Source organism: Chryseobacterium populi, assembly GCF_000282115.1.
Lineage (GTDB): Bacteria > Bacteroidota > Bacteroidia > Flavobacteriales > Weeksellaceae > Chryseobacterium > Chryseobacterium populi.
The window spans coordinates 1-57,671 of the sequence record NZ_AKJY01000111.1 but is presented as its reverse complement, the minus strand read 5'-3'; the positions used below and the strand labels follow the sequence as shown (position 1 = coordinate 57,671).

The window sequence follows — 57,671 nt, the reverse complement described above, 5'->3', positions numbered from 1 at the left end:
CTTTGAAGCTCCGAGAACTTTTTTTGCTGAATAATGGTATATATGGAATATACATAAACGAGAAGGATAATAATAAGAGCAAAGGTGAGCAAATACCAAAACCGCAGGGAGCTTATCAGATATGTAGTTTTATCCGGGAAACGAATAGAAAAATAGTACACCAGATTTTTATGCTTTGGAAATTTAATGACCTTACTGTCCGGGTGTTCCTGATGCTTTGAAATATATTTTCCATAGATCATTTTATCACTATGACAATTGTATACTGCGTAAACATAATTCGTATTGATCTGAAAGCGGTTAAACTCCGTTCTCAAATAATGCTCTAAGACTGCAGGATGAAATTCATTATTGATATTTACCACATAATAGTCATTGGAAATATTCTGCACCGGGTTTTCAGTAAAAGAGGTTTTTCCTCCTGATAATTTTTCCACTACTCCCAGTAAAGCGATGTTTACCGTTTGGTTGAATTTTTTATCCTCAAGATTATATGCCTGTCGGGTCCATAAAAGTTGGGCTATCAAAATACCGATAATAGCTACAAACCCGAGGGTTATTATAATATTAAGTTTCTTAATTTCCATTTTACAGAAGCAATATTATTCAAAAATATCTATTTATCTTTTATCATTAACAACTTGTTAACAAATGTTTGAGAGCAGTTAACATGCTGAATTGAGAATCACCTTTACATTTGCGATATCAAAATATGATAAACATAATAATTAATAAAATTTATATCATGAAAAAATTAAAAATTACTGTCCTTTTAGCGGTTTTGGCATTCTCTCCTTTTTATGCAGGTATACTTCCTTTTGAAAATACTTCTGTCAAGGTAATTATTGATGCAATCAAATGGAAATCAGAATCTGTTGATGTGGGAAATATCCCTCAGGGAAAACCTAAAGTAATCAGATTTGAATTTACCAATACCAGCTCAAAACCGATTGTTATAGAAAATGTGGCGCCATCATGCGGTTGCACAACAGCGGATTATACAAAAACCCCGATTCTTCCGGGTAAGAAAGGATTTGTGGAGGCAAGTTACAATGCAGCAAATCCGGGAGCATTTATGAAAACGGTTAACGTTACAACCAGTGATAGCAAAACCCCAAAAACTCTTTCATTCAAAGGAGTAGTGGTTGCTGGTTAATTTTTATTTAAAAGCCAATTAAGAAACAGCCCGATCATTATGATCAGGCTGTTCCTATTTATAAAAAATGATAGTGTGGAAAGAATAATTATTTATGGCATTATTTATCATGTCATTTTAAATAAACTCCGATCAATATTTCCTATTTTTAGGAAAAATTAAAATTATGAATCTATATACACAACCTATGTTGCGTGAAGACGCACTGAAGGATAAAGTTGCTGTCGTTACAGGTGGCGGAAGCGGTCTTGGAAAAGCCATGACCAAATATTTTCTTCAATTGGGAGCTAAAGTTGTCATTACTTCCAGGAACCTGGAGAAATTGCAGGCCACAGCCAAAGAACTGGAAGATGAAACGGGAGGTAAGGTTCTTTGTGTTGCCTGTGATGTAAGAAACTGGGATGAAGTGGAAGCTGTAAAGGAAGCAACTTTAAAAGAATTCGGTAAAATCGATATCTTATTAAACAATGCTGCCGGAAATTTTATATCTCCCACAGAAAGACTGACGCATTCTGCATTTGATTCTATTCTGGATATTGTTTTAAAAGGAACAAAAAACTGCACACTCTCCATAGGAAAGTACTGGATCGATTCTAAAACTCCGGGAACGGTACTGAATATTGTGACTACATATTCATGGACGGGTTCTGCGTATGTAGTCCCTTCAGCCTGTGCCAAAGCCGGTGTTCTGGCAATGACAAGATCGTTGGCTGTCGAATGGGCGAAATACGGAATACGTTTTAATGCAATTGCTCCGGGACCTTTCCCTACCAAAGGAGCCTGGGACAGATTGCTTCCCGGTGACTTACAGGAAAAATTCGATATGAGGAAAAAAGTTCCGTTGAGAAGAGTGGGAGAACATCAGGAGCTTGCAAATCTTGCAGCGTATCTGGTATCAGATTATTCTGCTTATATGAATGGGGAAGTGGTAACCATTGATGGGGGAGAGTGGCTTCAGGGTGCAGGAGAATTTAATATGCTGGAAGATGTTCCGCAGGAAATGTGGGATATGCTGGAAGCTATGATCAAAGCAAAAAAATCAAATTAATTAAATTGATATAAAAGGTTCCCGGACTTGTAACAATTCCGGGAGTTTTTTTACCTATCTGATAAGTATTTAAACTTTTTCACATGAATTATAAACTTCCAACTCTTGTTTCCGCAATAACAGTTTTTCTTTTTTCAGGATCTGCATTTGCACAGGAAGCTCCAAAGTATGATTACACAGAAGCATTCAAACCCTTCTTTTACCCTCACACGGGCACAGAAACCCGTTCTGCAAGCGGACAGCCCGGACATGCATACTGGCAGAATTCTGCAGACTATAATCTCAATGTCAGTCTGAATGATACTAAAAATGAAATTACGGGAAGCGCCGAAATTACCTATACCAATAACAGTCCGGATATGCTGAGCTTTCTTTGGTTGCAGCTGGATCAGAATTTATTCGCGAAAGATTCCCGGGGTAATGCAGTAGTTCCGCTTTCGGGAAGCAGAAACGGAGCTCATGGGGAAGATTTTGATGGGGGGTACAAAATTAAATCGGTAAAACTTGATGGTAAGGATGTGAAATATACCATTATTGATACAAGAATGCAGATTGACTTACCTAAAGAGCTGAAGGCAAAAGGGGGTGTTGCTAAAATTAAAATCGACTACGCTTTTGTTTCTCCGGAATACGGATCAGACAGAATGGGTGTGCAGCAGACTAAAAACGGAAAAGTATTTACGATTGCACAGTGGTACCCAAGAATGTGTGTATATGATGATATATTAGGCTGGAACACGATGCCCTATCTTGGAGCTTCGGAGTTTTATCTGGAATATGGTGACATCACGGCAAATATTACAGTGCCGTCCAATCATTATGTTGTTGCTTCCGGGCAACTTCTTAATGAAAAGGAAATGTACAGCAAAGAAGAGAACAGTCGTTGGGAGCAGGCTAGAAACAGTGATAAAACGGTCATGATACATCCGGAATCTGAGATTAGTAAAAACCAGTCTTCCGGAACAAAAACATGGAAATTTAAAATCGAAAAAACAAGAGATTTTGCCTGGGCATCTTCACCTGCATTTGTATTGGATGCAGCAAGGATTAATTTGCCAAGTGGGAAAAAATCTTTGGCGATTTCCGCTTATCCTGCTGAAAGTGGTGGCGAAAAAGCATGGGGGAGATCCACGGAATATACAAAAGCAGCTATAGAACATTATTCCCGGAAATGGTATGAATACACCTATCCTGCAGCCACAAACGTAGCGGGAAATGAAGGCGGTATGGAATATCCCGGAATCGTATTCTGTCATATGGATTCTAAAGGAGAGAGCCTTTGGGGAGTTACAGACCATGAGTTCGGGCACAACTGGTTCCCGATGATTGTGGGCTCCAATGAAAGATTATTCGCATGGATGGATGAAGGCTTTAACACATTTATTAACGGCCTTTCTACAGAAGCTTTCAATAAAGGAGAATATTATAAAAAACAAAATGTAGCCCAGTCCGGAGGTTTTCTGATGAGTGATAGTTTTGAACCTATTATGATAGGCCCTGACAATATGAAAGAAAGAAATATCGGAATCCTTGCTTATTTCAAGCCGGGAACAGGATTGGAGGTTTTAAGAGAATCCATTCTGGGGCCTGAAAAATTTGATAAGGCATTCAGAACGTATATAGACCGTTGGGCCTTCAAACATCCGACTCCATGGGATTTCTTCCATACGATGGAAAATGTTTCGGGTGAAGAACTTAACTGGTTCTGGAGAGGATGGTTCCTTAATAAATGGAAAATCGACCAGTCTGTTAAAAATGTAAAATATATCAATGGTGACTTTAAAAACGGTGCCCAGATTACGGTTGAGAACCTTGGACAGTTGCCGATGCCAACTACCGTTCAGGTGAAATTCAAAGACGGAACTACACAAATTTCAAAAGTGCCTGTTGAAGTTTGGAAACGAAATACGGAATGGACATTCAAAATCAATTCCAATAAAGAAATTGATGAGGTAAAACTGGATCCGAATGGTCAGATTCCTGATGTTAATGCAAAAAACAATTTATGGACGTCCGCACAGGCAGTAGCTGTTGAGAAAATCAATCCGAAAGATTTTACAGGAACCTATGGCAGTAAAGATATTCCGATTAAATTAACGTTTCTTGAAAAAAATGGACAGCTTTTCGGGCAGGCAAAAGGCCAGCAGGAATTTCCTCTTGAATACACGGGAGATAATAAATTTACTTTTGAGCAGGCTGAAATAACAATAGTTTTCAGTAAGGATAAGAAAACAATCAATTTCACACAAGGTGGTAGAGAATTCAAATTCACTAAGGAATAACGATCTGTTATAAAATATTTAAAAATAAGCTCCAAAATTTTTTGGAGCTTATTTTTTTTGCAATCTTTTGAGAAAAACTTATAATAATTTAACATTATAATGATGTCTTTTAGATCATTCTCTGCAGAAGAAGTTTTATTTTTGTTGCTTTATTATTTAAAATAGAGGATTATGTATTTCAGATTTTCAATTTTATCCCTTATGTTTTTTGCATTGGGATTTTCACAGGATCTTAAAGTAATGAGTTTTAACATCAGATTAAATGTAGAATCTGATAAAGAAAATGCATGGCCACAAAGAAAACAGGATGTTGCAGACCTGTTGACTTACTATCATCCCGATTATTTTGGGGTTCAGGAAGCTCTCCCCGAACAGATGAAGGATATAAAAAACGGATTGAAAAATTACGATTATGTAGGAGTAGGAAGAGATGACGGTAAAGAAAAAGGAGAATTTTCTGCTGTTTTTTATGATACAAACAGGCTTCAGGTATTAACTTCAGGAACGTTCTGGCTTTCTGAAACTCCTGATATTCCTTCAAAAGGATGGGATGCTGCTTTAAACAGAATCTGTACCTATGCTGTTTTCAGGGATAAAAAATCCAAAAAAGAATTCATGGCATTAAATCTTCACTTTGATCATGTCGGAAATGTAGCAAGGGTAAAATCTTCAGAGCTGATTTTAAATAAGATCAAAGAAATCAACCCCAAAAACTTACCTGTAATTTTGAGTGGTGATTTTAATTTAACGGATGATTCAGAGCCTATCAAAATTATTTCACAAAACTTAAAAGATACTTTTTACAATTCGGAAACAAAGCATTACGGGCCAGTGGGGACTTTCACGGCATTCAACGTTAATGAAGCACCGAAAGACAGGATTGATTATATTTTTGTAAAAGGGTTCAAAATAAAATCACACCGGCACATTAATGACAGGAGGCCTAATCTCCTTTATCCCTCTGATCATTTTCCTGTCATTGTAGATTTACAGTTTTAAAAATACAAAGGCAATATTTTTTTATTGTTTTTTTTGTTACAGTTTTGTACGTTTAATACTTATCATAAATAATTTTAATGAAAAGATTGGTTATAGGCTTGTTTTTAATGTCTTTAGGTCAGTTTTCTGCCCAGGAATTATACATGCCCAGAAACATTAAAAAAGCATATCAGAACGGGACCCGTGATATTTCGGGTGCTCCCGGGAAAAATTACTGGCAGAATAAAGGAATATACAATGTTGAGGTAAAAGTGGATGCCAATACCAAAATAGTTTCAGGAAAAGAAACCATTGTTTACAGCAATAACAGCCCGAATGATTTGCATTCATTAGCGATAAGATTTGTTAATAATCTTCATAAGCCACAGGCCCCAAGGTCAGGTTTTGTATCAAAAGATTTTTTATCCTCAGGTTTGCATATTAAATCTTTCATTGTAAACGGTGAAAAATATAATATAAACAGTGATGATTGGGGAACTGTAGAATCAGTGAAACTTAATAATGCTTTAAAAGCAAAAACAAAAGCTGAGGTTAAAATAGAATGGGAATACCCGCTGTCGGTACAAAGTGGAAGAGAGGGGCAGATCGATCCTGAAACTTTTTATGTAGCCTATTCATTCCCGAGAATTTCTGTATATGATGATTACAACGGATGGGATATGCTTCCACATTCAGACAGACAGGAGTTTTATAATGATTTTAATGATTATAATTTTGCGATTACAGCTCCGAAGAATTTTGTTGTTTGGGCTACAGGGGATTTTCTGAATCCCGATGCTGTACTTCAGTCTGAGTATCTGAAAAGGTATAGGGCCTCTTTGAGAAGTGATAAAGTAATTCATGTTGCCAACGAGGATGAAATGAAATCCGGAAAAGTCACCAAGCAGAATAAATGGAATGTCTGGAAATTTAAAGCAACTCATATTACCGATTTCTGTTTTGCTTTGAGTAATCATTATGTCTGGGATGCGGCAAGTGTTCAGCTTAAAACAAAAAGAGCAAGTGTTCAGGCAGGATACAAAGCAGGAGCAAAAGATTTTGAACATTATGTAGACTGGATGCGCTATAACCTTGACTGGTTTTCGAAAAACTGGCCGGGTGTAGAATACCCATACCCGGTAATGACAGCTATTCAGGGATATGCCGATATGGAATATCCAATGATGATCAATGATACCAGCATTCCTGATGACTTTCAGGACGCAAGGCTGACTGCAGATCATGAAATTGCGCACACCTATTTCCCTTTTTATATGGGAATTAATGAAACAAGATATGCCTTTATGGATGAAGGGTGGGCAACCACTCTGGAATACCTGATTGGTATTGATGAAAACGGGGAAGCAAAAGCTAAAGAATTCTACCGGAATTTCAGGGTGAAAAGGTGGATCAATGATCCTTCAGCAGAACAGGATCAGCCTGTTATCTCCATGAGTACACAGGTAAGCGGAGCTGGATATGGTAATAACTCCTATGTAAAATCTTCATTATCTTATTTGGCGCTGAAAGACTATTTAGGAGATAATCTGTTTAAAAAAGCTCTGCATCATTATATGGATAACTGGAATGGGAAACACCCTGTTCCATGGGATTATTTTTATTCAATGAATACAGGTTCCGGAAAAGATCTAAGCTGGTTCTGGAATAACTGGTTTTATACCAATTATTATATCGATTTAAAAGTAACAGGTGCTAATCAGCAAAATGATTTACTGACAGTAAATATTGATAATGTTGGCGGTTTTGCAATTCCTTTTGATACCGTACTTACCTATGAAGACGGAGCAGAAGAAAAGCTTCATTTTTCTCCATCGATCTGGGAAAAGGATCAGAAGCAGGCTGTTTTGACGGTTCCGATTAAAAAGAAAGTGAAATCAGTCAAATTAGACGGTGGGCTTTTTATGGATTATACTCCGGAAGATAATTTAAAAACCCTGTAAGTTTTATTTCAAAATAAAACTCCGGCCTCACGCAGTGAGGCCGGAGTTTTTTAATATTAAATAGTATGTTATGTTTAAAGGACTCTTAATCCTGCCCTTGAGCCGGATGCATCTACAACAGCCTGCATTCTTGTTTTCTGCCCTGCAGAGAACATAAACATAGCAGCATCATCCACATAATCCATGTAATTCATGAACATAACAGAGCGGGAAACACCGCTGCATGTGTTATATAGTGGATATGACGGTTTGTTATAGTTGGCTGTAGTCTGGGTTGGAGTATCGGCAACAAGGTCATTACCACAGTTGGCATCTCCCCAGATGTGTCTAAGATTCAAATAGTGCCCAACTTCGTGAGTGGCAGTTCTTCCTAAATTAAATGGAGCTGATGCACCTGTTTTTCCAAAGAATGGAGCAGCGATTACTACACCGTCATTCCATAATCCTGCAGATTCAGGGAAAGTAGCATATCCCAGAATTGTTCTTCCCTGGCTGGTCATTTTACCTACTACCCAGATATTTAGATAGTTGGTAGGGGTAGTTGCATCAAGGCCTCCGGTAGATGCTTTTTTCATAGCATCATTAGTACCCCAGCTTGTTTTTGAAGTAGACTTTCTTATTGTGTTAACAAGTTTAAATCTTACTTTTACATCATCTGCTTTTACTGTTTGAAATTCTGTCGGGATGTTTGAAGCATCAGTATTTGTGCCTCCGTAATCAGCATTTAATACCGCAATTTGCTCTGCAATTCTGGCATCAGAAACATTTTCTGCGGCAGTTTTGTAAATTACATTCACTACTACGGGAATTTCAACAGTACCGTCAGCAAGAACTTTTCCTAACTTCAGTTCGTTGGCAAATTTTTCAGTATTGGCTTCTAATACATTGAACTTTTGTCGGAGCTCCGGATTGTTTTGAAGGGCTACTTTTCGGATTTCTTCAGATGGGCACTCCCTTTTACCTGCAAGGTTTACTGAAGCATCAGCACCGTTTGAAGGGTTTTCATTTTGATTGGTAACATTATCACTGTTACAAGAAGACATGAATCCTAGCGCAAGGATTCCAAACAATAGTTTTTTCATAATTCTGATTTTGGTAGAGTTTCAGATTGTGAAATTATATTATTTGAAATTATCACACAATAGTTTTGCTTATTTTTTTAATAAAAATTTAATATTTGAGGTTAATTTTTGCTTATTATTTACGTTTATACTGTAATTGTTAAATAATTTTCAATATTGTTATTTAATTTAAATTACTTTATATTTTTATTTATTTTACGTTAATTAATATTATTGGCTGTTTTTATTTAATAAAATTCATTTATGAATATTATTTTTTTAACGTTGGATTTTTCTTGTGTAGAGGATTTTTAAAAGGTTACAAAAATTGAGTAATGAAGAATTTTATTAAACAAAACTTTGTTTTTAAATCAAGCTTTTTAAAGGTACATCATATGCCCTGGATTGTTATTTTAATGTCCGGATGAAAATAAAGAGAGGCTGTCTCAAAAGGTAAATTAATGCTCTGAGAATCTCCTAAATGACAAAAGTTGTCAGACAGGCGTCTGAGAGAGGGGTACTTTTGAGACAGTTTCCATTTTTATTTTATAATCTTAATCCTGCTCTTGGTCCGGATGAAGCAACTACGGCCTGCATTCTGGTTTTTTGATTGGCAGAGAACATAAACATGGCCCTGTCATCTACATAATCCATATAATTCATGAACATTTGAGAACGGCTTATACCTCCGCAAACTCTGTTTAAAGGGTATGATGGTGTTCCGTAGTTTGGTCCCGGAGAAACGGGAGTATCACCAGAGTAATCGGTCTGGCATCCTGTATCGGATGATCCCCAAAGGTGGGGTAAGTTTAAATAATGTCCTACTTCATGAGTAACAGTTCTTCCTAAATTGAACGGAGCAGAAGCACCTGTTTTTCCGATGTATTGATAACCTATTACAAGGCCGTCATACCATAAACCCGCTGATTCAGGGTAATAGGCATATCCCAGGGTTCCCGGGTCCCCATTCTCGTCAAGGATAGAGTTAACCACCCAGATATTCATATTTTTAGTAGCGTCAGTAGCATTAATCCCTCCGGTGCTGGATTTTTTCATTTCTTCCAGCTCGGAGCTCCATCCTGTTTTTGAACTTTGTTTACGGTTGGTTGCCACCAGTTTAAAGCGGATTTTCACATTCCCGGCAGCATAGGGCTGGAAAGCTGACGGTATTTTTGAAATATCAGAATTGGTAGCTCCGTAATCAGCATTCAGAACAGCGATTTGTTCTGCAATCCTTGCATCAGAAATATTCTGGGCAGAAGTGTTATAAATTACATTAAAAACAACCGGAATCTCAACGGTTCCGTCTGCAAGTACTTTTCCCAATGCGATGTCTTTTGAGAATCTCTCAGACTGCAATTCGTTGGCGTCAAACCGGGCTTTTAGCTCAGGATGGTTTTTGAGGTTTTTTTCTCTTATTTTGTCTGAAGGACAAGATCTATTGGATTGGATAATCCCGGAAGGAACACCTGGGTCTGAAGGGTATTCCTGGTTCGAAATACCGTCGCTGTTACAAGCAGACATAAAACTGAGCACAAGAGCTCCAAATAATAATTTTCTCATAAATTTATATTTTGGTTTGAAAATATGAAATTATATTATTTAGATTTAGGATGCAAGTAAAACGATGTTTTTTTTAATGTATTTTTATTATTATGTTAATTTTGTTATGTATTTGATGTTATATAATGTTTTTTATTGATTTTTAGTTAATATTGATTATTTTTTGTAAAAAATTAATTTTAAATATTTTTTAATGTTATTTTTTCACATAATAGTGCTTGAAATGATGGATTTTTTACGCTTAACATTTAATGGTTAAAGAATGAATATTGACATTTTTTTGGCAACCAAATTATGAAACAGGATATTTCACTTAAAGAAAGTGAAAAAGCTACCTCCAGAATGAGACAGCTTCCATTTATTCTAATTTGAAGGTATTTTGCTCCGGTTTGTGGGAACTCAAACAGGGTGGTTAGTTGGCAAAGCCGTTTTTAATAGCAAAAACAGCCAGTCCCACACGGGTCTTCAGATCCAGTTTTTCACAAAGCTGATCCCGGTAGCTTTCCACAGTTCTTGGGCTGCAGCACATTTTATCGGCAATTTCTTTATAGCTGAGTTCAGTTACCGTAAATTTTAAAAATTCTTTTTCACGGTCAGAAATTCTGATAGCATTTTCACTCTCTTTATCATTATTAAGGTTTGAAAAAATAATTTTTGAGGCCCACTCGGGATAGAAAAATCCATCCGAATTTAATTTGGTAAGTGCTGTTTCGAGATCTTTTGGATGTGTGTTTTTTAATAAATATCCTTTGGCTCCGTTTTTAATCATTTTAATGACGCTTTTATCGTCACCCTGCATACTCAGGGCCATCACTTTAATGTCCGGATGATTTTCCTTCAGCCAGAGAACGGTTTCGAAACCGTCCATAATTGGCATGCTGATATCCAGAAGTATAATATCCGGGATCTTACTGTTATTTTCAAACTTTTGAATGAGATCTTTTCCGTTTTCGGCCACATAAATCACTTCGAATTCTTTAAAATTATCAATGATTCCTTCTAAAGCTTTCGCAATAAGTACGTGGTCATCAACAATAACGATCGTTTTTTTCATGGCTGTCTTTTTAAAATAATATTAAGTGTAGTTCCGATATTTTTCTCACTTTCAAGTCTGAAGTTAGCGCCGATAATTTCCGCCCTGTTTTTCATATTGGTTAAGCCGATTCCTTTTGATGTTATTTCAGATTGGTTAAATCCAACACCATCATCCTTGATGTTAAGCTCCCAAAGTGATTCTTCGGAAGTATTCAGATTAATGAAGATATTCTTGCAACGGGCATGTTTTATACTGTTTTGAATAAATTCCTGTGTAATTCTGAGAAGCATGTTTTTATGTACAAATCCAAGGTCAAGCTGTTGGAAGTTGTGTTTGAAACTTACTGTACATCTTTTAAAAGCATTGGTATTGTCTACTTCTTCCTGAATTAAAGTTACGATTTCTTTTTGACTGATTTTATCATCCGTTAAAGTTTTTGACAGGCTCCTTAAATCCTGAAGAGACTGGTTGATGATCTGTGAAACCTGTTCTATTCTTTCGCTTACTTCCGGTACCTTGTTTTCGTACAGAAGCTGTTGGGTGTACAGACTTACCAGTGTTAATTTTTGCCCGATGTTGTCGTGAAGCTCTCTCCCGATCTGTTGCATGGTGGCATGCTGAATCTCCAGCTGAGTGGCCAGAAGTTCTTTTTGGTGAATTTCGTTTTTAATCTGTATTTCATTTAAATATTCTCTCTTACGAAGTCTGTATTTCCTAATATAAATGGATACAGCAACTACAAACAACACAAAGAATAAGTTGAATAAAATAACCGTTATTAAGAGTTCTGCTTTCCCCATATGAATGAAATTGAGAATAATAAATACATGATAATACAGGAAATTAAACTATAGCTGTAATAAATGTCCCAAATTTCCCGATGCTCATAATACAAAAGTATATTAAAGGTATAAAAAGGAAGTGAGCCGATATAGAATAATGTTACTCCTAAATTGATATAAAACATTCTGTTCTTGTGGAAATTGATAATATCATCAGAATTGATTTGCTTATAATATTCCATAATAACCAAAATCATCAGAAGCAGACATCCAAAAGTATAATTAAAGGAATTTATTATTTTACTTTCCTTAAAGTATGTTTCACTTAATATAAATGAAATTAAGTACAACAATGTTAAAACCCAAAACAAACCTTTGTTCTTCTGCAATTTTACTCCATAAAGCCAATAAAAGAAAACAAATTGTAGTGGGATTACAAAATAATTGTAATACATGGCTTTTTTTGTGTGCTCTATCACCGGATTTGAAAATGTGATCCAGCTAACACCCCATTTTGCAAAAGCTTCACAAAAAAAAATGATGATTAAATAATAGACAAAATATTTCCAATATTGTCCTTTTATGTTTTTGTAGTATAAAATAGCAATAATAGCAGCAAATCCCTCAACCCAAAGGCTGCTGTTAATTAGGAAAATTTGAAAATTATTTAACATTATTTGTGTTTAAGCGGGATAGATTAATACATTTGAACTACTGGAGTCGCAGGCGGAATAAGTTGCCCGTGATTTTGAGCTAATGATTCATCCTCCTCAGGATCATCTGCATTGCTTGATTTAAATGCCATTGCAGACATTTGTCCGTTGACTGCGCTTAGAGGATTGAAGTCATAATCCAATAATTCTCCCTCTTCATTTTCAGATTTTAAAGTTGGAATCATGATCAGTGTGTGCTTTTCTGCATATTCTGTAGGAACGGGATGGCTTTCCATGATATCCCAGTTTTCTAATTTCGGATAGGCTGCATAATAAAACCTGATTCCTAAATCATTTTCGGTTGTATCCGGATTCACTTTTTGTGCTTCGATTTCAATATCTGCAATAAATTTTTTCAATTTAGGAAGATCAAACCATATAGAATGGGCATCAGTAATTTCCAGGGTTGAATTAATCGCCATCAAATGGTTGTTACGGTAATTATTTACAAGTTCTTGGATAAGACTTGTTGTCATCATGTTAGCTGCATTGAGTGTTTCAATAGCTTCACTTTCAAAGATAGGTTTTGTTTTCATAATGTCAGTTTTATAATTGATATTGCAAATTTCGTAAATTTTTTATGTTAAATGCTCGTATTTTACCTATTTATTATCCGTGTTTTTACGGATTGCAGAAAAGGATGTAAATGCATAAGTCCCCAAGCTATTCACTTGGGGACTCAATCTGTATTTTGAATTTTTTCTATAATACTCTCAATCCGGCTCTTGGGCCTGTTGCTGAAACAGAAGCCTGAATTCTGTCATTCTGTTGTTGTGTAAACATAAATAAGGTGGTTTCGTCAGAATAATCCATATAATTCATGAACATAACAGAACGTGAAACACCACCGCAGGTTTCATATTTAGGGTATGTAGGAACTCCTCTGTGGTTTGTGATCTGTTGCGGAGTATCATTTACAAGGTCATTTCCACAGTTGGCATCACCCCAAATGTGTCTCAGATTCAGATAGTGGCCTACTTCATGTACTGTTACCCTCCCTTTATTGTGGGTTGCTACCGGTCCGCCTTCACCTACATATTCATCCATCATTACTACTCCGTCATTCCAAAGACCAGCAGATTCCGGGAAAGTAGCATATCCTAAAACATATCCTGACTGGTAAGGCATGTAGTCTACTACCCATATATTTAGGTAATTATTTGGAGTTGTGGCGTCGATTCCTCCGGTGCTTGTTTTTTTCATTTTATCATCAGGAGACCATCTTGATTTTGTCGTTGACTTCCTGTTGATCTGCGCTAATCTGAATTTGATCTTGGTATCTCCGGCATTTACAGGCTGGAATTCTACAGGAATACTAGAAACATCAGCATGAGTTGATGCAAAAGCTTTATTCAGAACGTCAATTTGGGAATTGATTCTAGCGTCTGATACATTGTTGGTAGAGTTTGTATATAAGACGTTGAAGATTACCGGAATTTCAACACTACCGTCAGCTAAAACTTTACCCATCTGTTTTTGCTGGATAAACTGAGCTGTTTTATTTTCTATCTGAAGCAAGCGTTGTGCGGCCTCTGGATTTTCTAAAAGGAATTTTTGCCTTACTACGTCCGAACCACAGATAGCATCTCCTTTGGCAAGGGTTTCAGATTGTTCAGGGCCTGAATTGTTGACAATAGAATTTTCTGTTTCATTATTACAAGAAACAAAAAGAGTAATCAGTACTCCTAATAATGTTTTTTTCATAAATTTATTTCTTATGGTTTAAATGTGATGCTAATATATAAAAAATAAACTTACATTGAATATAATCCACTGTTTTAACATTTTTTATGTGTTAATGTTTATTTTTTAATTATTTAATTTATTTTCATATTTTCATTATTTGTTTTAATTTTTCAACATATTTTTATAAAAATGAAAAATTTGAATGATAACTATGAGGTTTGTTGTGAAAATTATATTTATATGGAAAATGCTCATTACTATGATTCTTATAATCAAACGATCTGGAACAGGAAGAGTAAAAAATAATATGAATAAAAAAACCGAAAGAATTTTTTCTGGCTGAATAATGTATTCACTTATAAAAAATAAGTGCTGCAGACCTTATCTACAGCACTTACTACAAAAATAATATATATGAAAAAAACTACTTTATTTTTCTGCAGGCCTGAACACCAGACCTGTTTCCTCAAAATAATCTAAAGTGATCCTGTCACCGTCATTTACATTTCCTGCAAGAATCTCTCTCGATAATTTATTTAAAACCTCCTGTTGGATTATCCTTTTTAAAGGTCTTGCCCCGAAAGCAGGATCATAACCTTTATTCATCAGATAATCTACAGCATCCTGAGTGGCGGTCATAATGATATTTCGTTTTGCCAGCATATCATTGAAACCTCTCAACTGATACTGAACGATTTTTCCGATTTCTTTTTTTCTTAAAGGCTGGAACAGTACTATTTCATCAATTCTGTTTAAGAATTCCGGACGTAAAGTCTGCTTCAGCAAATCGAAAACCTCATCTTTTGTTTTGGCTACAATAACATCCTGGTTCTCATCCGTAATATTTTCAAAATTCTCCTGGATAAGATGTGAACCTAAATTCGAGGTCATGATGATAATAGAATTTTTGAAATTTACTACACGACCTTTATTGTCGGTCAGACGACCATCATCCAAAACCTGTAACAATGTGTTGAAAACATCCGGATGCGCTTTTTCAATTTCATCTAAAAGCACTACGGAATAAGGTCTTCTTCTCACAGCCTCTGTTAATTGCCCGCCTTCATCATATCCTACATATCCCGGAGGCGCACCTACCAATCTTGAAACAGAGTGACGTTCCTGATATTCACTCATGTCAATTCTCGTCATATTATTTTCATCGTCGAATAAAAACTCTGCAAGTGCTTTTGCAAGCTCAGTTTTACCGACACCGGTTGTTCCTAAGAAAAGGAATGATCCGATCGGTTTTTTCTCGTCACTTAATCCGGCCCTGTTTCTTCGGATAGCATCGGCGACAGCCTGAATAGCTTCGTCCTGTCCTACAACCCTGTGATGAAGTTCGGTTTCAAGATGCAGTAATTTTTCCCTTTCAGACTGTAAAAGCTTGGTTACCGGAATTCCGGTCCATTTTGCAATCACCTCGGAAATATTTTCAGAAGTTACTTCCTCTTTAATCAGCTCATTCTGATGATTCTGCATTTCCAGTTCCAGTTTTTCTAAAGCATCTTCTTTCTCTTTGATTTTTCCGTACTGGATTTCAGCTACTTTTGCATAATCTCCCGCTCTGGAAGCCCTTTCAGCCTCCAGTTTCAGAGATTCAATATCTTTTTTAATCTGGGTGAGATCTTCACTTTTCTGTTTCTCTTTCAGCCATTTTGCATTAATCTCGTTTCTTTGTTCTGAGATTTTTGAAATATCTTCTTTTACATGATCGATTTTGGTCTGGTTGCCTTCTCTTGAAATGGCTGCCAGCTCAATTTCCAGCTGCATCAATCTTCTGTCTAAAACATCCAGTTCCTCCGGTTTGGAATTGATTTCCATTCTCAGTTTTGCAGAAGCTTCATCAATAAGGTCAATCGCTTTATCCGGTAAAAAACGGTCTGAAATATACCTTTGAGACATTTCTACCGCAGCTATAATAGCCTCGTCTTTGATTCTTACTTTATGATGGGCTTCATATTTGTCTTTGATACCCCGAAGAATAGAGATTGCAGATTCAGTATCCGGTTCTTCCACCATTACTTTCTGGAAACGTCTTTCAAGTGCTTTATCCTTTTCAAAATATTTTTGATATTCATTCAGGGTGGTGGCACCAATCGCTCTCAATTCTCCTCTTGCCAGGGCAGGTTTCAGAATATTAGCTGCGTCCATTGCACCTTCACCACCTCCGGCTCCTACCAGTGTATGAATTTCGTCGATGAAAAGAATAATCTGGCCATCAGATTTAATCACCTCATTGACCACAGATTTTAAACGTTCCTCGAATTCTCCTTTATATTTGGCACCGGCAATTAATGCTCCCATATCCAATGAATATAATGTTTTATCCATCAGGTTTTCAGGAATGTCGCCTGAAATAATGCGGTGTGCAATCCCTTCAGCAATAGCGGTCTTACCAACACCCGGTTCCCCGATCAGGATAGGATTGTTTTTTGTCCTTCTGGAAAGAATCTGTAAAACCCTTCTGATTTCTTCATCACGTCCGATTACAGGATCAAGTTTTCCTTCAGCGGCTAATTCGTTGAAGTTTTTAGCATATTTATTTAAAGACTGGTAAGTTTCTTCCGAGCTTGCAGAAGTGGCCTTACTTCCTTTTCTTAGTTCTTTAATTCCTCCTTCCAAAAGACTTTTGGTTACCCCCATATCCTTAAGCATCTTAGATACTTCAGAATTGGTTTCTAAAAGTGATAACCATAAATGCTCGATCGTTACATATTCATCACCCATTTTTTTAGCAATATTGGGTGCATCCAGTAAAACTTTATTCGCAGATTGCGAAAGGTAAATATTTCCACCCTGTACTTTAGGAAGCTTTTCTAAACTTTCACGGTTACGCCCCCTTAATAAATCTGTATCAGCTTCAGCCTTCTTTAATAAGAAAGGCGAAATATTTTCATCTACCTGAAAAATTCCTTCAAGGAGATGTTGTGGCTCAATACTTTGATTGCCGAATTCCATTGCAACCTGCTGGGCTGCCTGGATCGCTTCTTGTGATTTTACAGTATATTGGTTTAAGTTCATATTTTTATATTTTTTGTAATGATTGAGTTCTGTTTAATTTTCTAAAAAACATCAAGAAACCAAATTTTCAGGCTTAGTTTCTTAATGCCATCAATTATTTATCATTTAATTCGATTACCTTACCGCAAAAACTGTTCAATTATTAAATTTACAAAAAATATGGACAAAATTTCCGAATATTGTATTTTTAACGTAAAATTAACTTGACAAAATTTCCGATTCTATAAAATCTGATTCATAAACAGGAACAAATAGTCAGAAGATGAAAATCTTAAAACCACAGGTAGCAGTCAGTATGTGCATTATTAAAATTCCTCTCCGCCGGAAAGGTGGCCAATCGAAGGTTTGACGGGGTGGTTAATAATATTTTAATCAAAACTTTTTACAGGTTAAAAACAACTGTTTAAATCAGAATACTTATTTTTGCATTTCACCCATGGAGTTAAAAGAAAAACAAATTAAAATATTAGATGTTGCTGTAGAGCTTTTCAAAGAGAAAGGGTATATGGGCAGTTCTGTAAGAGATTTAGCAACTAAGCTGAATATTAAAGCAGCTTCTCTCTATGCACACATCCGCTCTAAAGAGGAAATCCTGGAATGGATCTGTTTTGGAATTGCCAATGATTTTTTCGCTGAACTTCAAACGGTAAAAAGTACAGACATCAACCCAAAAGATAAATTGAATCTTTTTATTGATAAGCATTTATCGGTAGTTCTTAAAAACCGTGATGTTACCCATATCTATTCCAATGAATGGAGACATTTGGAGGAAAGGCTTCCTGAGTTTGTTGAATTAAGAAAAAATTATCAGGATGAAGTAGAAGAATTGATCTCTGCGATCTATAAGGCCGAAAACTGGGAGCTGAAGTCGCCTACTTTTACCACCAGATTCATTCTCCATACCCTTAACAATTCTTATTTCTGGTTCAAAAGAAATATTGAATCAACTACTGAAATTACTGGCGAAATCAGAGATAAAATTCTTTTTGGATTATTGGGAAACCATAATAATTAATCAAAGCTTTTAACACTGTTTATGCAGAGTATTGCCATTCAATTGGAATACTTTATTTTTTAATGCAAAGATTATTTTGCAATGACATTGTTTTTAGAGGACAAAGACAAATAAAATTTGCTTCGCAAAGCTTGAAAATAGCGCTTCATCAAATCAACTTGTTGACTCTTCTTTTCTCGCTTTACTATAAAGCTAATGATAAGGCTTTGTGTTAAAAAATTAATCGCAATATTTTTTTAACTTTAAAATAGGTTCTTAGATTCGATCTTCGTCCGCTTTAAAATGGCAAAACGTAGCTTATTAAACTAGACCAGAACGTAACTTAAGCTATTTAGAATCATTCAAAATATGACAAAAATCATAAAAATTTTGTCAGCTCCCAAAATCTTTTTAAATTTACACCTAACAAATGTTAGTTAGTTAAAGTATGGATTTTTCAGTTGAATATTTAAGGCTCGACCAATTGAGACAGCTTCAATCTGAGCGGTTGGTTAATCTGGTGGACTATCTGGGAGAAAGGTCGGAATTTTATAAAAGAAAATTCAATGAATTAGGAATAGCTCTGCGGGATGTCAGGTCGATTGAAGATATTACGAAACTTCCGATTACTTATAAACAGGATTTAAGGGATAATTATCCCTTCGGATTATTTACTGTTCCGAAGAATGAATTACAGAGAATTCACTGCTCAAGCGGAACAACGGGAAGACCAACAGTAGTAGGATACACAAAAGAAGATGTGGATCTTTTCAGTGAAGTAGTGGCAAGATCTTTAAATGCAGCAGGGGCAAAACCTGGAATGCAGTTGCATAATGCTTATGGTTATGGGATTTTTACGGGTGGGCTTGGCCTTCATTATGGAGCGGAAAAACTGGGAATGAGTGTTCTTCCTATTTCAGGAGGAATGACCACGAGACAGGTAGATCTGATTATGGATTTTAAACCTGAAGTGATTTGCTGTTCTCCATCATACGCTTTAACGATCGCTGATGAATTTGCCAGCAGAGGAATTTCTGCAGATGAGATCAGTTTAAAATATGCTGTTTTGGGTTCAGAACCCTGGACAGAAATTATCAGACATCATATTGAAGAAAAATTAGGCGTTCATGCGACCAACATCTATGGATTAAGTGAGATCATCGGCCCGGGAGTTTCAATGGAAGATTTTGAAGAAAAAGGAGGTTCCTACATCTGGGAAGATCATTTTTATCCTGAAATTTTAGATCCGGTTACCCAAAAACCGGTTCCATTTGGAGAAGAAGGAGTGTTAGTGATCACGACCTTAACGAAAAAAGCAATGCCGCTTTTACGATACTGGACAAATGACATCACAAGCCTTTATTACGATGAAAACTCAAAAAGAACAATGGTCAAAATGAGACCAATTCTAGGGAGAGCCGATGACATGCTGATTGTAAGAGGAGTAAATGTTTATCCGAGTCAGATTGAAGAAGCTTTCTCCCATGTAAAAGGAGTTGTTCCGAATTATTATCTGACCCCGATTGAAAAAGAACAGATGTGCGTAGCTTTGGATATTGATCTGGAGATTGATGACGATTTTGTAAAAGCACAGCAAATAGATATAAATACCGATGATTATAGTATTTTTGTCGGAAACTTTGGGAAAAATATAGAAAACGAAATAAAAAAACGGGTAGGAATTACGACTAAGGTAAAAATTCATGCCCAGGACAGTTTGCCTAAGTGTGAAGGTGGAAAAATTAATAGAATACTAAAGAAAAAATGAATTCATTTTATAAACTAAAAACGGTAAAAGTTCAGAAAGATACCAACGATGCAGTGAATGTAGCTGTTGAAATTCCTGAAGAGCTGAAAGACAAATTCAGGTTTAAGCAGGGGCAGTATCTTAATTTCCGGATGATGATCGATGGGAATGAGGAAAGACGTTCTTATTCTATCTGCAACGCTCCAAGTGAAAAAAGCAATACACTGGAAGTATTGGTTAAGCTTTTGGAAGGCGGAAAAGTTTCAGGATACTTCAATGAGCATCTTCATATGGATGAAGTATTGGAGGTAATGCCACCAATGGGAGGTTTTAATACATCCTATCACCCAACCAATACGAAAACATATATCGGTTTGGCAGCAGGAAGCGGAATCAGCCCGGTTCTCTCCAATATCAAAGAAAGCCTTTATCAGGAGCCCAATTCTAATGCTTACCTGTTCTACAGTAACAGAAGCATGAATCATGTGATGAAAAAAGGGGAGATTGATAAACTGGTTGAGCATTTCAATGGAAGGCTGAAAGTAGTTTATCTGGTAAGCCGTGAAAAACATGAAGACCCTATTTTTGAAGGGAGAATTTCTCCTGAAAAACTGGATCATCTTTTTGAAAGATATGCAGATATTGATGTAAGAGAATCTACATTCTTTATTTGCGGACCGGCGGAAATGATCAAAGGGATTGCTGATTATTTAAAGAAAGATAGAAAAGTACCTGCCATTCAGGTCTTATTTGAATATTTTACCGCTCCTGACGAAGAGAATTCTGAGGAAATGAGTGATGAATTCAAGGCTATTGCCAATATAGAAAGTATGGTAACGGTCATTATTGATGATGATGAATATTCGTTTCACCTTAATTCTAAAAAAGAGAGTATCTTAGATAAAGCATTAAAAGACAATCTTCCCGTACCTTTTGCTTGCAAAGGCGGAGTTTGTTGTACGTGTAAGGCCGAAGTTCTGGAAGGAGAAGTTTTCATGGAGAAAAATTTCGCGCTTACCGAAGATGAAGTAGCCAGAGGTTACGTTCTGACGTGTCAATGTCACCCGACAACCAACGTGGTGATGCTTAATTATGACGTTTAATTTTTGTAAAATGTAAAAAGTACATCGAAAATACATTGTACAACTGACATTTTACTTTAGTACAAAAAACAAAAGAAATGGACTTAGAAAAATTTGTTCAATACGTTCACGAAGAAAATAAAATAGAGCCGAAAGATGTAATGCCTGATGATTACAGGAAATTATTGGTTCGTCAGATTTCACAGCATGCCCATTCTGAGATTGTAGGAATGTTGCCGGAAGCCAACTGGATTTCCAGAGCTCCCTCATTGAGAAGAAAAATGGCTTTGTTAGCTAAAGTTCAGGATGAGGCAGGACATGGTTTATACCTGTATTCAGCTACAGAAACTCTGGGTAACGGAACCATCAGGGCAGACAGAGACGCAACATATGATGATATGCTCGAAGGAAAAGCAAAATACTCAAGTATTTTCAATTATCCTACTTTAAGCTGGGCAGATATAGGCGCAATCGGCTGGCTGGTGGATGGTGCAGCCATTATGAACCAGGTAATGCTGATGGGAAATTCTTACGGTCCTTATTCAAGAGCGATGGTAAGAATCTGTAAAGAAGAATCTTTCCATCAGAGACAGGGTTACGAGATTTTAATGGCGCTTTGCCGTGGAACAAAACAGCAGAAAGAAATGGCCCAAGCTTCATTAAACCGTTTCTGGTGGCCTGCTCTGATGATGTTTGGCCCGAATGATGACAGTTCGCCCAACTCTAAGATTTCTATGAATTACAGAGTGAAAAGAGAAAGTAACGACAGTCTTCGTCAGAGATTTATTGATGTGACTGTTTCTCAGGCTGAATTCTTAGGATTAACTATTCCGGATAAGGACCTTAAATGGAATGAAGAAAGAGGTCATTATGATTTCGGGGAGCTTCCCTGGGATGAATTCATGACGATTCTAAAAGGAAACGGACCATGTAATAAGAAAAGATTACAAACCAAAGTAAAAGCACAGCAGGAAAACCTTTGGGTGAAAGAAGCAGCGGCGGCTTTTGCAGAAAAACAACAAAAAGAAGTAATATAATAATGTAACAATATACCAATGTAAAAATGTAACAATCAATTGTTATTCTGAGCAAGGCGAAGAATTTCATTGGTAAACTGGTACATTGATGCATTGTTAAATTAATTTGACTATGGCAAATTTAGATATGTGGGAAGTGTTTATTCAGACTAAACCGGGATTATCCCACAAGCACGCCGGAACAGTACAGGCACCGACAGCAGAAATGGCTTTGCAGAATGCAAGAGATGTTTATACAAGAAGAAAAGAGGGAACCTGCGTTTGGGTAGTTCCAAGTAAATATATCATAAGCTCGGAAGGTATGGATCAGGAAGCCTTTTTTGATCCTGCAGACGACAAATTATACCGTCACCCGACTTTCTACGACATTCCTAACGATGTAAAAAATATGTAATCAATAAAGATTTAAGATGCGAGATATCAGATACAAAACTTTTGCCAATCTGAAATCTCATGTTTGAAATCTAAAATCTACTAAACAATGAACCCATTATATAATTATTTATTAAAATTTGCTGACGATAGTTTCATTATGGGACAGAGATTGTCAGAGTGGTGCGGTGAAGGGCCTTATTTAGAGGAAGATATTGCATTGACGAACATTGCTTTGGATGAGCTTGGCCAGGCCAACAACTTCTATCAGTATGCTTCAAGAGTCGCGGATAACGGAAAAAGCGAAGATGATTTAGCATTCCTGAGATATGAGCATGAATATGTAAATGCGCACTGGACGGAGCTTCCGAACGAAGACTATGCACAGACTATTCTTAAAGTATATGTATTCTCCGTATATCAGAAATTAATCTACGAAGCATTGTCGAACTCGGCTGATGAAGAGATTTCTGCCCTGGCTCAGAAATCTTTAAAAGAAGTAAAATACCACTATACTCATGCATCTTCCTGGATGAAAATTTTCGCACAGGGAACAGAAGAAAGTAAAATCCGTTTGATAAAAGCGATTGAAAATATCTGGGAATATACAAAAGGTTTATTTGCAAAAGTGGAAGGAGAAGATGATCTGATTGCATTGAACATTGCGCCGGATGTTGATGTACTATATGAAGAGTTTGTTGCAATTATTGAAAAAGATTTTGCAGAATATGGTCTGGAATATCCAAAAGATCATTTCATGCAGCCAAAATCAAGAACCGGATATCACACCGAGTATTTCGGATTTATCCTTTGCGAATTACAATATATGCAGAGGGCATATCCGGGATGTACATGGTAAATTCAAATATATCGATATAACAGCTTGTCAATGTGACAATTGATTACTTGACTGTTAGATTGTTAAATTGGTGCACTTTTAAAATGAAAGACCCTTTGGAAATATTAAAAATGGTTCCCGATCCGGAAATTCCGGTAATCAATATCGTGGAGCTGGGCATCGTAAGAGAAGCAAAAATTACCGGCGAGAATACTTGTGAGGTAGCTATTACACCAACTTATTCTGCCTGTCCAGCTATGTTCACCATTGAGGAAGATATCATGAAAATCATGAAAGAAAACGGCTGGGACGCAAAAGTAGTAACCAAAATGTTTCCAATCTGGACGACAGACTGGTTAACGGATGAAGCGAGAGAAAAACTTCGTGAATATGGAATCACTCCCCCTGAGAAAGGAGCCGACGAGCATCATATCGGAAAACCGAAAAAATGTCCGCGTTGTGGTTCAATGAACTCAAAACAGATCAGCAGGTTCGGATCTACATTATGTAAGGCTTCATATCAATGTTTAGACTGTTTAGAGCCTTTTGACTATTTTAAATGCCACTGATTAATATTAAATTAATGTAACAGTTTACCAGTGAGATGTCTCGATATGCTCAGCATGACAATGATTATTATATTGTTGAGCTGATATATTGTTACATTACTTTATATTGTTAAATTAGTACAGTATTAAATTTAAAAATTAAACTATGTATACACAACTTGACATTGAAACGCATTTTGACGGAAAACTTAAAATTGCCTACCTCAATCAGCCGGAAACTATGAACGCCCTCACAAAGCCTTCTTTATCGGATCTAAAAGATTTTATAAAGTCTTGTGGTGAAGATGAAACCGTAAGATGTGTGGCAATCTCCGGAAGAGGAAGAGCATTTTGTTCCGGTCAGAACTTAGACGATGCTTTCGTACAGGGCAATGAGCACCATGATAATGACATCATCAGAAAAATTGTGGTAGACTATTACAATCCTTTGGTTACAGAAATTACGCGTTGCAGAAAGCCTGTTATTGCATTGGTAAACGGTCCTGCCGTAGGAGCTGGTGCGATGTTGGCTCTGATCTGTGATTTTGTCCTGGCAATGGATAAGTCTTATTTTGCCCAGGCATTTTCCAATATCGGATTAATTCCTGATACGGGAGGTACTTATTTCTTACCAAAATTATTGGGGAGACAATTAGCCAATTATTTAGCATTCACAGGCAAAAAGTTACATGCAGAAGAAGCTAAATCTTATGGCTTAGTGGCTGAGGTTTTCAATGAAGAAGAGTTTGCTCCCAAATCCATGGAAATTTTGGAAAAAATGGCTAATATGCCTACCGCTGCAATTAAGTTAACTAAAAAAGCTTTTGCACAGTCGTACAACAATACATTGAAAGAACAGCTTGAATTAGAAGCTGACCTGCAGCAGGAAGCAGCAGAAACAGAAGATTTTATAGAAGGTGTAAATGCCTTTTTACAGAAAAGAAAACCTGATTATAAAGGAAAATAAAAAAACTGTACAATGTAAAATGTAAGCTGTACAAAGTACATTACAATTAAAAATACATTTTACATTGTACATTTTACATAGTACAAAACATGAACAATATTGGAATTATTGGGGCAGGAACCATGGGTATCGGAATCGCTCAGGTTGCTGCAACGGCAGGCTGCAAAGTGGTTGTATACGATGCGCAGGCTGCACAAATTGATAAAGCATTTTCCGGTCTGGAGAAAACACTTCAGAAATTAGTTGAAAAAACTAAGATCTCTCAGGAAAGAGCTACAGAAATCAGAAATAATATCGTTAAAGGTGAGGTTTTACAGGATCTAAAAGATTCTGATCTGGTAATCGAAGCCATTATCGAAAATAAAGAAATCAAAACCAAGGTTTTTACAGAACTTGAAAACTATGTTTCTGAAAACTGCATCATCAGTTCCAATACATCATCCATTTCTATTACCTCTTTAGGTGCGGAATTAAAACAACCGGAACGTTTCATCGGAATTCACTTTTTCAATCCGGCTCCCTTAATGCCGCTAGTTGAGGTAATTCCATCCTTACTTACCGAAAAATCTTTAGCGGGAAAAATCTATGACCTCATGAAAAAATGGGGAAAAGTTCCTGTAATTGCTAAAGATATTCCCGGGTTTATCGTGAACAGAATTGCCCGCCCTTACTACGGTGAAGCCTTAAGAATGGTCGAAGAAGATATCGCAGCTCCGGAGCAGGTAGATGAAGCAATGAAAACCATCGGAAACTTCAAAATGGGTCCGTTTGAACTGATGGATTTAATTGGGGTTGATGTAAATTTTGCTGTAACTACTACCGTTTATAAAGATTATTTCTACGATCCGAAATACAAGCCGTCCTTACTTCAGCAACGTATGTCCGAAGCAAAACTCCATGGGAGAAAAACAGGAAAAGGGTTCTATGACTACAGCGAAAATGCAGTAAAACCTGTTGCTCAAAAAGATGATGCTTTGTATCAGCAAATCTTTTTAAGAATTATTTCAATGCTGGTCAACGAAGCGGTTGAGGCCAAAAGATTGGGTGTTGCCAATGATGGAGATATCGAGCTGGCGATGCAGAAAGGAGTAAATTATCCAAAAGGATTATTAAGCTGGGGACAAGAAATCGGATATGCAAAAATCTCAGAAACCCTTCAGAGCCTTTATGAAGAATACCAGGAAGAAAGATACAGACAAAGCCCGTTACTACGAAAAATGTAACAATATAGTAAGTCTAGCAATGTAACAATCCCTGTAATGCCGAGTTTATCGAAGCATCTCACTGGTAAACTGTTACATTGATACATTGTTAAATTAAAAAAAAATGACGCCAAGACAAGTTGCAGATTATATGTTTGATCAGGATTATTTTTCCCAGTGGATGAATATAAAAATGATCGAGGTCAAAGAAAATTATTGTTTAATAGAAATGCCTATAAAGCATGAAATGATTAATGGGCTTAAAACGGTTCACGGGGGCGTTACATTTGCTTTCGCAGATTCTGCTTTGGCATTTTCGTCCAACAACACCGGAGATGCGGCTGTTGCTCTGAACTGTATCATCAATTTTACCAAGGCCGGACAAGAAGGCGATATTTTCAGAGCGGAAAGCATCCTGGTAAACAATACCAGAAAAACAGCTGTTTACGATATTAAAATTACCAATCAGAACAACGAACTGATTGCAAAATTTGTAGGAACAGTTTATAAAATAGGAAAAAAAGTAACAGAACTATAAAAGATAAAAACATCAGATGCCAGATATTAGATTAACAAATGTCTGACCTCTGAGATCTTACATCTAAAAATCTAATAAAAAATGAATAACGTATACATCATAGATTACATCAGGACTCCTGTTTCAAAACTGCAGGGAGGATTATCAGAAGTTAGAGCTGATGATTTGGCAGCGATAGTTATTAAAGAAATTGTAGCAAGAAACCCTGAAGTTCCTGTTGAGGAAATTGAAGATGTTATTTTCGGATGTGCTAATCAGGCAGGAGAAGATAACCGTAACGTAGCGAGGATGGCTCTTCTGTTGGCCGGTCTTCCTTACAAAATCGGAGGAGAAACGGTAAACAGGCTGTGTGCTTCCGGAATGTCGGCGGTTGCCAACACATTCAGGTCAATTGCTGCAGGAGAAGGTGAAATCTACATTGCCGGCGGAGTTGAGCATATGACACGTTCTCCATATGTAATGTCAAAACCAGGATCAGCTTTTGGTAGAGACAGCCAGATGTTTGACACCACTTTCGGATGGAGATTTGTTAATCCTAAAATGAAAGAAATGTACGGTGTTGACGGAATGGGAGAAACTGCTGAAAATTTAGCGGATATGCATAATATCAGCCGGGAAGATCAGGATAAATTTGCTCTTTGGTCTCAGCAGAAGGCTACAAAAGCCCAGGAAAGCGGAAGACTGGCAGAAGAAATTATAAAAGTTGAAATTCCACAGAAAAAAGGCGAACCTAAAATTTTTGATAAGGATGAATTTATTAAACCGGCATCTTCAATGGAAGGCTTGGGAAAACTTCGTCCTGCTTTCAGAAAAGAAGGTACGGTAACTGCCGGAAACGCTTCAGGAATGAATGACGGAGCTGCTGCTCTTATTTTAGCAAGTGAAGAAGCGGTAAAAAAGTACGGTTTAACACCAAAGGCTAAAATCTTAGGATCATCTGTAGCGGGTGTTGAACCGAGAATTATGGGAATAGGACCGGTAGAAGCTACTCAGAAACTATTGAGAAGATTGAATCTTTCATTGGAAGATATGGATGTTATCGAATTAAACGAAGCTTTTGCCGCCCAATCTTTAGCCGTAACAAGAAGTTTAGGTTTAAAAGATGATGATTCAAGAGTGAACCCTAACGGCGGAGCTATTGCAATCGGCCACCCACTTGGAGTTTCCGGAGCAAGAATCATCGGTTCTGCTGCCTTGGAACTTCAGAAACAGAATAAAAAATATGCCTTATGTACACTTTGCATCGGCGTCGGACAAGGGTACGCAATGATCATCGAAAAAGTATAGCTTTTTTAATGTAACAATGTACCAGTCTATCAATGTAACAATTGTTCTGTTGCTGTGAACATTTTAATTGGTAATCTAGTACATTGTTATACTGTTCATTCATACATTGTTACATTAAATTTTTAATAAAATTATGAACATCTACTCATATCATGGCATCCGCCCTATCATAAAACCTTCTGCATATATTCATCCGCAGGCGGTGATTATCGGAAATGTAGAGATTGGCGAAGAAGTTTATATCGGCCCGAATGCAGTGATCCGTGGTGACTGGGGTAAAATCATTATAAAAGATGGTGCCAATGTTCAGGAAAACTGTACACTGCATGTGTTCCCAAATATTGAAACTATCTTGGAAGAATCTGCACACATCGGGCATGGTGCGATTATTCATTCCGGGCATATCGGTAAAAACTGCCTGGTGGGAATGAATGCTGTAGTGATGGACAAAGCAGTGATCGGGGATGAATGTATTGTAGGCGCCCTGGCTTTTGTTCCTGCTAATTTTAAATGTGAACCGAGAAAATTAATTGTAGGAAGCCCGGCAAAAATTATCCGTGATGTTTCAGACGATATGATACGTTGGAAAACAGAAGGTACAAAGCTTTATCAGGAATTGGCAAGGGAAGGGAAAGAAGCTATTCTGCCCTGTGAGCCTTTCTCCGAATACGTTCACCAAACCCCAACAAAAGTTGTTGATTACAGCATCTGGGATGATGTGAAATAATTCCAATTAAATTAAACCTCATAGGTTTTTAAAACCTATGAGGTTTGAATATTTACAAGAACACACAAATGAGAAAAAATAAATGTCAAGTACAGAAAATTTTGAATGTGGATATATATACCACATCTATAGTCATGCAAACGGGGGAGAGTTAATTTTTAGAGAAGAAGAAAATTATAAATATTTTTTAGATAAACTATTAAAATATATTATCCCAATAAGCGAAATATATGCCTATTGTTTGATGCCAAATCATTTTCATTTATTAATAAGATTTAAAGATTTAGATCAGATTTCAAATGGGAATGAGCATGCCTGTTTAATGAAACAGTTTAGTAATTTATTAAACGGTTATGCAAAAGCCTACAATAAAAGGTATGGTAGGAAAGGAGCTCTTTTTATGGACTTTTTAAAACGTAAAAAAGTGAATGACGAGAAGTATTTGATTAAATTGTTACATTATATTCATAATAACCCTGCCAGTCATGGGCTTGTTGAGAATATCAATAATTGGAAATATTCATCCTATCGATCCTATATCAATTGGTATAAACCAAGTGAAATTGAAAGAAAAGAAATGATGAAATATTTTGAAACGGTAAATGATTTTATAGAATATCATAAGTCAAATGTTGATTATGATTTTATGAGCTTCGAATAGAAAAAATTATAAAAAATTAAACCTAAACCTCATAGGTTTCTAAAACCTATGAGGTTTTGATGAAGTTTTGAAATTAGTTAATATTTAATAAAACATGATCAAAAAGATTCTTATATGCTGCGGTTTTCTGTTTGCATTTAATTATACGGTTTTAGCGCAGAATGGAATGATAAAGCCTTTAACTATAGGCGAAATAAGAACATTAAAGTCAAAGATATTAAACGAAGAAAGAACGTTGAATATTTATCTTCCTCAGGGGGTTGACAAGACAAAATCATATCCCGTGATTTATCTCCTGGATGGGAGCATGAATGAAGATTTTATACATGTTTCCGGATTGGTGCAGTTCTTTAATCAAATGTATTCCATGCCGGAAACAATTATAGTCGGAATTGCCAATATAGACAGGAAAAGAGATTTTACTTTCCATACAGACCTAAAAGATTTACAGAAAGATTATCCTACTACAGGACATTCTGATAAGTTCATTGATTTTTTGGAAAAAGAATTAAAGCCTTACGTTGAAAGTCAGTTTAAAACCACTGATAAATATTTGTTCGGACAGTCTCTAGGAGGGCTTCTGGCAACAGAAATTCTGCTGAAAAAACCTGAAATGTTCAATAATTATTTTATCATCAGTCCGAGTTTATGGTGGGATGATGAGAGTCTTTTAAAACAGGCCGGTCAATTATTAATGAAAATTCCGGACACTAAGAAATTTGTTTATATTTCTGTAGGTAAAGGTGAACACCCGGTGATGGTAAAAGATGCGGAAACGTTTTATGACGTTCTTAAAAAATCAAATAAGAAAAACTGGATGGTAGAATATAAAATGATGGAAACAGATAACCATGCAACAATTCTTCACAGAAGTTTATATGAAGGATTGGTAAAACTGTTTCCCTATCAGGAGCCGAAATAAGTCATAAACGTAACAACCATTGGTAACCTGTTAAACAGATACATTATTAAATTAATTCATATGAAATATTTATTTTTTGCCATCTTCATTTCTGTTTTTATAAATGCTCAGAAACCTGAGAATAAGCAGATTAATATTGAGCTTAAAAATGAATTGGCTCAGATTGATAATGATGATCAGGTGTATCGTGAACTGCTTCAACCCAATCTTACTCCAGAAAGAAAGCAGGAAATTATGAAAGCAAAAAATCTTACGGAAGAAGATATAACGGTCGGAATCAGTAAGATTATGAGTAAGCAGGATGAAGAAAATCTTGCTAAGATTGAGAAAATTATAACAAAATATGGTTATCCCGGGAAATCTTTAGTAGGAGAACCTGAAAATAAAACAGCCTGGCTGGTTATTCAGCATTCGCCGAAAATTAATCAGTATATGCCGGTTATCAAAAAAGCTGCTGAAGAAAAGGAGATTCCTTTCAGGTTATATGCGATGATGCTGGACAGACAGCTTCTACAGGAAGAAAAAGAACAGATTTACGGAACACAGGGAACTTCTTTTAAGATTACAAAAAATGGGAAAACAGAAATTGTATCATTAATCTGGCCCATTAAAAATTTTAACGAAGTAAACAGCCTAAGAAAAGAAGCCGGATTCTCAGAAACAATTGAAGAGTACTCTAAGAATCTTTTCGGGAATGATTTTGTGCTGAAGAACTACACATTGGAAGAAGCTCTGAAACTACAGAATAAAAATAAATAAATCTAATAATGAAAAGTATCACTGTAACGGCTCATATCATTGATAGCTGTTATATGGATACATTGCTAAATTAAATACTATATGGAAAAGTTAAAAAACTATATCTATGGACAATGGGTTGAAGGTACCGGAAACGGAATTCCTTTGTACAATGCCGTGACAGGAGAGCAGGTAGCTGTTTCAGATACGGAAGGACTGAATTTTGAGCAGGCGCTTGATTACGGAAGAACGGTAGGGTATAAAAATCTTTCTTCCATGACTTTCTATGATCGTGGGGAAATGCTGAAAAAGGTAGCGCTTTACCTGTTGGAAAGAAAGAAAAAATATTATGAATTATCATATAAAACAGGAGCAACCCATGCCGATTCATGGGTAGATATTGAAGGTGGTTTCGGTACTTTCTTCACCTATTCAGGGTTGGCGAAGAGAATGCTTCCGAATACACCCTTCTGGGTAGATGGGGAAACACAGAAAATTTCTGCAAACGGCACTTTTCTGGGAACCCATATTTTAACACCAAGTGAAGGGGTCTCTGTTCAGATCAATGCATACAACTTCCCGGTTTGGGGAATGTTGGAGAAATTATCAACATCGTTACTGGCTGGTGTTCCTTCAATTGTAAAGCCGTCCCCTTTTGGTTCTTATTTAACCAATGTGGTTTTTCAGGATATGATTGAAAGCGGTGTTCTTCCGGAAGGAGCTATTCAATTGGTTTGTGGTGAGCCCGGAAATATCCTGGATTATGTTCAGGATGGAGATTCAGTATTGTTCACAGGCTCTGCAAATACAGGTAGAAAATTAAAATCTTTACCATCTGTTGCCGGAAATGCGGTCCGTTTCAATATGGAAGCAGACTCTTTAAACTGCTCAATCCTTGGTCTGGATGCAAAACCGGGAACTCCTGAGTTTGATCTTTTTATCAAAGAAGTCCGTAACGAAATGACTACAAAAGCCGGTCAGAAATGTACGGCAATCAGAAGAATTATTGTCCCTGAACATTTGATTGATGACGTTCAGCATGCTTTATCCAAAGCTTTAGACCAGACGAAGATCGGAAGCCCACTAAACAGGGAAACCAGGATGGGATCTTTGGTAGGAAAACAGCAATACGACGAAGTGGTAAGGAAAATAAATATCTTAAAAACCGAAACTGAGCTTGTCTATGACGGAAAGCATGAACTTGTAGATGCTGACTATGAAAATGGAGCATTTATGAGCCCTAAACTGTTCTTAAATGATAAGCCTTTCGAAAAAAATATTTCCCATGATGTCGAAGCTTTCGGGCCTGTTTCTACTTTAATGCCATACAAAGATGCTGAGGAAGCTGCAGCGCTGGCAAAAAGAGGAAAAGGAAGCCTGGTAGGCTCCATTATTTCTCATAATGATCAGTTCGTTGCTGAAACCTCATGGAAAATGGCATCTCAGCACGGCAGGATTTTTGTGTTAAACAGAGATAATGCGAAAGAAAGTACAGGACACGGGTCGCCACTTCCAACATTAATGCACGGCGGGCCTGGTAGGGCAGGAGGCGGTGAAGAAATGGGTGGTCTGAACGGTCTTCATTTTTTCCTTCAGAAAACAGCAATTCAGGGATCGCCGGATATTTTAACGGCAATTACAAAAATATACCAGCAGGGAGCAGAGAAGAAATTTGCCGATAAACATCCTTTCCAGAAGTATTTTGAAGATGTTGAAGTCGGTGATTCTCTGGAAACAGCAGGAAGAACGGTGACTGATGCAGATATTGTTAACTTCTCCAATGTTTCATGGGATCATTTCTATGCCCACACTGATGCGACAAGTTTAACGGGAACTATTTTTGATAAAACCGTCGCTCACGGATATTTTATACTTTCCGCAGCGGCAGGGTTGTTTGTTTCCGGTAAAAAAGGACCTGTGATCGCCAACTATGGTCTGGAAAACTGTTCATTCTTCAAACCGGTTTATGCAGGCGATACCATTACCGTTTATTTAACGGCGAAAGAGAAGATCAACAGAGGGGTAAAAGGCAGAAATATTCCTTCGGGTGTGGTGAAATGGCTGGTTGAAGTAGTTAATCAAAGAGATGAAGTGGTTTGTGTAGCCACTATTTTAACGTTGGTTGCAAAACATTCTCCTTTTATTGATTTAAACTTAAAAAATATTCAGAAAACTTTAAGCGGATTAACAGAAAATACACAGTCAAATTGGGGTAAAATGTCTCCTCAACAGATGATCGAGCATTTGGATCATGCAGTTTTGGTAAGCTTAGGCGAGCCGGAAGCTGAAAAATGTTTTACTCCCGAAGAGCAATTGGAAAAATGGCAGGATTCTCTGTATAATCACAGAAAAATGCCGAAGGATTTTCCGGCACCTTTCATCGCTGAGGATGAAAAATTATTAGACTTAAGATACAAAAACCTTGAAGCTGCAAAACAGTCTTTCATGGATAATTTAAAGAGGTTCTCTATCTATTATAAAGAAAATCCACAGGCAGAGCATATGAATTTTGTTTTCGGAAAGCTTAACAAAGAAATGTGGGAACTGATGCACAGAAAGCACTTTACCCATCATTTTGAACAGTTTGGATTGATTTAATTCAGGATAAAATATACACTTATAGTCCCTTTTGGTTTTAGCTGAAAGGGATTTTTTTTTGCTTTATATTGATTAAGGCTAAATAAATAGGTATTTTTAATTTTTCAAATCATAAAATATAAAAATAATGAACGAAAGCTGGTTGCAGAAGTGGAATGAAGTGAAAGATATTCTTGTTTGCCCAACAGACCTGGAAGCCTATTTTACCTCGGATGAAATTTTATCTCAAAAAATGGAGGTGATGGATATTGGAAATGTTTCTCTGCCCTCAGGAAAGGTGATTGTAAGAGATCCGCTGGTATATCTGAATGCCGGGGAAAAACCTTATTTCATTGAGGTTCCCAAAGGAGATTTTCCGGTGAAGGTTGCCGTGGTGAAATCTGAAGAGTGGGGAGATCGGTATGCTGTGGTTAAAGTGTCATTTACAAATGAAAAACCGGTTGTTTACCGGGAAGCATTAATTGGAAATGAAGAGCTTGAAGAAGTAGGAGAAGGCGAATATTTCGGGTTTTCTGTAGATGCGGGTTTAGCATGTATTACAGATGCAGAAGTAATTCCTTATTTTGATAAGTTTCTTACAGAAATAAATGTTGAGAATATTTATGATGATTATTTTGCCGGTCTTTTTGCTCAGAGCTATAAAATGAATCCCGAAAACCAAAGGGATCTGGGAGACTGGATCAGTTGGACGATACCTGGTACCATCTACCAGATTCCAATGTTTGCCAGTGGTTTTGGAGACGGCGCTTATCCTGTTTATTTTGCATATGACACCAATAATGAAATTTGTGGCTTATATATTCAGTTTATAGACATTGAACTGGCTCTTTCTGATGAAGATGAATAAATATAAAGATTTATGAAAACCTTTGCAGATAAAGTCATTGAATTTAATCGGAACCTGCAGTACAAAGGAAGCCTTCCTGATGATTTTGAAGTATTGAATCCTTATCTGGATAATCCCGAAACAATGGATGTAATGGGAAAGTTTTATCATCAGTATTATAATGATTTCAACCAAAGGAAATTCATCATCGGCATCAATCCGAGCCGTCATGGCGCCGGGGTCACGGGAGTTCCGTTTACCGATACAAAACGCCTGGAAAGTGTTTGTGGTATTCCGATGAAATCTGCCCATACCCATGAAATATCCTCTGTTTTTATCTATGATATGATTGAAGAGTATGGTGGTGCCAAAGAATTCTACAGAGATTTTTATATCAATTCACCTTTTCCGCTGGCGATTGTAAGGAAAACTAAAAACGGATGGCTGAATGCCAATTACTATGATGATAAAAAACTGTTTGAAGACGTAAAGAATTTTATGATCGATTCTTTAAAGAAGCACATCAGCCTGAATCTCGATACTTCAGAAGTTTTTGTCCTGGGAAAGAAGAATGCCGGTTTTATTGCTAAGCTCAACAAGGAAGCAAAGCTTTTCGATATCATGACCATTCTGGAACATCCGAGGTATATTCAACAGTATAAATCGAAAGAAAAGCAACTGTATATTGATAAATATATTGTAGCATTAAAAAATAAATCCCCTGAATAGCTCAGGGGATTTTATCATTTATGTATTAGAATCATAGTGAACCGGGGATTTTTTTTCAGTTCATTCCTGTACTGTTGATGAAAATTCGTTTCTTAGACAGCTGTAACTACATTGAGCTCATTACAAGAAATGATGCTCTGTATCAATTGGCTGTTATCCGGATAATTATTCGGGAAATCCATTGGGATAATTCCGTATCTTCCTTTAGAATGATTTTTCAGGTATTGGAAAAATAACGGATTTACCACTTCAGCCAGATCCTGTGGGGTAGATGAAAATGGCAGAACTCCACCGGTAATTCCGGTTGCGCTTGTAAAATTAAAAAATAAGGTCTGAGGATCTCCACCGGAAGCAGCAATCAATCCGTTCTTTACATATTCATTAAATTTATTGGCTTTGTCGGTTCCTTTAGACCAGCTATAATAAACATCCTGAACATAATAGGTGATTCTGTAGTTTTGAAAGTAGCCGCAGGAATCTTCCGGCCAGTTGTCATAAAGGTCAAGACCGATAGAAGGTTTTGTTCCCAAACCGAATCTTCGTACCAGAACAATTTTACCTCTTACTTCATCCAATGTCGGGATTCTGTTTTCGGTATAAAACAATTCCGGAAACTGGCTGATTGCAATCATGAAGTCATTATAAAATTTATCTTTATCGGAATCACCCTTCGGACTGGATTCATTTTTGACAGACATAATAATGGTCTCAGAGCTATTTTCCGAAAGAAACTGTCGGCAAAATCCAAGAACACTTCCATTAAAGCTGATATCCATATCTACAATCCCGTGATAAACCCACAATACATGGTCTTTATCGGCATCATATCCACGTTTCAGGCGAACATCCAGAAAACGGATTCCTGCATTAAGCTGTTCTGTAAAGCTCATTGTCTGGCACTTGGCAGCCGCTAAACCTGTATTGTAGGCGCCGCTGTCATGTGTTCCCGGTATCGTCAGTTCTGAGAGCTTTTTACTTCCGTTGAGATGGCTCATCCAGTTTTGAGTAAAAGTTTTCATGGTTATAGTTTTTTTTGATGGTTCAGAAAATGACTTTAAGGAAATAGAGTTTTATTATTTCTTAATAACTTTATAAGATTCTGTAACAGATTTCAGGATATATACTCCGCTAGGAAGCTCCGAAATATTGATTTCATTTATTCCTGCTCTTATTTTTGTGTCTTTAACCAGCTGGCCGGATTCACTGTAAATATTAAGCATGGAACTTTCTTTAGCCTTAATTGACAATGGTCCGTTCGTAGGATTTGGATAAATACTAAGTTCCTTTTCAGATGTTTTTACATCATGGGTCGCCAGTACAATATTGCTGTCTTTTACCCAAGTGAAAGCATCAAAACCTGCATAACGGAATTCTCCGCCTAAAGTTATCTGCAGTTCATCAATAATGATATTGGAGTAATTCTGACCATTCAGATTGGTTAAATCAATTAATGTATAACCATTTGTAGGGCTTATTGATGTTACAAAACCTGTGGTTTTAATCTGGGTAAATTTCGTTACACCACTCAGTTTTCCAGTTACAGTAAGCGTTCCTGCAGCATTCAGATCCAGGTTGAGCTTAGATAGATACATCCAGAATCTGTTGACCTTAAATAAGTTTGAAGTCGTTTTAATACTGAAAGATGGTGGTGATGCAGCGTCATTGGAATTGTCAATATATCTGTTGTCAATGGCTGTTCCGTTCCATCCTGTTCCCGGATAATTCCCCTGGATATCAAAAGTTCCTACATGAGAAATGATGTTAAAAATCACTCCGTTATCTGTAAAACTTGGGCTGCCGTGAGATTCCGTTTCGAATACTTCTGTACTTGTCTGCGCAAAAGAAAAAATAGAAATGAGCAGACTACAAATACTTAATAAAAGTGCTCTTTTCATGATCAAGTTGTTTTAAATTTATAGTAGTAAATAGTAGTAATTATTCTCTTGAAGGATAAATGCCGGATACGCAGATGATATAATTCAATCCCAGGTATGGAGGCATATTATTAATCGGCAGATTCTGGCTTACAAAAGAAATAGACTGTCCGTTGATTACAGTATCAGGATTGGAATCATTTACAAAACTTGGTACCGCATTAAAATCTCTTCCTACCTGTGTTCCTGTGATAGCAATAGCAGAAGTAGCAGCAGGTGTTGATGAATTAGCATTTTTGTTAGCCACTTTAAATTGAAATCCAGCGCCTATACTAGGTAAATTTTGTGCCAGTAATGTTGTTTGCTCACTTCCTGCCACCATTCCCAGTGGATTGAATTTCCCCTGCGAAGTTCCGGCTCCTAAAGCCATACGTCCGATCAGGTTCGGTAATGCGAAAGTTGTTATACCATCACCACCGTATGTTGTGCCTAAAAGAGAAAACAAAGCTGAATTTTGAGCGATGCTTAATAATCTTCCGTCGCAGAACATCCAGCCTCTAGGAGCAAAATTTCCTGCGAATAATTTTACAATACCCATGTACTCGTCCATAATAATAAGTTTTTTCAGATTTAAATGTTCCTACTCTTTTCATGGCTTTTCGGATTCCGCCGTTAATAGTTTTTTGTATATCCCAAAGGAACGACATATACGAAGCTGAGGGTAGAGTAGAAAATACCAAATTGGGTATTCCGTATTTTTACGTAAAGAGAATCTGTCGTGTAATATAAATTGTAACAGAACCAGTTTAAAATTTAATTTATTACCGCTTTAATTTTCGTTAACAGGCTGTATTTACTATTTTTGCATCAATCCAATATAAAAATAAAAATGAACGAATTCGTAGCATCAGAACTTAAAAACAATATCGCTGAAATTACCTTCGGCACTCCAAAAAGCAATTCTCTTCCCGGGGCAATTCTTGAAAAACTGGCCCAGACCATCCTTGACGAAGGAGCAAAAGATGAGGTTAAAGCTATTCTTGTAAAAAGTGAAGGTGAAAAGGCTTTCTGTGCAGGAGCAAGTTTTGATGAGCTTTTAGCGATTGAAGAGCTGGAAGCGTCTACACAATTTTTCGGAGGCTTCGCTAAAGTTTTGAATGCTATGAGAAACTGTGGTAAAATCGTAGTGGTAAGGGTGCAGGGGAAAACAACCGGTGGTGGAGTAGGAATTGCCTGTGGTGCTGATTATTGTTTTGCCACAAAAGACTCTGCGCTTGCTTTGACAGAAATTAATTTGGGAATCGGCCCGTTTGTAATCGGCCCATATGTAGAAAGAAAAATAGGAAAATCCCAGTTTTCAGCAATGGCAATCGATGCAGATTTCAGGTCGGCAGATTGGGCTGAGCAGCATAATATCTATCATTCAGTTTCGGAAAACATTCAGGAAATGGATGCCAGCCTGGAAAAATTTATGACGACCTTAGCTTCAAGAAGCAGTGAAGCCCTGGCTTTAATTAAAAAAGTGTCGTGGGAAGGAACCGACCATTTTAATGAACTGATGCCGGCAAGAATTCATATGAGTGCAAGTTTAATTCTCGAAGACTCAGCCAAGAAAAATATTGAAACCATTAAAGAAAGATTAAGAGCTAAATAAAAATAAAAAAGTATTGACATCATTCAATACTTTTTTATGGATTTTCGTTAAGAGTAAGCACTACTTTACTGTACTTTAAATACGTTACAATCACTTTTGTTCCTTTTGGATAGCGATCATAATAAGCTTTCTCAACCGGAAGTTTTATTTTTTCATGTTTGTGTCGTCCGGCAAAAGTAATAATGTATTCATCGTTTTCAGTTTTGTGACGGTAAGTTATGATGCTTGTCAGTTTGTTTTTACCGTCTTTAATATCTTTTTCCCAGTTTTTAGTTGAATATTTATAGATACCCCATATAATACAATAGCAAAAAGAATAAAATACCAGCAGAATGCTGATCCCTGTTATATAGTGATAAAATTTAAAATTGGTAAATTCATCTTTTAAAACAAAGGAAGCAATAAGGGCAATAACAATAATAGCGGCTAATAAAATACCCGGAGTGTCTTTAAAGAAATCTCTTTTTTGAATGGCTATACGGTTTAATTCTTCTTCACTTAAAGGAATATTTTCTTTTAGCTGTATCTGGGAATAATCAATTGAAGTATCTGCCATGATCAATGAATTACATCTTCAATAAATTAATAGAGACTGTGGCAAGCTCAGAATCCGGAAATTTCCTGAAAAGATCCTTGTCAATATTCAGTCCTGTTTCCATACATATTTTTCTGAAGACATCAATTTCCAGTATATATTGATCAGAAAATCCATGTGTTGCTTCATAAGCTGTAGCAGCTGTTTTTCCTATATTTTTGCGGGTCAGTTTCGGATCGAGGGCATGAAGCTCAATAATCAAAAGTCCGTTTTTCCTTATATAGGGAAGCCAGAGCTCAAGATGTTCTTTTAAGCTTTCTTCTACCAGGTTATTGGATAATCTTTTTCCTTTGTAGGCGAAAGCTCCGGTTGAGGTGCTTATTCTTTTTGTAGAGATATGGTCAGGAGTTTTCCAAACCCTGTTGTGATCCAGAAAAGTTCTGATATTCAGTAAATCTGAAAGCTCAATTTCATAATTTTCTTTCAGATCTTCGGCAAGTTTCTGAGGATTGCCAATATCGCCCCAGATCACTTTTGCCCAGATATCATTATTGATAAGATTGGCTCTTGTTGCTTTTAACGCAGCCGGATTGTAATCTGCACCTACGAGAAACAGCGGATATTCCTCAAGCATTTTTCCACGGAGTGTATACCTTTCAATCGTTTCGAAAATATGCTGGATAAAAGCTCCGTTTCCACAGCCCATGTCCAGCACACCTTTGGGCTGCAGATGAATAGGCTGATTAAAGATCTTAATAATAAAATCATTGGCCACTTTGAAATAATTAGAATGGGCACCACCACTTCCCCAGACATTCATTGCCCTGTCTACATGTATTTCGTCTTCACCTTCTTCAACATCTCTCAGCTTGGAAGCATTTCCAAATAAAAGCTCATCCATTCTGTTCAACAGTGGAAGATAGGAAACTGTAACACCATACGAGGCGGCCCTTTTGGCAAAATAAATCCCGGTTTCTGTAAATTTGTAATTGTCACCCGATTTTTTGAACCAATCCAGATGGGTGAGAAAATCTAAAATGACTTCAAAATTCTCATAATTTCTGTGAAATTCAGTAGCCTGAAAGGAAGTTTCCATAAAATATTTATGAAACATTCCTGTCATTCCCAGATAAACGATCAGAGGGCCAATAATGCAGCCTTCAATATGTTTGATAATTTGTTCCTGAACTTTTCTTTCACCAGGTTCTTCTGAAAATGTAATGCTGAAATTGTCTCTGATGGAATGGGTAAGCCGGGTAAAATCTTCAATAAACGAGCTGTCAGTAATCTGTTCTTTAATGTTGGCTGATTTTTTTTGAAAAGAAACAGCTTTGAAATAAAAAGGAGAATATTTCTGCAGATATTGGGTGCCGGAGTTTTCCGAAATTGTGATCTCATCATTTTGATTATTGAGCCGGTAATCTAAAAATCCTTGAGAAGCCAGTGTACGGAGAGCTACATTAAGATAACCTTCATTAGCCTTGAATATCTGTGTAAGTTCGGATAAAGTGATTTCTTTCTTATCAATAATAAAACAGAGGATATCTTTTTTTACCAATGAAGCAACAACCGGGGCTGTAACGATGCCATCCAGATGTCTGAAAATTAACGAACGTAATATCTCTTTATTCATAAACTTTCACTATTAGTTTTTACTAAAGTTAAGAATTAGTTATGATGGGAAATAAAAATAAATGTGAAAATTTTAAAAATTATTTTGAAGTTTAAAATTAAATTATAACTTTGTATTTCAAAGTTCTTTATATGGATTCAAAAAACTATCACGAAGATCTGTCCCACATCCGTTCCATGATGGAGCGTTCTTCCAGGTTTATTTCATTAAGCGGATTATCCGGGGTTTTTGCCGGTCTGGCCGCTATCGCAGGGGCAGTATACGTGTATTTTGTTTTCCAGAGAGAAGGTATTGATTACTTTGATAGTGACAGGAATATCTACAGTCCGGCGCTAGTCAGAGAATTGATCATCATCGGAACTTTGATCTTATTTGTAGCTGTTCTCAGCGGATATTTCTTTACAGCCAGTAAAAGTAAAAAGAAAGGATTGAAAATCTGGGATGCAACTACCAGGAGGCTTTTAATGACATTTTCAATTCCTTTGGTAACAGGAGGGTTTGTATGTTTAGGATTATTGTACCATCATCTTTTTCCATTAGTGGCGCCTGCAACATTAATTTTTTACGGCTTAGCACTGGTAAATGCTGAAAGATATACTTTAACGGATGTAAAATATTTAGGGTATTGCCAGATTGGATTAGGACTGCTTTCTTTATTCTTTTTAGGGTGGGGATTGTTGGCCTGGGCCTTTGGATTTGGTGTTCTGCATATTGTTTACGGATTGATTATGCATAAAAAATATAAATAAAATTTAAATTTGCAGCCCGGAAAATTTTTCCGGTACCCTGCAATGTATGACGTGGTATTATGATTAATATAAATCAACTCAATAAAGAATTCGAAAGCCGTGTGAGACTGGGGATTATGTCCGTTCTTATGGTCAACGACTGGGTTGATTTCTCAGAAATGAAAAGTCTGCTTGAAATCACAGACGGGAATATGGCCAGTCACAGCAACGCGTTGGAAAAGGCCGGCTATATTGAAGTAAAAAAAGAATTTGTAGGAAAAAAGCCTAAAACCTCCTACAGGGTTACCCAAAATGGGAGGCAGGCTTTCACAGAACATTTGGATGCTTTGGAAAAATTATTAGGGAGGTAATCTCTATATTTTTTTGAAAATTAACTTTGTATTTCAAAGTTCTTTGATTTTACAGATAAGAAATAAACATGAATAGGAAAACTTTTAATCAATGCCATTTTGTATACTGTTATCGGAATTAATATAATCTAAATAATAAACACTATGAAAAAATTACGCGTCCGCTTCCTGCTTTTTGTATACAACAAAACCCAGAAACTCTATCGGAAATATTTTAAAAAGAAAAAAAGACAATGGCAGTTCAGCCAGCAGCAACTTTTGGAATTTCAGGAAGATTCCCTGGGAAGAAAACTGGGCGAGTTTTATAAACGCTATGGCTTTACAATGATTCCTAAAATGGAAAATCACGACGTTCATCATCTCATTACAGGATGCGGAACCAATTTTGAAGATGAAATTGCAATGCAGTATCTGCTTCTCGGAAACGGAAAAATGAATGCCCATCTTCTGGCAGCAATCGTTCTGGGAACTTTAATACTTCCGGAATATATCAAAATGTATATCAGTGCATTTAAAAAAGGACAGAATATGAAACCTTTTTACCACTGGGATTTTGAAACGTTATTGTGGCAGAATTTTGAGCATCTGAAAGATTTTATCCAGCAAAAACAAAGCCCTGCATATCACTAATTTTCAACTTTTAATCTTTAATTTATTCCTTATGAAAACACATCATTATATATTTCTTACAACTGCCTTATTCATTATAGTTTTCTATAACGAAAATATAGGCTTGAATCTTGGAATTATAGGAATTCTGTACGCTTTGCTTACCGGATATAAAACTCCGGAAAAAAACAGAACCACAGCTTTTCTTATCCTTTTTATCACCAGTATTGTTTCAAGCATTGCCTTTGCATGGTACCGGGATTTTCCTTCACTTCTGGCAGTTGTAAGTTCGCTTTTGTTACTGTCTTACCGGTCCCGGCAAAGAAAAATGAAAACCCTTTTATTGGTTCCGGTTTTTGTGATCAACTGTTTTACATTTATCTGCCGGTTTTTCAGCTTTGATCAGTGGCTTCCGAAAAGAAATATTTCGGGTATATGGCAGAAAATATTCGCTTTTGTTCTGATTCCCTTAGTATTGATTGCCGTTTTCTTTGGAGTTTATTCTGCGGGAAGTGATCATTTTGCCAACCTTTTTACCAATATTGAATGGGATGTCAATTTCTGGCAACTGCTCTTCATCACTGCTTTAGGAACTTTCATTGCTTTCAATTACTGGAATTACACCGTTGAAAAATTGGTCTATAAACAAAACCATGTTCTGGATAATGATTTTCAGGATAGAAATAAAACACCCAGACCTACGTATTCTTTTCTCGATCTTGATGCTGAAAGAATGAGCGGTGTGATTTCTTTATTCTGCTTAAATATACTGTTGATTTTCTTTCTCATCACTTATAATTACGAACAGTTTTATGAAGTGAGCAAAACGCCTAACCAGCTTTCGGAAGAAACCCACGAGAGGGTGAATGCGGTCATTGTATCTATTATTATGGCCATCCTGGTCATCATGTTTTATTTTAAATCAAGTTTTAATTTTGATTCGAAGGCAGGGCTGATGAGGGCTCTGGCAAAAGTATGGATCTTCCTGAATGCTGTCTTAATAATATCTGCGATGTTAAAAAATTCAGAATATATCATTAATTACGGCTTTACTTATAAAAGGCTTGGTGTCTACGGGTTTTTGATTTTATCGTTAATCGGTTTGGTGGTCACTTTCATTAAAATTCAAAGAAAGAAAAGAAATGCATTTTTATTCAACACCATGACATGGTATTTTTATGGAACAATTTTGGCTTGTAGTTACATCAACTGGGGCAGTTTTATAACTTCTCAGAATATGAAAAGGAATGACTTTAATTTCGATTATCATTTGAAGTCAACTAATTTCAGTGAAAAAGATTTATTAAAATATGCTGAACAGAAGAATAATATATTACTGAAAAAACAAATTCTAAGTAAGGTAAAAGAATATGAGTCCCCGACTTTTCTGTCAAAAATACTTTACTATGAAACCATAAACGAATAATATTATGAAAAAATCCTTATTGTTAATCCCACTGATTGTCATTTCCTGTAAAAAGGAAGCCAACCTGAGCGAAACAACAGGAAAAGATTCAACCATTGTAAGCGAACAGCCTGTGCCGGAATCCCAGGCAGATTCGGTTGCATTAAAGAAAAAAGATTCTATCATTAATAATGCACCGGCAACAAAAAAAGTTTTACGGCAGGGGGTGATGAGAATCGAGAAAGAAGGTCAGATTATCAGAACTGCTGATGCCTCACAGCTTCCCTTCACATTGGGTGAGCAGTTTACAAAAGACGGTCAGGAATTGGTTTTAAAAATCACTAACTATGAAAAACCTTCTATTAAAGCTGCTATTTCAACAAAAGAAAAAGATTTTAATATCCGGATCAATCAGATAAAATTGCCTAATGATGAATATGATGGCCCATTTGGACGAGAAATAAACTATGAAATCCCGGATAAAGGAGAAGTCTGGTTAATTATCGGTAAAAGCAATATGGCTTCCGGAAATACAAAAGGAAGTTTTTCGATACAGGTAGACTAAATTTTGGTATAATTTCTGTAAGGTATTCCAAAAAGATTTACATTATGAAAAATATATTTTTAACAGCAGCAATAGCTTCAGCAGCTCTTGTAAGTTGCGGAACGGTTCAGTCACTGGTACAGAATACATTCCCGTATACAGCCAATGTTCTGATATCTACAGGAGTACCTGCAGATAAGGAAGTTTCTTCAACAGCTACAGCTTCCAATGTACAGACATGGTTTGGTGGAAATAATAATGCCCAGATTAAGGATGTAAGGATTTCCGATGCGAAAGTTTCCGTAGTGAGCCCGTCAGGAGGCAACTTAAGTGCTTTAAAATCAATTAAAGTATATATTTCTTCCAACGGAACCGGAGAAAAACTGGTGGCTTCGCGTACCAATATTTCTTCAAGCAGCTCAAGCCTGAATTTAGATCTTAATGACACAGGATTTTTAGATGAGGTAGTAAAAAGTTCAGGATTAACCGTAAGAACGGTTTATGAATTGAAAAACCAGACAACTTCGGATATGAATCTGAAAATAGCAATGAATTTCAGCAGTGTTCCTGCGAAATAATTTTGTAAAAGTTTATTGTAAAAAACGTCTTTCAGAAACTGAAAGACGTTTTTATTAATTGATATAGTTTAACTGTAATAGTATCCTGCGAATAGGCCCGGTAATAAAAGTATTGTTATTGGTAAGCCAGACGATTGAGATATTTTTCTCCGGGATGATAATGAGGTGGGATTTGAAGCCTCCCTGATCTCCGGCGTGTTCTATGACATCAACTTGTTCTTCCGTTTTGGTTTCCGAATAAAACCCTTTATGCACAAACCATACACCGGAATGAAACATATTTTTTTCATGATTCCAGTTGTCAGGGATTTTAATTGTCTTAGAGGATTTTATCACAGAACAGTCGGCGAATTTACACTCATTAATGGCTTTAATATATTTTTTCAGATCTTCAATTGAGCTCCATACTCCGCCATTTCCTGCTGCAGTAAAAGTAGGGTATTCGCCATAATCATATTCCTGATAAACTTTATTTTTAAGTAGGTACCCATGAGCTACATTTTTATTAGGGTAGGCTCCATTGGTAATGGTACTGTTTTTCATTCCTGCAGGACCGAAAATATTTTCATCAATAAAATGCTGCCATTTATCCTTGCTTGTTTTCTCAATGATTAAAGCCAATCCGTTATATGCCGGATTAGAATAATTCCACCTGGAACCCGGTTCAAATTCTAATGATTCTGCAGACTTCAGAGGTTTGAAATTTCCCTCATCTTTGGCTGTCAGATAGAAAATACTGTCCTTTTCAACATTTCTGTTATCCGGAAGCCCGGAAGTATGGGTTAAAAGGTGACGTAACTTAATTTTTGAGGCTGTTTCTTTGTTCTTGAAATCCGGAAAAAACTTTAAAAGGCTGTCATCAACGGAAAGTTTTTTTCTCTCCTGAAGCATAAGAATTCCATACGCCACAAATGTTTTGGTAATTGAGCCTAAATTGGAAACTGTTTTGCTTGAAAATTTTGCCTTCGTCTTCAGATCAGCCAACCCAAAAGATTTTTCATATAAAACTTTGTCACCTTCCTGGATGAGAATACTTCCGCCGGGTTCATCTGCCTTAAATAATTGTGAAAATACCGAGTCGAGTTTTGTTTTTAATACTTCCTCCCGGTTCTGCCCGATACAGGTTGATGAAAAAAATATCAGTATAAAGAATGAATAATATTTTAATTTGAGAAACATTGTAAATCAGTTTTTAGTGATTGAATCCATGACAATGGTTACAGGACCATCATTGATCAGGGAAACTTTCATATCCGCACCGAAAATTCCGCTTTCGGTTTTTAGTCCTGATTTTGTCATTTCATTTTTAAAATAATCAAACAACGGAATGGCTTTATCCGGTTTTGCCGCTTTGATAAAAGAAGGGCGGTTACCTTTTTTATAATCGGCAATTAAGGTAAACTGACTGATACATAAAATTTCTCCTGAAATATCTTTTACTGAAAGATTTAGTTTATCATCTTCGTCACCAAAAATCCTGAGATTTAAAATTTTCTGAACAATCCAGTCTGCATCAGCTTTTTCATCATTTTCATCAATACCTACGAGAAGCATAAAGCCTTTGCTGATTTCTCCCACGATTTTCCCGTCTACCTTTACACTGGCTTCGGAAACTCTCTGTACAACAACTTTCATATTAATAATAAGTGGTTAGTATCTTGGAAGCAGGATCATAATTATACAGATAGGTTTTTGGAGGTACATTGGCTATTGCCGTAGGTTGACCGGTCAGTAAGATCCATTTTGCGTTGTCTTTAGGGCACACGACGCTGATGTCATCTTTTACTTCAAGAGTAGTATTGCTGTCCGGGCAGATATGAGGTGCATTCCTGTCATAAATTTTGAAGGTAGCATCTGACGACCGTACCACAATTAAGCCTCTAGTCCCGGATTGCTGTTCGTTAATGTAAACCCAGCCTCCGACCTGGTTTAAAGCAAAATAAGCGGGAAGATTAAGATTCAGGGTTACATTGATAGGGGTATTGGGAAAGCAACTTACGGTGTCTTCTCTGTTGCTGCAAGAATTTATACTTAAATTACTGATTATCAATAAGGTTAAAATAGATAAGATTGAAAATTTTTTTTTCATTTCAATTTAAATTTTTATATATTTGTAAAAATTAAACGATTATTACACGAAAACATTGTCCGACAAATGTCGGATTATTTTTTTATACTAAAACTAAATTTTGAAAATTATGGCAAGCTATGTTACAAAGGAGGGGTTAGATAAAATGAAAGCTGAGCTGGAACAGTTGGAAACTGTGGAAAGACCTAAAATTACTCAGCAGATTGCAGAAGCCAGAGATAAAGGAGATTTATCTGAAAATGCGGAATATGATGCAGCTAAAGAAGCCCAGGGAATGCTTGAAATGAGAATTTCCAAGCTGAAGGATGTTATATCAACTTCCAAGATTATAGACGAAAGCCAATTAGATACTTCTAAAGTTTCCATCTTAACGACTGTGAGACTTAAAAATAATGCGACAAAGCAAGAGCAGGTATTTACTTTGGTTCCGGATAACGAAAGTGATTTAAAAAGCGGAAAGATTTCTGTAAACACACCCATTGCAAAAGGTTTGCTGGGTAAAGTAATAGGTGAAACAGCAGAAATTGTTTTACCAAACGGAAACAAATTGTCTTTTGAAGTATTGGAAATCACCCTGTAAAACTCAAATCAAATTTCTAATATCTAACATCTGATAAGAATGAGTACAATATTCACAAAAATCATCAATGGCGAAATTCCGTCTTATACAATTGCAGAAGATGAAAACTTTATTGCATTTTTAGATGCAATGCCTTTAGTGAAAGGCCATACTTTGGTGGTTCCGAAAAAAGAAGTTGATCTTATTTTTGATCTGGAAAGTGATGACTATAAAAACCTTTGGGGATTTACCCAGGAAGTTGCTAAGAAAATCAAAAAGGCAATTCCCTGTGCGAGAGTAGGAATTGCAGTGGTGGGATTGGAAGTTCCCCATGCTCACATTCATTTGATTCCTTTAAATAAAATGGAAGATATGAATTTTAGAAATGAGAGATTAAAATTATCAAACGAAGAGTATACAGAGATTCAAAACTCAATTATTAATTCTTAAAAAAAGGAAAATCGTAAAAAAGAAATTTTTTACGATTTTCTTTAACATATATATATTATAGATATGAATTCAAACCAATGTTCTTTCTGTGGCAGAAAAAGAAATGAGGTGCAAATGCTGATCTCCGGACAAAACGGATTTATTTGCGAAAATTGTATAGAGCAAGCCCATTCTATTGTGAAAGACGGTGTTTCTAAAACAGGATTTTCTCCTGCAGAAAATGTGGAAGAACTGAAAAAACCAAAAGTAATTAAAGAATTTCTTGATGAATATGTGATCGGGCAGGATCAGGCGAAAAAACAGCTTTCGATTGCTGTTTACAATCATTATAAAAGACTGCTCCATGCTCAGGACGAAAACAGAGAGGTTGAGCTAGAAAAATCGAATATTATCATGATCGGCGAAACCGGTACCGGGAAAACTTTGTTGGCAAAAACGATTGCAAGAGAACTGAATGTTCCTTTTTGTATTGTAGATGCCACAATCTTAACGGAAGCCGGATATGTGGGAGAAGATGTGGAAAGTATCCTGTCGAGACTTCTTATGGTGGCCGATTACGATGTGGAAAAAGCAGAAAAAGGAATTGTTTTTATTGATGAAATTGATAAAATTGCCAGAAAATCAGACAATCCGAGTATTACCAGGGATGTTTCCGGAGAAGGTGTTCAGCAGGGATTACTGAAACTGTTGGAAGGAAGTATTGTAAATGTACCCCCTCAGGGAGGAAGAAAACACCCTGACCAGAAATATATCCAGGTAAATACACAGAATATACTATTTATTGCAGGCGGTGCTTTTGACGGAATTAAAGAAATTATTGAAAGAAGAATGAACAAGCAGGCAATTGGTTTCAGTTCTGAAAAGATCAATAAGGTGGATGAAGATGATTATGTGTTAACTAATATTAATGCAATAGATCTTCGTTCTTTCGGATTAATTCCCGAACTTTTAGGAAGATTTCCAATCATAACTTATCTCGAAAAACTTACAAAAGAAACGATGATCCGGATTATGAAGGAACCTAAAAATTCAATTGTAAACCAGTTTATAGAACTTTTCAAAATGGATGGTACAAGTTTAAAATTTACAGATGGAGCAATTGCGAAAATTGTAGATGAAACCATGGAAAAAGGTTTGGGCGCCAGAGGATTGAGAGGTACAACGGAAAAAGTTCTCGAAAATTATATGTTCTCAATCGGTGAAGAAAGAGAAATTATATTAACGGAAGATAATATTTTTGTGAATAAATAAAATAATTTTTTTTATAAGGAAAAAAAAACATAACTTTGCAGGTGAGATTGTATTAACACACAAATACTATTATACAATGAGAAAAAGTTTATTTGCTATTGGTCTTTTAGCAATTAGTTGGTCTGTTCAGGCGCAGATACTATGTCACGTTGACACTAATGCTAATATGTATGTGAGTAAAGGCACACTAGTTTATAGTGGAGGAGGCATGCAGATGAAAGGAGATGGGAAAATAGAAAACCACGGTAACGTTATGGTGGTTGGAAATGCTACAGATGCTTTCAGAACTATTGATGCTTCAAATGTTGCAAAAACAGAAGCGAATGGCGGTGGTAATTTCGTTAATATGCTTAACGAGCCAACAGCTTACGCATCTGTAAATGCCAATAACCCTACGACACCACCCGTTTACACATATGGTCAGCTATATGTTTCTGGTCTTACACAGGCAAACATTACAGGTATTATCGATCAGCAGTTCAGACAGGTTCGTCATGGTGACTACCAGCAGGTAGGTATGCCATTCTACTTGAAATCTCCTTCTACATTAAATGCTGAATTAGGTAAATCATTTAATGGAACAAGGCGTTCTAAGAATGATATGCTTCACTGGGATAACACCAGAGTAGAATTCCATCATTTACCAACTCTTTACGGTATCTACAAATTTGGTAATGCAGCACCAGCTTATGCTTACTGGATTCTTGGAGGAAATTCCCTTGATGTAAGTAATGTTACCCGTACTGTAAAAGGAACTCCTTGGAGTGATATAGGAATGAATGTTACTTTACAGAATGCAGGTTCGGCCATCAATTTTGGGGCAGGAGGTTCTAATAAAAATGATTATGCTGAAAGATATAATACTTATCTTCAGGATGGTTTTGAATTAACTTCAGGAACTGCATGGACAGGAAACTTTGGTAAAAACTGGTATCAGTATGCCAACCCTTTCCTTACGAATCTTGACTTATCCAGAATCGCATATAACGAGCCGGCTACTGTTGGTGATGGGGTAAACCTTAGCAATATCTATGGAGTAAGACTTGATGTTTCAGGAGTTCAATATAATCAAAACGGTGGTGGGTCTGGTTCGTACAGAGCTATCACTTTCAACGCAGGAGTTCCAACAGGAGATGTTGATTATATGATGATAAGACCTTTAGGTACTTTTGCCATCAAACTTAATAACAACAGTAATGCTGATGTACTTAACTTTTCTAATCTGAGAAGATTTAATTACTATAGCAGAGATGCAAGCACTAATTACAGTGTTTCTGCAAATAAAGGCTTAATAAGCAATAGTGGTACCGTAAAACAACTAGGAGTTATTGCTCTTGATGCTAATGGTAAAGCAATTGGTACTACCTATTATGTAGTTTATCCTAATGGTAGCACAGGGCATACTGCTACTGCTACAACTCAGTATGCAGCAACAGGAACTGATATTTTAGGAACTTTCGAAGAAAGTACAAGCGGAGGTTATGATAATAATTATACTGCAAAGTATTGGTTATATATCAACGAAGCCAACGAAAATGATTTTCAGGGTAAAAATGTAAAGCTGGTTAATTACAGCAGCGCAATAAAATCTTATAAATTTGAGATTAGAGAAAATGCAGCATTAGTTAGCGATGGAACACATCAACTGTCTTCAGGTATAGGGTTTTATTACAAAGCTCCTAACGGAAGTGTAACAGAAGCAAAACAAGGTGATGTAATTCCGGTTGCTGGTGCAGAATATGATCTATATTACGGATCGCCTAGCACACTCATAGCGACTGCAAAAGCAGCAGGTGGCGAGGTAAGTGTTAAGCCTTCGAGAACAAAAGTGGTATATAATCCGGAAATTACAAACTATATTGTAAGATTTGATCCGGATTGGAAGAAAGCAGATATTGAAGTTTATGATATGAGCGGTAAACTGGTTATCTCTAAGAAAGCAGTGAGTACTTCTACAGATTTTGTAATTGAACTGGATAGTGCAATTAAAAACTCTTATGTAGTAAAAATTGTTTCTGATAAGGGAGAAACTGTGAACACAAAAATCTTAAAATAAAATATATGAAAACTTTAAATAAACTAGTATACGCTTTTTTTCTTTTCGCTGTTTTCTTAGTCAATGCACAACCTCCAAGACCCGGAGATGGTGACGGTGGCGGTGGTACGACTCCCGGAGCGGCACCAATTGATATGTATATTTATGCATTGGCAATTGCAGCAGTATTGTTCATTGTATTTTTCACAAAAAAATACAAAAGCCAAAAAATATAAAATTTTATTAAAATATTTGAAACTCTCTGATTAATCAGAGAGTTTTTTTATTTTTACAATATGAAAAAGATATTTATACTATCAGCAGTTCTATCTGCTTTTTCTCTACAGGCACAGTTCAGTGTTACAGTTCAGGCCCCGGCTGACTTTAAAGATCAAGAGGCCATCTTATATACATTAAACGGTTCGAAAGATATTATTTTTACAAAAGAACAGGCTAAAAATAATATCTGGACATTCAAATATCCCAGCCATTATATGGGAATGATGAAAGTGTATTTTCCGAATACAAATAATAATTTCAATTTTATTTCTGAAAATAAAAATGTAAATATTAAGCTTCAGACAGAAAATAATAAAATCAAGGATATTATGTATCTGGATGAAGCCAATGATATAATGAGTAAGTTACAGGAAGGTTCCCAGAAAAAAGAATTGATTCTACCGGCACTCTCTCAGATTAAAGAATACTATAAGGATAATACCGATTTTGGGAAGGCATTAAAAACAGAAATCAGCAGATTATCAGGAGGTACGAATGGAGTTGATCAGGCACAGCATCCGTTTATTTACTATTACAGTACAAATAACAGCAAGTTTTTATCCAATGACCCTGCCAAAAAAGTTTCTCAGGAAGAGATTATTAATTTTATAGATAAGTCAAATGATATGCTTGAGAGTTCATCTTTATTGAGACCAATATTGGTGGCTTATTTAAATTCAGGAGGAAATGAGAATGTTACAGGATCTGTAGATAAGCTCTTAGACAGATTAAAAGTGGAAACACCACGTGGACAAACTGTTTTGTCTGAACTGATCGATATCTTTGACGTATATGATATGAAAGATTTTAAGGATAAATATCTTAATCTTGCTAAAAATCTGAAATGTACCATTAATGACAGACTGGCATCAACACTTAAATCTAATGCTAATGTTGAGACCGGAGCTGCTTTTCCTAATTATAAATTCCAGTCGGCAGTCAATACATCAGCTAAATCTATTTATGATGTAAAAGCTGATAAGAAAGTGATTGTTTTCTGGTCTTCTACATGCTCACATTGCGAAAGTGAATTACCTAAGCTTTTGGAGAAATATAATGACCTGAAATCAAAAAATATACAGATAATAGGCCTTTCTTTAGATGTAGATAAAGATTCTTATACCAAAAGGATTGCTGCCTTTCCATGGATCAATGATTCAGAATTAAGAGGATGGAACAGCAGCTATAGTGATACCTACAATGTACATGCAACACCAACGTATTTTATTTTGGATGCTAACAATAAGATAATCAGCAAACCAGAGCATGTAGGCGATGTTTTGGAGTATTTTAAACTAAAATAATTTTGGAGGATAGTAAATATTTTATATATTTGCACCACCAAAAAGGCGAGGTAGCTCAGTTGGTTAGAGCGCAGGATTCATAACCCTGAGGTCACGGGTTCAATTCCCGTCTTCGCTACAAAAAACCGCAACAATCTGTTGCGGTTTTTCTTATTTTATACCTGAGCTGTTTAAAGCTATTTTATTCTTCGTTTAAACTTTTCAGAATTGAATCTGAATTATCTTCGTTCACAATTCCGATGATCTCTTTAATGATTCCGCTTTTGTCTATTACAAACGACATAGGGAACCGTTGAATCACCAGATATGATTTTAATTGTTGGCCTGCATCAGTTATTTGATGAAAGTTAAAGTTATGGGTTGTTAAAAAATTATTTACCTTTTCCGGATTATCATAAGTGATTCCGATAAACAGGGAACGAGGAACAGATTTTTGCAATTTATTGAGAAAGGGAAGCTCTTTAAGGCAGGGTGCACATGTAGTAGACCATAAATTAATAAAAGTTGTTTTTCCTTTGAGATATTTCGGGTTATAGTTTTTACCGTTTTTGTCTTTAAAATTTTCAATAGGGAAATGAGTTCCCAATTTATCTTCCATGTCTGGAAATGTCCTGAGCTGTTTCTGAGCATTTAAAAACAATATAGTCGTCAACAGAAATAAAACTGCGCCTTTTTTTATCAATAAATGATTGTTCATTTTGATCATTGAATTTAGCTTTGATATCCCAATAATTTTCTGATCTGATAGAAAAATCTTTCAATAAGCCTTAAATCCTGTGTTACAATTTCTGCATTCCCTTTAAGCTCCTTATCAAAAGTGAGATTTCTGTTATAAGATGTTTTTAATCCTTTCGGAAGAATAATATCTACATAATAATTTCCTTTGTCATCGGGTGAAAGAGAAATATTCTGTACTTTTCCTTCCACAATACCATATTCCTGGAAACGGTAATTATCCAGCTTAATCAAAACTTTCTGTCCCGGAGTGATCTTACCTGAATTAACGGACGGTACAGACATTCTTCCTACCAGGGTTTCTTTATTTTGGGGAAGGATCGATAAAATAGCATCCCCGCTTTTTATAAACTGATTTTCACCAAAAAACTGCTGGAAACTGGCAACACCGTCTGTAGATGAAATGACCAGATAATTTTGCTCCCATTGTTTTAAAGATTTTCTTAGCTGCTCGAATAGCTGCAAGGTCTGGGAAGAATAATTAATCTTATCCTTTTCGGTATTAATGGCGGTACCGCTTTTTGTTTTGTTAAGATTCGAAATTCCTTCTTCCATCTGGGATAATGAAATCGTAATATTTTCAAGGTTTTGTTGGGCTTGAAGGTACTTTATTTTTTCATTCTCAAGCTCCATTGCAGCAATGACTCCCTGACTGTAAAGCTCCTGGTATCGCTGGTAATTTTTCTTGGTAAGCTCATATTTTGCTGCTTCAAGGCTCTTTTGTTGTCTGAGGGTGGCAATACGTACTTTGTATTCAGAAATACTTTGGTTGGCAGCCAGATTCTCAGGAGCATAAGGCTGTAGCCTGGTAAAAAGGGCTTCATCCTGAAACGCTTTTGCAAAATTATTATAATCCCCCTGAAGTTCTCCAAGTTTGAAATGTGAGGTTTCCTGCAGTGGAAAAGAAGAAAGTTGACTGGGTGCAATAGAATCGATGATTTTTTTTAAAGCCAAAACATCTTTATAGTTGGCTGTTGACTGCATAACCATCAGTACATCATCTTTTTTTACTTCCTGATGATTTTTAATGAAAATCTTTTCTATTTTGGAGTTGGTTCTTGCTTCCAGTTTCTCCGGTGGGTTTTGCGATGTAACGATAATCGGGGCGGGAATAAACTCAGGATATTTTATCATATAGCTCATAACCAGAATGAGAAGAAGAATGATAAATATAATGGTATTGCCCCAACGGATCATCCAATGCGGGGGTTGTGTCAGAATATCCTGTACGCTTTCCGAACGAAGTTCTATCGTGTCTAAAATTTCCTTTTCCATATAAGAATAACAAATGAAAATTAAAAATCCTCATAACGAGGATTTTTGTTCAGTTTCCATGTAAATGAATTTTACAATGGCAGTTTGTAATCACAGTTTGGCGAATTGCCGATCTCAACACCAGGAATCACTTCTCCTCCCGGGCAATACTGGTTACATGCATTCCATACTTTGTTGCTGCCAATATAGCAGAAACAATTACATGGATAGGCTGAAATAGGCCCTGCACCATGTATTTCTTTTAAGCTGTGCCTTGCGATTTTTTTTAAATTTTTCATAACTGAAATTTTATAGATTGGTTTAGTGAATTTAGTTAAAAAAAAGGAATTTAATTTCCTAATTCCAATTGGTTTTTTACAAGCCTGTAATACTCACCTTTTAATGCTACTAATTCTGCATGGCTTCCTTCTTCTACAACTTTTCCTTTGTCTAAAACAATGATTTTATCGGCGTGTTTTACTGTGGAAAGCCTGTGAGCAATTACAATTGCAGTCTTACCTTTAAAAAACTGTTCGAGGTTTTCCATGATGATCTTTTCGTTATTGGCATCTAAAGCGGATGTAGCTTCATCAAAAAAAATATATTCCGGGGATTTATACACGGCTCTTGCAATAAACAGTCTCTGCTTTTGTCCACCACTGACTCCAACACCTTCGTTTCCTATTTTTGTATTGTAACTTAACGGAAGCCCTTCGATAAAATCTTTTATATTGGCTATTTCTACCGCTTTTTTAAGCTTTTGTTTGTCTATATAATCTTCACCTATCGCGATATTGTTGGCAATGGTATCATTAAATACATATCCTTCCTGCATTACCACTCCACAATGATCTCTCCAGAATCTCGGGGAAACATTTTTAAGTTTTGTATTTCCGATTTTAATATCTCCCTGGTTGGGCTCATAAAACTTCATCAGCAGTTTCAAAAGGGTTGTTTTTCCGCTTCCACTAGCTCCTACAATTGCTGTTGTTTTCTGATAAGGAATAGTAAGATTGAGACTTTCAAAAACAAAAACATCAGAACCGATATATCTGAATGAAAGATTCTCAATTTCTATATCTTTTTGAGGGAGCTCAGATGCATATTGCTCGTCTTTACTTTCTTCATCATCTTTATCGTGAATTTCACCTAATCTTTCAAGAGATATCTTGGCATCCTGAGTTTGCTTGATAAAGTCTATTAACTGTAATAAAGGACTGTTGAGCTGTCCGATAATATATTGCACGGAAAGCATCATCCCGAGGGTAAGGTTTCCGCTTAACACCAGTTTGGCAGAAAGAAAACTTACCAGAATATCTTTCATCTGATTGATGAAATTTCCTCCTACCGACTGCCACTGTTCAAGGGAAAGAGATTTTATCCTGATTTTAAATAATTTTACCTGCAGAAATTCCCAGTCCCAACGCTTTTGTTTTTCAGCATTGTGCATTTTGATTTCCTGCATTCCGTTGATGAGTTCGATCACTTTACTCTGTTCCTGGGAAACCTGTGAAAATCTTTTGTAATCAAGCTCCTTTCTTTTGTTCAGGAAAAAGCTGATCCACCCGATATACAAAATGGCTCCTACCAGATAAACGATAAATAATCTGTAATCATAAAACAGCAATACAATACTGAATATAATAAGATTGACGAGTGAAAAGAGGGTATTAAGGGAAGAGCTGGTGAGAAGCTGCTCAATCCTGTGGTGATCGTTGATCCTTTGCATAATATCTCCTGTCATTCTTGTATCAAAGAAACTGATAGGAAGTTTCATTAATTTAATGAAGAAATCAGAGATAATTGAAATATTGATCCTTGCTGAAAGGTGGAGGAGAATCCAGCTTCGGATCACCTCAATTCCCATTCTTCCTATGAAAAGCATGATCTGGGCCAGTAAGACAAGATAAATAAAGTTTAAATCCTGGTTCTGTATCCCGACGTCTACAATACTCTGCGTAAGGAAAGGAAAAATAAGTGATAATAAACTCCCTGCTAAAAGACCAACGGCAAGCTGAATCACCAAGGATTTATATTTCAGTAAATATTTTGAAAGAAAGCTGAAACTGGCCTTGCTTTCATGGTCATCAAATTCTGTCTGAAAAAAGGCAGGTGTGGTTTCAAGGATAAGGGCAATACCTTCTTCCGTCTTTTCAGTTGCATTTTCCCCAATCCATAATTTTATGAATTCTTCTTTATTATAAGTAATTAATCCATAGCTCGGATCTGAGATATATACTTTGTTGTTTTTATCAATCTTATAAACGACAACAAAATGATTTTTATTCCAGTGTACAATACAAGGAAACGGAACCTCTTCTGCAAGGGTATTAAAATCAACCTGAACGCCTAAGGAACGAAAGCCCAGATCTTCTGCAGCATCACTTAATCCAAGTAAACTGCTGCCTTCACGGGTAGTTTCTGAGAGATTACGGATTTGTTGTAAGGAAATACTTTTACCATAATACTTACTGATAATCCTGAGGCATGTAGGTCCGCAGTCTTTGGCATCCGGTTGTTTGTAGATAGGAAACTTCTTCATTAACAATTGATTAGAGACTGGATGGGCACCGTCTCTAAGATTTTTTTATATAAATATTTATTATAAAGATTCGCACTCTGCGGGAAAAGTATAAACAGGAGAATATCCACATGTCACAACATTAGTGGTATCGGATGGT

56 protein-coding genes and 1 tRNA gene (1 of these 57 running past the window's edge) are annotated in these 57,671 nt (G+C 36.3%); 37 read left to right on the top strand and 20 right to left on the bottom strand.

The window, feature by feature from the left end; translation table 11 throughout:
- Positions 1-587, bottom strand: the beginning of a protein-coding gene (locus PMI13_RS19440; RefSeq protein ID WP_007846980.1) for a sensor histidine kinase. It extends 661 nt beyond the left edge of the window; 587 of the gene's 1,248 nt are visible here — the first part of the coding sequence; its start codon is at positions 585-587; its stop codon lies off the left edge, out of view.
- A 158-nt stretch (positions 588-745) separates the two neighbouring features.
- Between PMI13_RS19440 and PMI13_RS19435 the strand changes: the two genes are divergently transcribed.
- From PMI13_RS19435 to PMI13_RS19415, 5 genes are all read left to right on the top strand, one after another.
- Entirely contained in the window at positions 746-1,156 is a 411-nt protein-coding gene (locus tag PMI13_RS19435; RefSeq protein ID WP_007846979.1) for a DUF1573 domain-containing protein, read from the top strand.
- Positions 1,157-1,322: 166 nt separating this feature from the next.
- Positions 1,323-2,204, top strand: coding sequence for an SDR family oxidoreductase (locus tag PMI13_RS19430; protein ID WP_007846978.1), 882 nt, complete (start codon positions 1,323-1,325; stop codon positions 2,202-2,204).
- 83 nt (positions 2,205-2,287) lie between these two features.
- Positions 2,288-4,486: a M1 family metallopeptidase gene (locus tag PMI13_RS19425; RefSeq protein ID WP_007846976.1), complete on the top strand. Its 2,199-nt coding sequence runs from the start codon at positions 2,288-2,290 to the stop codon at positions 4,484-4,486.
- Positions 4,487-4,657: 171 nt separating this feature from the next.
- A complete protein-coding gene (locus PMI13_RS19420) occupies positions 4,658-5,485 on the top strand; it encodes an endonuclease/exonuclease/phosphatase family protein (RefSeq protein ID WP_007846974.1) in 828 nt (275 codons plus the stop codon).
- A gap of 77 nt (positions 5,486-5,562) precedes the next feature.
- Positions 5,563-7,425: a M1 family metallopeptidase gene (locus PMI13_RS19415; protein WP_007846972.1), complete on the top strand. Its 1,863-nt coding sequence runs from the start codon at positions 5,563-5,565 to the stop codon at positions 7,423-7,425.
- 74 nt (positions 7,426-7,499) lie between these two features.
- Here the strand turns inward: PMI13_RS19415 and PMI13_RS19410 are convergent, their stop codons facing one another.
- From PMI13_RS19410 to clpB, 7 genes are all read right to left on the bottom strand, one after another.
- Positions 7,500-8,507 (bottom strand): zinc metalloprotease, encoded by a 1,008-nt coding sequence (locus PMI13_RS19410; RefSeq protein WP_007846971.1) that lies wholly within the window; start codon positions 8,505-8,507, stop codon positions 7,500-7,502.
- Between the two features lie 525 nt (positions 8,508-9,032).
- Positions 9,033-10,049 carry a zinc metalloprotease gene (locus tag PMI13_RS19405; protein WP_007846969.1) on the bottom strand — a complete coding sequence of 339 codons (1,017 nt, stop codon included), beginning with the start codon at positions 10,047-10,049 and terminating at the stop codon, positions 9,033-9,035.
- A gap of 412 nt (positions 10,050-10,461) precedes the next feature.
- Positions 10,462-11,103 (bottom strand): response regulator transcription factor, encoded by a 642-nt coding sequence (locus PMI13_RS19400; protein ID WP_007846968.1) that lies wholly within the window; start codon positions 11,101-11,103, stop codon positions 10,462-10,464.
- On the bottom strand, positions 11,100-11,885 hold the full coding sequence (locus PMI13_RS19395) for a sensor histidine kinase (protein WP_007846966.1): 786 nt from the start codon (positions 11,883-11,885) through the stop codon (positions 11,100-11,102). The genes PMI13_RS19400 and PMI13_RS19395 overlap by 4 nt, the downstream gene beginning before the upstream one ends.
- Positions 11,886-12,564: 679 nt before the next feature.
- Positions 12,565-13,116, bottom strand: coding sequence for a hypothetical protein (locus tag PMI13_RS19385; protein ID WP_007846963.1), 552 nt, complete (start codon positions 13,114-13,116; stop codon positions 12,565-12,567).
- A 166-nt stretch (positions 13,117-13,282) separates the two neighbouring features.
- Positions 13,283-14,284, bottom strand: coding sequence for a zinc metalloprotease (locus PMI13_RS19380; protein ID WP_007846962.1), 1,002 nt, complete (start codon positions 14,282-14,284; stop codon positions 13,283-13,285).
- Positions 14,285-14,695: 411 nt separating this feature from the next.
- Positions 14,696-17,290 (bottom strand): ATP-dependent chaperone ClpB, encoded by a 2,595-nt coding sequence (gene clpB, locus PMI13_RS19375; protein ID WP_007846961.1) that lies wholly within the window; start codon positions 17,288-17,290, stop codon positions 14,696-14,698.
- Positions 17,291-17,726: 436 nt separating this feature from the next.
- Here clpB and PMI13_RS19370 point away from each other — a divergent pair, with 436 nt between their 5' ends.
- The 18 genes from PMI13_RS19370 (at position 17,727) to PMI13_RS19285 (ending at position 35,103) form a co-directional block, all read left to right on the top strand.
- Entirely contained in the window at positions 17,727-18,305 is a 579-nt protein-coding gene (locus tag PMI13_RS19370) for a TetR/AcrR family transcriptional regulator (RefSeq protein ID WP_007846960.1), read from the top strand.
- A gap of 427 nt (positions 18,306-18,732) precedes the next feature.
- Positions 18,733-20,052 carry a phenylacetate--CoA ligase family protein gene (locus PMI13_RS19365; protein WP_007846959.1) on the top strand — a complete coding sequence of 440 codons (1,320 nt, stop codon included), beginning with the start codon at positions 18,733-18,735 and terminating at the stop codon, positions 20,050-20,052.
- On the top strand, positions 20,049-21,134 hold the full coding sequence (locus PMI13_RS19360; RefSeq protein ID WP_007846958.1) for a 2Fe-2S iron-sulfur cluster-binding protein: 1,086 nt from the start codon (positions 20,049-20,051) through the stop codon (positions 21,132-21,134). The genes PMI13_RS19365 and PMI13_RS19360 overlap by 4 nt, the downstream gene beginning before the upstream one ends.
- Positions 21,135-21,211: 77 nt before the next feature.
- On the top strand, positions 21,212-22,150 hold the full coding sequence (gene paaA, locus PMI13_RS19355) for a 1,2-phenylacetyl-CoA epoxidase subunit PaaA (protein WP_007846957.1): 939 nt from the start codon (positions 21,212-21,214) through the stop codon (positions 22,148-22,150).
- A 112-nt stretch (positions 22,151-22,262) separates the two neighbouring features.
- On the top strand, positions 22,263-22,544 hold the full coding sequence (gene paaB, locus PMI13_RS19350; RefSeq protein WP_007846956.1) for a 1,2-phenylacetyl-CoA epoxidase subunit PaaB: 282 nt from the start codon (positions 22,263-22,265) through the stop codon (positions 22,542-22,544).
- Between the two features lie 87 nt (positions 22,545-22,631).
- Positions 22,632-23,381, top strand: a complete 750-nt coding sequence (gene paaC / locus PMI13_RS19345) for a 1,2-phenylacetyl-CoA epoxidase subunit PaaC (protein WP_007846955.1) — start codon at positions 22,632-22,634, stop codon at positions 23,379-23,381.
- Positions 23,382-23,464: 83 nt separating this feature from the next.
- Positions 23,465-23,929, top strand: a complete 465-nt coding sequence (gene paaD, locus PMI13_RS19340) for a 1,2-phenylacetyl-CoA epoxidase subunit PaaD (protein ID WP_034669952.1) — start codon at positions 23,465-23,467, stop codon at positions 23,927-23,929.
- Between the two features lie 145 nt (positions 23,930-24,074).
- Positions 24,075-24,875 carry an enoyl-CoA hydratase/isomerase family protein gene (locus PMI13_RS19335; RefSeq protein WP_007846953.1) on the top strand — a complete coding sequence of 267 codons (801 nt, stop codon included), beginning with the start codon at positions 24,075-24,077 and terminating at the stop codon, positions 24,873-24,875.
- Between the two features lie 89 nt (positions 24,876-24,964).
- Entirely contained in the window at positions 24,965-26,098 is a 1,134-nt protein-coding gene (locus tag PMI13_RS19330; protein ID WP_007846951.1) for a 3-hydroxyacyl-CoA dehydrogenase NAD-binding domain-containing protein, read from the top strand.
- 103 nt (positions 26,099-26,201) lie between these two features.
- Complete coding sequence (locus PMI13_RS19325) at positions 26,202-26,615, top strand: PaaI family thioesterase (RefSeq protein WP_007846950.1); 414 nt, start codon at positions 26,202-26,204, stop codon at positions 26,613-26,615.
- 81 nt (positions 26,616-26,696) lie between these two features.
- Positions 26,697-27,902 (top strand): 3-oxoadipyl-CoA thiolase, encoded by a 1,206-nt coding sequence (pcaF, locus tag PMI13_RS19320; RefSeq protein WP_007846949.1) that lies wholly within the window; start codon positions 26,697-26,699, stop codon positions 27,900-27,902.
- 133 nt (positions 27,903-28,035) lie between these two features.
- Positions 28,036-28,629 (top strand): acyltransferase, encoded by a 594-nt coding sequence (locus tag PMI13_RS19315; RefSeq protein WP_007846948.1) that lies wholly within the window; start codon positions 28,036-28,038, stop codon positions 28,627-28,629.
- A gap of 82 nt (positions 28,630-28,711) precedes the next feature.
- Positions 28,712-29,290 (top strand): transposase, encoded by a 579-nt coding sequence (locus tag PMI13_RS19310; protein WP_007846947.1) that lies wholly within the window; start codon positions 28,712-28,714, stop codon positions 29,288-29,290.
- Positions 29,291-29,384: 94 nt separating this feature from the next.
- Positions 29,385-30,212 carry an alpha/beta hydrolase gene (locus tag PMI13_RS19305; protein WP_007846946.1) on the top strand — a complete coding sequence of 276 codons (828 nt, stop codon included), beginning with the start codon at positions 29,385-29,387 and terminating at the stop codon, positions 30,210-30,212.
- Between the two features lie 60 nt (positions 30,213-30,272).
- Positions 30,273-30,971 (top strand): DUF6624 domain-containing protein, encoded by a 699-nt coding sequence (locus PMI13_RS19300; RefSeq protein ID WP_007846945.1) that lies wholly within the window; start codon positions 30,273-30,275, stop codon positions 30,969-30,971.
- Positions 30,972-31,052: 81 nt separating this feature from the next.
- Positions 31,053-33,548 (top strand): phenylacetic acid degradation bifunctional protein PaaZ, encoded by a 2,496-nt coding sequence (paaZ, locus tag PMI13_RS19295; protein ID WP_007846943.1) that lies wholly within the window; start codon positions 31,053-31,055, stop codon positions 33,546-33,548.
- Positions 33,549-33,675: 127 nt separating this feature from the next.
- The gene (locus tag PMI13_RS19290) at positions 33,676-34,395 is read left to right on the top strand and encodes a DUF4241 domain-containing protein (RefSeq protein WP_007846941.1); all 720 of its coding nucleotides are present in this window, start codon (positions 33,676-33,678) and stop codon (positions 34,393-34,395) included.
- Between the two features lie 12 nt (positions 34,396-34,407).
- Positions 34,408-35,103 carry an SMUG2 DNA glycosylase family protein gene (locus tag PMI13_RS19285; RefSeq protein WP_007846939.1) on the top strand — a complete coding sequence of 232 codons (696 nt, stop codon included), beginning with the start codon at positions 34,408-34,410 and terminating at the stop codon, positions 35,101-35,103.
- A gap of 92 nt (positions 35,104-35,195) precedes the next feature.
- On the opposite strand, the gene PMI13_RS19280 is transcribed toward PMI13_RS19285, so the two are convergent.
- From PMI13_RS19280 to PMI13_RS19270, 3 genes are read right to left on the bottom strand one after another with little or no spacing between them, the layout of a single operon-like run.
- Positions 35,196-36,122, bottom strand: coding sequence for a phosphatidylinositol-specific phospholipase C (locus PMI13_RS19280; protein ID WP_007846938.1), 927 nt, complete (start codon positions 36,120-36,122; stop codon positions 35,196-35,198).
- 54 nt (positions 36,123-36,176) lie between these two features.
- On the bottom strand, positions 36,177-36,998 hold the full coding sequence (locus PMI13_RS20775; protein ID WP_007846937.1) for a T9SS type A sorting domain-containing protein: 822 nt from the start codon (positions 36,996-36,998) through the stop codon (positions 36,177-36,179).
- Positions 36,999-37,038: 40 nt separating this feature from the next.
- Positions 37,039-37,587 carry a phage tail protein gene (locus PMI13_RS19270; RefSeq protein ID WP_007846936.1) on the bottom strand — a complete coding sequence of 183 codons (549 nt, stop codon included), beginning with the start codon at positions 37,585-37,587 and terminating at the stop codon, positions 37,039-37,041.
- Positions 37,588-37,866: 279 nt separating this feature from the next.
- Between PMI13_RS19270 and PMI13_RS19265 the strand changes: the two genes are divergently transcribed.
- Positions 37,867-38,631, top strand: a complete 765-nt coding sequence (locus PMI13_RS19265; RefSeq protein ID WP_007846935.1) for an enoyl-CoA hydratase/isomerase family protein — start codon at positions 37,867-37,869, stop codon at positions 38,629-38,631.
- A gap of 34 nt (positions 38,632-38,665) precedes the next feature.
- Here the strand turns inward: PMI13_RS19265 and PMI13_RS19260 are convergent, their stop codons facing one another.
- Positions 38,666-39,187 carry a hypothetical protein gene (locus tag PMI13_RS19260; RefSeq protein WP_007846933.1) on the bottom strand — a complete coding sequence of 174 codons (522 nt, stop codon included), beginning with the start codon at positions 39,185-39,187 and terminating at the stop codon, positions 38,666-38,668.
- 10 nt (positions 39,188-39,197) lie between these two features.
- Entirely contained in the window at positions 39,198-40,799 is a 1,602-nt protein-coding gene (locus PMI13_RS19255) for a class I SAM-dependent methyltransferase (RefSeq protein WP_007846930.1), read from the bottom strand.
- A 131-nt stretch (positions 40,800-40,930) separates the two neighbouring features.
- On the opposite strand from PMI13_RS19255, the gene PMI13_RS19250 reads away from it, so the two are divergent.
- From PMI13_RS19250 to PMI13_RS19225, 6 genes are all read left to right on the top strand, one after another.
- On the top strand, positions 40,931-41,548 hold the full coding sequence (locus tag PMI13_RS19250) for a hypothetical protein (RefSeq protein ID WP_034669949.1): 618 nt from the start codon (positions 40,931-40,933) through the stop codon (positions 41,546-41,548).
- Positions 41,549-41,607: 59 nt separating this feature from the next.
- A complete protein-coding gene (locus tag PMI13_RS19245; RefSeq protein ID WP_007846926.1) occupies positions 41,608-41,898 on the top strand; it encodes a winged helix-turn-helix domain-containing protein in 291 nt (96 codons plus the stop codon).
- A gap of 144 nt (positions 41,899-42,042) precedes the next feature.
- Complete coding sequence (locus PMI13_RS19240) at positions 42,043-42,528, top strand: Coq4 family protein (RefSeq protein ID WP_007846925.1); 486 nt, start codon at positions 42,043-42,045, stop codon at positions 42,526-42,528.
- A 31-nt stretch (positions 42,529-42,559) separates the two neighbouring features.
- Positions 42,560-43,933, top strand: a complete 1,374-nt coding sequence (locus PMI13_RS19235) for a DUF4153 domain-containing protein (RefSeq protein ID WP_007846924.1) — start codon at positions 42,560-42,562, stop codon at positions 43,931-43,933.
- A gap of 4 nt (positions 43,934-43,937) precedes the next feature.
- Positions 43,938-44,477, top strand: a complete 540-nt coding sequence (locus tag PMI13_RS19230) for a hypothetical protein (RefSeq protein WP_007846923.1) — start codon at positions 43,938-43,940, stop codon at positions 44,475-44,477.
- Between the two features lie 44 nt (positions 44,478-44,521).
- Complete coding sequence (locus PMI13_RS19225) at positions 44,522-45,034, top strand: hypothetical protein (RefSeq protein WP_007846922.1); 513 nt, start codon at positions 44,522-44,524, stop codon at positions 45,032-45,034.
- Positions 45,035-45,088: 54 nt separating this feature from the next.
- Here the strand turns inward: PMI13_RS19225 and PMI13_RS19220 are convergent, their stop codons facing one another.
- The 3 genes from PMI13_RS19220 to PMI13_RS19210 are packed head-to-tail and all read right to left on the bottom strand — an operon-like array spanning position 45,089 to position 47,123.
- Positions 45,089-46,213: a serine hydrolase domain-containing protein gene (locus PMI13_RS19220; RefSeq protein WP_007846920.1), complete on the bottom strand. Its 1,125-nt coding sequence runs from the start codon at positions 46,211-46,213 to the stop codon at positions 45,089-45,091.
- A 6-nt stretch (positions 46,214-46,219) separates the two neighbouring features.
- Positions 46,220-46,669, bottom strand: coding sequence for a D-aminoacyl-tRNA deacylase (gene dtd / locus PMI13_RS19215; RefSeq protein WP_007846919.1), 450 nt, complete (start codon positions 46,667-46,669; stop codon positions 46,220-46,222).
- Between the two features lies 1 nt (position 46,670).
- Positions 46,671-47,123: a hypothetical protein gene (locus PMI13_RS19210; RefSeq protein ID WP_007846917.1), complete on the bottom strand. Its 453-nt coding sequence runs from the start codon at positions 47,121-47,123 to the stop codon at positions 46,671-46,673.
- Positions 47,124-47,232: 109 nt separating this feature from the next.
- On the opposite strand from PMI13_RS19210, the gene greA reads away from it, so the two are divergent.
- From greA to PMI13_RS19175, 7 genes are all read left to right on the top strand, one after another.
- Positions 47,233-47,703 carry a transcription elongation factor GreA gene (greA, locus tag PMI13_RS19205; RefSeq protein WP_007846916.1) on the top strand — a complete coding sequence of 157 codons (471 nt, stop codon included), beginning with the start codon at positions 47,233-47,235 and terminating at the stop codon, positions 47,701-47,703.
- Between the two features lie 39 nt (positions 47,704-47,742).
- Positions 47,743-48,132, top strand: a complete 390-nt coding sequence (locus tag PMI13_RS19200) for an HIT family protein (protein ID WP_007846914.1) — start codon at positions 47,743-47,745, stop codon at positions 48,130-48,132.
- Positions 48,133-48,195: 63 nt separating this feature from the next.
- A complete protein-coding gene (gene clpX, locus PMI13_RS19195) occupies positions 48,196-49,383 on the top strand; it encodes an ATP-dependent Clp protease ATP-binding subunit ClpX (RefSeq protein WP_034669947.1) in 1,188 nt (395 codons plus the stop codon).
- 76 nt (positions 49,384-49,459) lie between these two features.
- On the top strand, positions 49,460-51,439 hold the full coding sequence (locus PMI13_RS19190; protein ID WP_007846910.1) for a T9SS type A sorting domain-containing protein: 1,980 nt from the start codon (positions 49,460-49,462) through the stop codon (positions 51,437-51,439).
- Positions 51,440-51,444: 5 nt separating this feature from the next.
- Entirely contained in the window at positions 51,445-51,654 is a 210-nt protein-coding gene (locus tag PMI13_RS19185) for a hypothetical protein (protein WP_007846907.1), read from the top strand.
- A 60-nt stretch (positions 51,655-51,714) separates the two neighbouring features.
- Positions 51,715-53,001, top strand: coding sequence for a TlpA family protein disulfide reductase (locus tag PMI13_RS19180; protein ID WP_007846906.1), 1,287 nt, complete (start codon positions 51,715-51,717; stop codon positions 52,999-53,001).
- Positions 53,002-53,045: 44 nt separating this feature from the next.
- Positions 53,046-53,119, top strand: a tRNA-Met gene (locus PMI13_RS19175).
- 63 nt (positions 53,120-53,182) lie between these two features.
- Here the strand turns inward: PMI13_RS19175 and PMI13_RS19170 are convergent.
- From PMI13_RS19170 to PMI13_RS19155, 4 genes are all read right to left on the bottom strand, one after another.
- A complete protein-coding gene (locus PMI13_RS19170) occupies positions 53,183-53,698 on the bottom strand; it encodes a TlpA family protein disulfide reductase (RefSeq protein WP_157158225.1) in 516 nt (171 codons plus the stop codon).
- A 14-nt stretch (positions 53,699-53,712) separates the two neighbouring features.
- On the bottom strand, positions 53,713-55,011 hold the full coding sequence (locus PMI13_RS19165; RefSeq protein ID WP_007846904.1) for an HlyD family secretion protein: 1,299 nt from the start codon (positions 55,009-55,011) through the stop codon (positions 53,713-53,715).
- A 71-nt stretch (positions 55,012-55,082) separates the two neighbouring features.
- Positions 55,083-55,289, bottom strand: coding sequence for a bacteriocin-like protein (locus tag PMI13_RS19160; protein ID WP_007846903.1), 207 nt, complete (start codon positions 55,287-55,289; stop codon positions 55,083-55,085).
- A 50-nt stretch (positions 55,290-55,339) separates the two neighbouring features.
- Positions 55,340-57,532, bottom strand: coding sequence for a peptidase domain-containing ABC transporter (locus tag PMI13_RS19155; RefSeq protein ID WP_007846901.1), 2,193 nt, complete (start codon positions 57,530-57,532; stop codon positions 55,340-55,342).
- Positions 57,533-57,671: the final 139 nt, after the last annotated feature.

Coding starts and splice junctions, on each gene's coding strand:
- PMI13_RS19435 (WP_007846979.1), top strand. CDS start 746: ATGAAAAAATTAAAAATTACTGTCCTTTTAGCGGTTTTGGCATTCTCT.
- PMI13_RS19430 (WP_007846978.1), top strand. CDS start 1,323: ATGAATCTATATACACAACCTATGTTGCGTGAAGACGCACTGAAGGAT.
- PMI13_RS19425 (WP_007846976.1), top strand. CDS start 2,288: ATGAATTATAAACTTCCAACTCTTGTTTCCGCAATAACAGTTTTTCTT.
- PMI13_RS19420 (WP_007846974.1), top strand. CDS start 4,658: ATGTATTTCAGATTTTCAATTTTATCCCTTATGTTTTTTGCATTGGGA.
- PMI13_RS19415 (WP_007846972.1), top strand. CDS start 5,563: ATGAAAAGATTGGTTATAGGCTTGTTTTTAATGTCTTTAGGTCAGTTT.
- PMI13_RS19410 (WP_007846971.1), bottom strand. CDS start 8,507: ATGAAAAAACTATTGTTTGGAATCCTTGCGCTAGGATTCATGTCTTCT.
- PMI13_RS19405 (WP_007846969.1), bottom strand. CDS start 10,049: ATGAGAAAATTATTATTTGGAGCTCTTGTGCTCAGTTTTATGTCTGCT.
- PMI13_RS19400 (WP_007846968.1), bottom strand. CDS start 11,103: ATGAAAAAAACGATCGTTATTGTTGATGACCACGTACTTATTGCGAAA.
- PMI13_RS19395 (WP_007846966.1), bottom strand. CDS start 11,885: ATGGGGAAAGCAGAACTCTTAATAACGGTTATTTTATTCAACTTATTC.
- PMI13_RS19385 (WP_007846963.1), bottom strand. CDS start 13,116: ATGAAAACAAAACCTATCTTTGAAAGTGAAGCTATTGAAACACTCAAT.
- PMI13_RS19380 (WP_007846962.1), bottom strand. CDS start 14,284: ATGAAAAAAACATTATTAGGAGTACTGATTACTCTTTTTGTTTCTTGT.
- clpB (WP_007846961.1), bottom strand. CDS start 17,290: ATGAACTTAAACCAATATACTGTAAAATCACAAGAAGCGATCCAGGCA.
- PMI13_RS19370 (WP_007846960.1), top strand. CDS start 17,727: ATGGAGTTAAAAGAAAAACAAATTAAAATATTAGATGTTGCTGTAGAG.
- PMI13_RS19365 (WP_007846959.1), top strand. CDS start 18,733: ATGGATTTTTCAGTTGAATATTTAAGGCTCGACCAATTGAGACAGCTT.
- PMI13_RS19360 (WP_007846958.1), top strand. CDS start 20,049: ATGAATTCATTTTATAAACTAAAAACGGTAAAAGTTCAGAAAGATACC.
- paaA (WP_007846957.1), top strand. CDS start 21,212: ATGGACTTAGAAAAATTTGTTCAATACGTTCACGAAGAAAATAAAATA.
- paaB (WP_007846956.1), top strand. CDS start 22,263: ATGGCAAATTTAGATATGTGGGAAGTGTTTATTCAGACTAAACCGGGA.
- paaC (WP_007846955.1), top strand. CDS start 22,632: ATGAACCCATTATATAATTATTTATTAAAATTTGCTGACGATAGTTTC.
- paaD (WP_034669952.1), top strand. CDS start 23,465: ATGAAAGACCCTTTGGAAATATTAAAAATGGTTCCCGATCCGGAAATT.
- PMI13_RS19335 (WP_007846953.1), top strand. CDS start 24,075: ATGTATACACAACTTGACATTGAAACGCATTTTGACGGAAAACTTAAA.
- PMI13_RS19330 (WP_007846951.1), top strand. CDS start 24,965: ATGAACAATATTGGAATTATTGGGGCAGGAACCATGGGTATCGGAATC.
- PMI13_RS19325 (WP_007846950.1), top strand. CDS start 26,202: ATGACGCCAAGACAAGTTGCAGATTATATGTTTGATCAGGATTATTTT.
- pcaF (WP_007846949.1), top strand. CDS start 26,697: ATGAATAACGTATACATCATAGATTACATCAGGACTCCTGTTTCAAAA.
- PMI13_RS19315 (WP_007846948.1), top strand. CDS start 28,036: ATGAACATCTACTCATATCATGGCATCCGCCCTATCATAAAACCTTCT.
- PMI13_RS19310 (WP_007846947.1), top strand. CDS start 28,712: ATGTCAAGTACAGAAAATTTTGAATGTGGATATATATACCACATCTAT.
- PMI13_RS19305 (WP_007846946.1), top strand. CDS start 29,385: ATGATCAAAAAGATTCTTATATGCTGCGGTTTTCTGTTTGCATTTAAT.
- PMI13_RS19300 (WP_007846945.1), top strand. CDS start 30,273: ATGAAATATTTATTTTTTGCCATCTTCATTTCTGTTTTTATAAATGCT.
- paaZ (WP_007846943.1), top strand. CDS start 31,053: ATGGAAAAGTTAAAAAACTATATCTATGGACAATGGGTTGAAGGTACC.
- PMI13_RS19290 (WP_007846941.1), top strand. CDS start 33,676: ATGAACGAAAGCTGGTTGCAGAAGTGGAATGAAGTGAAAGATATTCTT.
- PMI13_RS19285 (WP_007846939.1), top strand. CDS start 34,408: ATGAAAACCTTTGCAGATAAAGTCATTGAATTTAATCGGAACCTGCAG.
- PMI13_RS19280 (WP_007846938.1), bottom strand. CDS start 36,122: ATGAAAACTTTTACTCAAAACTGGATGAGCCATCTCAACGGAAGTAAA.
- PMI13_RS20775 (WP_007846937.1), bottom strand. CDS start 36,998: ATGAAAAGAGCACTTTTATTAAGTATTTGTAGTCTGCTCATTTCTATT.
- PMI13_RS19270 (WP_007846936.1), bottom strand. CDS start 37,587: ATGGACGAGTACATGGGTATTGTAAAATTATTCGCAGGAAATTTTGCT.
- PMI13_RS19265 (WP_007846935.1), top strand. CDS start 37,867: ATGAACGAATTCGTAGCATCAGAACTTAAAAACAATATCGCTGAAATT.
- PMI13_RS19260 (WP_007846933.1), bottom strand. CDS start 39,187: ATGGCAGATACTTCAATTGATTATTCCCAGATACAGCTAAAAGAAAAT.
- PMI13_RS19255 (WP_007846930.1), bottom strand. CDS start 40,799: ATGAATAAAGAGATATTACGTTCGTTAATTTTCAGACATCTGGATGGC.
- PMI13_RS19250 (WP_034669949.1), top strand. CDS start 40,931: ATGGATTCAAAAAACTATCACGAAGATCTGTCCCACATCCGTTCCATG.
- PMI13_RS19245 (WP_007846926.1), top strand. CDS start 41,608: ATGATTAATATAAATCAACTCAATAAAGAATTCGAAAGCCGTGTGAGA.
- PMI13_RS19240 (WP_007846925.1), top strand. CDS start 42,043: ATGAAAAAATTACGCGTCCGCTTCCTGCTTTTTGTATACAACAAAACC.
- PMI13_RS19235 (WP_007846924.1), top strand. CDS start 42,560: ATGAAAACACATCATTATATATTTCTTACAACTGCCTTATTCATTATA.
- PMI13_RS19230 (WP_007846923.1), top strand. CDS start 43,938: ATGAAAAAATCCTTATTGTTAATCCCACTGATTGTCATTTCCTGTAAA.
- PMI13_RS19225 (WP_007846922.1), top strand. CDS start 44,522: ATGAAAAATATATTTTTAACAGCAGCAATAGCTTCAGCAGCTCTTGTA.
- PMI13_RS19220 (WP_007846920.1), bottom strand. CDS start 46,213: ATGTTTCTCAAATTAAAATATTATTCATTCTTTATACTGATATTTTTT.
- dtd (WP_007846919.1), bottom strand. CDS start 46,669: ATGAAAGTTGTTGTACAGAGAGTTTCCGAAGCCAGTGTAAAGGTAGAC.
- PMI13_RS19210 (WP_007846917.1), bottom strand. CDS start 47,123: ATGAAAAAAAAATTTTCAATCTTATCTATTTTAACCTTATTGATAATC.
- greA (WP_007846916.1), top strand. CDS start 47,233: ATGGCAAGCTATGTTACAAAGGAGGGGTTAGATAAAATGAAAGCTGAG.
- PMI13_RS19200 (WP_007846914.1), top strand. CDS start 47,743: ATGAGTACAATATTCACAAAAATCATCAATGGCGAAATTCCGTCTTAT.
- clpX (WP_034669947.1), top strand. CDS start 48,196: ATGAATTCAAACCAATGTTCTTTCTGTGGCAGAAAAAGAAATGAGGTG.
- PMI13_RS19190 (WP_007846910.1), top strand. CDS start 49,460: ATGAGAAAAAGTTTATTTGCTATTGGTCTTTTAGCAATTAGTTGGTCT.
- PMI13_RS19185 (WP_007846907.1), top strand. CDS start 51,445: ATGAAAACTTTAAATAAACTAGTATACGCTTTTTTTCTTTTCGCTGTT.
- PMI13_RS19180 (WP_007846906.1), top strand. CDS start 51,715: ATGAAAAAGATATTTATACTATCAGCAGTTCTATCTGCTTTTTCTCTA.
- PMI13_RS19170 (WP_157158225.1), bottom strand. CDS start 53,698: ATGAACAATCATTTATTGATAAAAAAAGGCGCAGTTTTATTTCTGTTG.
- PMI13_RS19165 (WP_007846904.1), bottom strand. CDS start 55,011: ATGGAAAAGGAAATTTTAGACACGATAGAACTTCGTTCGGAAAGCGTA.
- PMI13_RS19160 (WP_007846903.1), bottom strand. CDS start 55,289: ATGAAAAATTTAAAAAAAATCGCAAGGCACAGCTTAAAAGAAATACAT.
- PMI13_RS19155 (WP_007846901.1), bottom strand. CDS start 57,532: ATGAAGAAGTTTCCTATCTACAAACAACCGGATGCCAAAGACTGCGGA.